This window comes from Rhodococcoides sp. S146-33 (genome assembly GCF_059489205.1).
In genome coordinates this window covers 299,308-356,978 of sequence record NZ_JCAJWY010000001.1, presented here as the reverse complement: position 1 = coordinate 356,978, position 57,671 = coordinate 299,308, and the positions used below count along the sequence as shown (strand labels likewise).

The following is a 57,671-nucleotide window of genomic DNA, read 5'->3' as shown; positions in this document are numbered from 1 at the left end:
ACACCGACACAAAACTCTCGGCCACCAGGTGGGGAGCGTTGGCGCTCCGCAGTGTCTCCACTTCCTGGCGGAGTCGGGTCAGCTGTTCCCGATCGGTGACGAGGCGGGCGGTGGCGTCGGCGATCTCGACGGTTCCGCCGGCGACAACCAGTGCCCCGCCGTCGGTTTCGGAGAGCGCACCTTCCTCGAGGCAGACAACCGGAGTTTGGTAGGCGATCGCGCGACTCACCGAACCGGAGGCAGGGAAGGCGTCACCGTAGATGGATCGTTTGCCGTAGGGCACCACGAGTGCTCGGATGGAGGCGAAGAAGGCGTCCTCGTCGGGTCCGTTCACCTCACCGAGAATCTCGACGCCGTCCACGGGGTCGAGCTGTTCGGTCCCGCGTCCGGCGATGCGAATGGCGATCTCGCTCGGTAGACGATCACGAAGCTGCTGGAGCTGATCGAATCCCTTACCGCGGTAGACGAATCCGAACAGCCCGACGGCGAGGGGGCGATCCTCGGCCGGGGTGATGTCGGGGCGTTTGGGGACGAAGTGCATCACGGCCTCTGCCGTCACGGCGGGGTAGCTGCGTTCCAGGGAGTCGGAACCGGAGCGGGTGAGCGCGAACAGAGTTCGACGTCCGACGACGGCCCGTTCCAGTCGGCGCCACGCTGCCCGTAGTGGGTAGTGCAGGCCGTGATTGAGGACCTTCTTGCCGGCCAGAAACTTGGTGCGGGCGGGCCACCAGACGATTCCGGGTGGGTCGTGCACGGTCGCGGTGACCAGCGGGTTGCCGTTGAGACGTGCGGTTGCCCAGAACGGCATCACCGAGCCGCCGCTGAGTTCGCAGTGCACGATGACGCGCTCTGGGTCGACGTCGACGAGCTCCTGTATTGCCCTGCGGTGCCGCAGAATGTCTCGTACCGAGTGCGACCCGGGTCCGTCATGGCGATACTCGATCACCTCGCCGAAATGGGGACGCACAGCGTCGGCGAAATCGTCGGCGTAGTCGCCTACCCCGCCCACTCCGGATCGAGGGGCGAGGTAGACGAGTCGGCAGTCGCGCAGAATCATCAGTAGAAGAGCGGCCGATACTTCGGGCGGTAGGCGAGGGCCTTGGGATCGCGCATCGCGCGCACCTTGGCCGGCACTCCGGCAACCACTTCGAGCTCGCCCACATCCCCGCGCACCATGGAGCAACCACCGACAACCGCGCCGCGGCCGAGGGTCACCCCACTGAGAAGTGTGCTGCGACTGGCGATCCACACGTAGTCGCCGATGACGCAGGGCTCGAGGATCGGGGTGAATTCCGGCGAATTGTGATCGTGGTAGCCGCCGATGATGTGGGTGTCACTGGCGATGACGACGTTGCTGCCGATAGTGATACCTCCGCGGGCGTCGAGCATGCAGCGGAAGCCGATGGAGCATGCGTCGCCGATGGTGAGGCCCTCGGGATCGAGGATGGTGGTGCCGCGGAAGATCGAAACGTCCTTGCCGATCGTCGCTCCGAACGCGCGCAGGAAGTTCTGCCGAATCCAGTGTGACGGAATGAAGGTCACGAACATGTTGAACCCGAGCGTGCCGACGCGGTTGCGTAGCTTCCGCTTGAACGTGATGTCCTGCATCTTGTAATTGGACACGTCGTAGATCTCGCCCACAGGCCGTTCCACCGCTGTCATGCTGCCATCTCCTCGGTCATGTCGAACTCGACCATCGCCTTGACGATCTGATCGAAGTCCTTGGTCGGTGCCCAGCCCAACAGATCCCGGGCTTTGGTGGCGTCGCCGACCATTCTTGCCGAGTCGACGGGTCTGAGCATCTCGGAGTCGCTCTGGACGTGATCACGCCAGTTGTCGATTCCCACTGCCTCGAACGCGGTGGCGACGAAATCCGCCACGCTGTGCGCCTCGCCGGTGGCGACGACAAAATCGTCACCCTTGCCGTAGTCGGCCATCGCTGCCATCGCCTCGACGTAGTCCGGTGCCCAGCCCCAATCGCGTACCGAGGCGAGGTTGCCGAGCTCGAGCGTGTCGAGTGTGCCGCGGGAGATGGCCGCGGCCGCCTTGGTGATCTTGCGGGTCACGAAGGTCTCCGGTCGTCGCGGCGATTCGTGGTTGAACAGGACGGCATTGGTCGCCTCGAGGCCGCGGGATCGGTATACGTGAACCATGTTGTGACTCAGTGCCTTCGATACTCCGTACGGCGACGTCGGAGCAATCGGCGTGTCTTCGTTCTGCCGCGCTACCCCGGATCCGGCGAAGATCTCGGCACTGGACGCATTGACCACCATGATGCGCCTGCCCGACGCCTCCTGCTGGGTGAAGCAGGCATCGAGTAGCGCAGCCGCCGAGAGCCCGTTGACCTGCGTGGTGAGGACCGGGTCGTTCCACGATCGCCACACCGACGAGATGCCGGCGAGGTGAAAGACGTAGTCGGGCTCGATGTCGCGAATCAGAACCCGAGCAACCCCGGGCTTGCTGATGTCGACTCGGTGTTGCGCGACGTGCGGGTTGACTGTGCCGTCGCTACCGCCTGGCTTGGCTACACCGTGGAGGGCCCAACCGCGCTCGAGCAACAGTTCGGCGAGGTAGCTACCGTCCTGGCCTGCCACTCCGGTGATCAGCGCGGTCGGGCGGTGCCCGGTGTTCACGCGATTGCGGCCGTGTCGGGCGACTGTTCGGCGAGGTCGTTGTGCACCATCATCGTAACCAGTTCGGGGAAGGCAACCTTCGGCTTCCAGCCCAGCGCGGCGTGGGCTTTGGCGGAGTCACCGACGAGCAGATCCACCTCGGCCGGACGGAAGAACTGCGGATCGATCTTGACGTAGCGCTCCCAGTCCGTGATGTCGACGGCGGCGAAGGCATGGTCCAGAAGCTCTCGGATGGAATGTGTCTCGCCGGTGGAGATCACGTAGTCGTCGGCCTCGTCCTGCTGCAGCATCAGGTACATGGCCTCGACGTAGTCTCCGGCAAAACCCCAGTCGCGCTTGGCGTCGAGATTGCCCAGCGAGATCTCGCTCTGCAATCCGAGGGCGATCCGGGCGACGGCCTGGGACACCTTCCGCGTTACGAATTCTGGTCCCCGACGGGGTGATTCGTGGTTGAACAGAATGCCGGAGCTGGCGTGCATGCCGTAGGACTCGCGGTAGTTGATGGTCATGTAGTGCCCGTAGACCTTGGCGACGCCGTACGGGGACCGAGGCCACAGCAACGTCTCCTCGCGCTGCGGTACCTGCTGAACCTTGCCGAACATCTCCGAGCTCGATGCCTGGTAGAAGCGAACCTGCTTGCCCGATACCTGCTCGTAGAGTCGGGTGGACTCGAGCATGTTCAGCACGCCGCCGCCGGTGACGTCGGTGGTGAGGCGCGCGTTCTCCCACGAGTACGCCACGAAGGAGACGGCTCCGAGGTTGTAGACCTCGTCGGGGTCGGCGACGGCGAACGCGCGCATCAAGGCGGAGAGATCCAGCAGATCGCCGTGCAGAATCTGGACTTGCGGTAGTTCCCGTTCGACCATGGCGGCCTTCGGATTGTTCTGTCCGCGAATCAATCCGAAGACCTTGTAGCCCTTGCTCAGTAGTAGCTCGGCGAGGTAGAGGCCATCCTGGCCGGTGATGCCGGTGATCAGTGCGCGCTTGGTCATCACGATGCCGCCCTCTCCATGTTGTGTGTGTACATCTCGGACACTGCCGCGTGCAGTTCGGCGGCGAAGCGTTCTTCGTTGTATTGCTCGACGTGCGCTGTGATCTTCAGGGGTTCCCACGTGGTTCGTTCGAGTTCTGTTACCGCGTCGCGGATCGAATCCGGTTGTGGCTGATCGAAGTAGACACCGGATACACCGTCCTCGACGGTGTCGAGGAAGCCGCCCCAGCGCAGTACCGCGCTGGGCTTGCCGTGGACGCCCGCTTCGATGGGGGTCAGTCCGTAATCTTCATAGCTGGCGGCGATCAAACCGTTACAACCCTGATAGAGCCAGGTCATCTGTCCGGAGGTCAGATCGCTGAGCATCAGTACGTTGTCGGACTTCAGCTTTCGCAGTCGGTCTGCCTCGGGGCCGCGGCCGACGACGATCAGCTTGCGGTCGGTGCCGGCAAATGCGGCCATGACCTTGTCCACGTTCTTGTAGGGCAGTAGTCGGGAGATGCAGAGGTAGTAGCCCGAGCCCTTCGAGAAGGCGTCCGCCTCGGGGATCGGCTCGGGCGCTGCGGTCTCGACTGTGAACGGTGCGGGCAGCACCGTCGACCTGATGCCGTAAGCGTCGGCGATGCGTTGCTGCACCACGGTGGAGATGGCGAGATACCGGTCGGCCGACAGTGCCGCTCGTTGGTCCCAGGTGCGTAGCGGTGCTGAAAGCGCCTTGAGTGCAGCGCGTTTGAGTGGACTGCGTGATTCGCCGAGATACATCTGCGATTCGTACAACCAGCGTGCCGGGGAGTAGCAGTAGACGAGCTTGCGACCGGAGGTGTGGAAGCCATGGGCCCAACCGCTGGTGCTGGTGAGCACCACGTCGGCGTCGATCTCCACGGAAGAGGATGCGAACGGGAGCAGCGGCAGGGCGGCGCGGTGGTTCTTGCGAAGGAAACCCACTCGGTTCAACCGGGAAGGCCGTACGTCGAGTTCGGAGAACTCGGGGAACGTCGTCGACGGCTCGAAGAGTGTGGTGTGGATGGGTGCGTCGGGGAAAGCACGTGCCATTGCCAGCACGACCTTCTCGGCACCGCCGCGTTGGGTCAGGTAGTCGTGGGCAATGGCAACGCGGGGTCTCGTGCTTTCGGTCATGCTTTCGCCCGATGGTACTTAGGCGAAACAAGCTGCGACACAACAATATTCGTACTCATCAGTTACCCATCGTGTCGAACCGTACTCGAATGGAGCGAGAGACATCTCGAGCACCGATCGCGTTCGAGCGTGCGGCACTGCACGACGGAACCGTGGACAAATCGGCGTCCCCCGACGAGACGTACGAACGATGGACGTAATCCTGCCACGAAACGTCATTCGTTCGCTGTATATGAATATCCGTTCGCACGACAAATAGATAGGCGGAAGTGAGGTTCTTCACAACACAATTCAGTCACCGACTGAATGTGAAACCGCACCTTCGCCCAGAGTTAACTTGTCCGCAATGAAGACGCCGAGAATCGCCCACCGAGAACGCAATAAAGGGATTCTCGGTTTGTGAATTATTGATCGGATAGTCCCGAATTCAACGGGTGACGGTCGTCCCCACGAAAGGTGCCCACGTGATCGCGCCGTACTGGAACGTGACGCGAACGCCGCCGCCGTATTGCGGGATTTCGTCGCTCGTGGCCGGGCCCAGGGTGGGATCCCAGGCGCTGAAGATGCCACCGCCGATGTTGTGGGTTCCGCCGATGGCGGTGGAGAACACACGGAGGCCGTAGGGGCTGTCGAAGTCCTGGTAGGTGCCGTTGAACGGAGTGGTGGGGAGGAAGCCGGTGTAGCGGATTGCCTCCGCCACAGCGCGCGGTACGCCGACGAATCCGTTGGGCATCTCGTAGACCACAGCATCTTGGCGGTACTGGGCCCACGTGTCGCGTACGGGGAACACCGGACCGAGCACGGCCCCGAAGTTGTTGGGAGCGGCCGCGAAGCGGTTGTACTCCGCGGTCCGCGGAATGTTGGTCTGCAGCAGGTTCATCAACGCCCACAGTGCGGGCTTGGCCGACCAATCGGTGCGCAGCAACCCGAATGTCATCTCCGGGTCGTTGCTGCCCGTCTGCTGGTCACGTAGCTGATACAGGAAGATGGGGCCGGTGTAGGGCAGCTCGCGCCACTTGGTGACGAAGTCGGAGATCAGAGCGCTCTGCTGATCCTCCGACGCCACGGACGTCGGCACGCCGTACTCGGTTCCCCAGATCTTCTTCGCACTGTCACCGTTGGCCACCATCGTGGCGCGCATGTCCATGACCTGCCGGGCAGGGGAATGTTCGACGTACGGGCCCTCGGAGAACTTCAGCGAGTACTGATACGGATGGTAGGAGAGCGCGTCGAAATAGCCTTTCGCGCCTGCCGCGTACATTTGATTGGTGAAGTCGACGGGGTTGACCACTCCGTATGCCTGCTCGGCTGCACCCAGTACTCCGCCGACGACGGTTGCGGCCGAGTCGGCTGCCTTGATCTTCGGATATGCGGCCTTGAGCAGGGCGGTGTAGCCCGCTGCGTCGGGCTGCGGTCCGTAGAACATCGACCCGTTGGGTTCGTTCCAGACCTCGTAATCGGCCACTTTGCCCTTGTATCTGGCGGCGACTTTTCCGGCGAAATCACCGAATGCGGCCGGCGAGGCCGGACGGGTGCTGATGGGTTGATTCACCGGCGAGGTCGCCCACGCCGGGGTGTAGGCAATGATTCCGAGCATCGAGATATTGGCTGCTCGCAATTTGTTCACCACGCGGTCGACGGGTGCCCAGTTGAGCTGGCCCTGGGTGGGTTCGACGGTCGGCCACGGAATGGCTATGCGCATCGACTTCACGCCCATGGCAGTGACGAACTGGACGGTGGTGTCCAATTCGGCATCGGTGGACCAGAGCAGACCGCCGCCGTCCGAGATGCCGACGCCGGGTGGCGTCGGAGCTGCCTGGGCCGGTGCTTGTGCTCCGAATGAAAGGCCGACAGCGACGATCATCGCTGTTGTTGCCGACATCAATATGCGAAAGCCACCGCGAAGAACCATCTCGAAATTCTTTCCACCAGGGGGCCTGTGCGCACGTTCGACGGGCCGGTGCGGTGAATCATTGCATCAGAAACAAGGGTTTGTACAAATACCGGAATTCATTCCGATTGTTATGAAACTGCTGGTCACGCTTCTCTCGGTGAAACCAAGCTTTTCGTTCTGGCGTCCGCGACATTGTCGGTAGGCGGATCGGTTTCCGATGACTTTTCCCATGCGTAGACGAGAAATGCGTACATCACCGAAAACGCCATGGTGGTCGCCGGAATGGTGACAACGGGGAAGTCGAGTTGCAGCGCGACGACGGCGAAACCGATCATTCCGCCGCCGTAGAACCCGTACTCCCAGTGTCTGGAACGCAGGAGTTTGTACCCGACCACGGCGATCACGACGAGTATCGCGACGAAGGCGATACCGGCCACCAACCCTCCCCGATAGATGGTCAGCAATGGGGTGTTGGCCACGTAGTTGACCTCGAAAGCGACCGTGGGGTCTTTGAATTCTGCACGGCCCCAGCCCAGTCCGAACATCCAGTGACCCTGCATGTGACCGGGGAACTCAACCAGAGCATCACCGCGCGCACTCGAGCCGGCGTCCCCGCTGCCGAACGACGAGAACACGCGATTGCGCACGCTCGGTACCGCGAGGGCCCCGACGAATGCTGCTGCGAAGGCACCGACGATGGCGAGCCGCTCGCGAGTACGCAGCTGCTGGAACACCAACATCAGGAGTACTCCGAACACCACGGAGAACAGCGCTGCGCGAGAGAGCGTCATGACGATCGACAGGAACAGCAGTGCGGCAAGCATTGTGCGCAGGTAGCCGCGCAGAAGCAGCACACACAGCATCAGGGCCAGCATGAATCCGATGCCGGCCGCATTGGGGTCGATGTACGTCCCGGCCAGGCGAACGGTGGTGGCTCCGGTGGGGCTGTAGACGAATCGGGTGCTTTCTTCTTCGCTGCCGTAGCCGAATATCGACAGGTAGCGGATCAGTTTCCCGGCCGGATCGGCGACGAAGATCAGGAGCGCGAAAGCAGCTGCGGCCGAGGCGGCGTAGACGTATATCCGACCGAACAGAGCGAGCTCGTCACGCTGCATGCGCAACAGGCACACGACCACCAAGGTAGATACGAGCCATTGCGCGAATTCCACGTAGTCGGCGAGTGCGCCACTCGTCGCGAACAACGACAATGCGGAAAGCACGAGCAGTGCGATCATCGGCATTTCCGGCCATGTGATGCGGCTCACGGCTGTGCGGTGGACCACAGTGGCGATGATGACCGCGATTCCCAAGCCGAATATTAACGGGGCGTGAACTCCGGGGATATATCCGAATGGCAATGCGCCGAGCGAAAAGGCAAGAGCGCGAGTCAGATACAGCGGATGACGTAGGCCGATGTACGCTCCGACGGTCAGCACGACAAGGGCGAAGGCACCCAGTTTTGCTGGAGTTCCGCCGACGATCATTGCGAATGTAACGAAAACGGGGATGACCACGATGGCCGCCGCACCGGCTCGTTGCGTGATGCTCATAGGCTCTGATGTTGTCACGCTTTCACCCGCTCGCAACATCTACGCTCTGCCGAATCCTTCGCTGCGCTTTATTCTTTCCCCTTGACCGACGTCATTCGATTGGAGCACTCGTGGAGATTCGAGAGTACGGGCGCATTCTTCGCGCGGGATGGTGGATCGTCGCGCTCGCGATGGTCGTCGGCATCGTCGGAGGCTGGGCCTACACGTTCGTCACGACGCCGCAGTACCAGGCGTGCGCACGTCTGTTCGTCACCACCGAAGGTGGCAGCTCGGTCGGCGAGGCCTACCAGAACAACCTGTTCTCACAGGAACGCGTCACCTCCTATGCCGGATTGGCAACCAGCACACAGGTTGCCCAGCGCGCGATAAACCAGTTGCAGTTGGACATGTCTCCGGACGAACTGCGTTCACGCGTCACCGCGACTCCCATCGACAAGACGGTGTTGCTCGATCTCTGTGCCACCGACGCAGACCCGGCGGTCGCTCAGGTCCTGACCAACGCGGTCGCCGGTCAGCTGACCCAGTTGGTGCAGGAACTCGAAACGTCGCAGCGTGGTGGCAGTCCGGCCGCCGGTGCCACCATCGTCGATCAGGGTGATGTTCCGGCCGCACCGATCGGTATGGGACTGACCACCGTCCTCGGGCTCGGTGCCGCAATCGGCCTCGTCGTCGGTCTTGCACTCGCGTTGCTTCGCGGATTGCTGGACCGCTCTGTTCGAGATCGTTCCCGCGCAGAGGAGATCTCGGGCCGCACCGTACTCGGCGGGCTGCCCGTCGACGCAACGCGACCGAAGGCAGCAGTGGCGTCGATGATCAAGATGGGCGAGCCACTACGCGCCCTACGCACCAACATTCGCTTCCTCGGCGGTGGCGCGCCGCCGCGCGTCATCACCGTCACCAGCCCATCCGCAGCCGAGGGCCGCACCAGCACCGCCATCGACCTGGCGGCAATTCTCGCCGAAGCAGGTCACCGTGTCCTGCTCGTCGGCGGCGATCTTCGCAGTGCAGCGTTGGGAACTCGCCTGAGCATGGAGCAGTACAGCGGACTGTCGACCGTGCTCTCCGGCGAGCACGGCATCGAGGATGCCGTGGTGCACGATGTGTTCGACGGTGTGTCGGTACTGCCGTCGGGCCCGGTGCCGCCCAATCCGAGCGAACTGCTCGGATCTGACCGTGCTCACGACGTGCTCGAGCAACTGCGCGGCGACTACCGGTACGTCATCATCGACACCCCGCCCTTGCTCGACGTCACCGACGGTGCGATTCTCACCGCATTGTCCGACGGCACTCTGGTTCTCGCGCGTACCGGTCGTACGACGCGGGAGAAGCTGCGGCGCGCGATCAAGGTGCTCGACGGTGTCAGCGGCACTGTGTTGGGCGTCGTGACCACCTTCGAGCCGTCTGCTCGACGCCTTCTCGGTGGCAACTCCTCGACGCCGGGCGAGCCGGTAAAGCCTACTGGCGCAGAACCTTCCACGGCGACACCGACGGCACGTCCGTACTCCGCCGGATCCCGGCCCACGCCGGCGACGAGCGACACTGCGAGCTCGTCGGCGAGCAGAGGATAGCTTCGATGGCAGGTAGGTTCGCGGCCAAGGTCGGCGTTGCGCTGACCGTCGCGGCGGTGCTGGTCTCTTGTTCGCAGGAGGTTCCCGTAGTCATCCCTCCCGGCGCGCAGACGGCTCCGGTCACGGCGTCGGCGACGGCATCGGAGCCGCCACCGCCGTCGAATTTCGGTGGTACGGCTCCTGGTTCGTTGATCTCGGCCGAACCGATCGAGGACATCGCTGCCGACATCACCGAGCTCGGAGCCTCCGCTACGCGGGTGGTGTATCGGTCCACCTCCGGTATCACCGGTCAACCGACGGAGGTCTCGGGAACGGTCGTCGTTCCCGGCGGCACGGCTCCCGAGGGTGGTTGGCCGATCGTGTCGTTCGGGCACGGCACTACGGGAGTGCTCAACGCCTGCGGCCCCTCGCTGTACGCGAACCTGCTCGGTAACGCTCCCATCGTTGCCGCTCTCGCGTTGAACGGATTCGCGGTGGCGATGACCGACTATCAAGGTCTCGGGCTCGAAGGGTCCTATCATCCGTACCTGGACTCGAAGACGTTCGGCTACAACATGATCGACGCCGTCCGCGCAGCCAGGAACTTCATGCCCACTCTGAGTTCGCGGTGGTCGGCCTACGGGGTCTCGCTCGGCGGGATGGCGGCGTGGGCGGCCAGCGACCGCAACGCCGAATACGGCGGCGGGCTGGAGTTGGTCGGTACGGCCGCAATGGTGCCGGTCTCGGACATGGCCGGTTTGGCCGACGCGGCGGCGAACGAGACGCTCACCCGGGCGCAGTACCCCTTGCTGATGTACGCGTTGCATTCGCTGGCGATCTCGCATCCCGAGATGAACCTCGACGACTATCGGTCCGGCTTCGCGCGCGAGCGGTGGGACGATCTGCTCGAGTGCGTCCCGCCGGGGTCGTTGGATGTTCCCGAGTTGCAGACGCAGCTCGAGCCGTCCGATCTGAAGCCGGTGAGCCAGGAGGCGACGGATCGTCTACGCGGCTACCTCTCGGATATGGCTTTGCCGCAGCAAGGCTCGGCAACACCGTTGCTGGTGATGTACGGCAGCGAGGACGATCTGATACTCGAACCGTGGACCGAGAAGGCGTTGCAGCGCGCGTGCGATTCCGGCGACGTCGTCGAATACGAGCTGCATCAGGGCGAGGGTCACGGCAACCTGGACAGCAGTCGGTCGTTGCCGTGGGTCAAGGGCATGTTCGCCGGCCAACGGCCCACCAATACGTGTGAGCAGAAGCGATGATCGCGCCCGCCGGTGTGCCGAACCTCAAGGACTACGGCCGAATTCTGTTGTCAGGCTGGGCGTCGATCCTGGCCGCGGCAGTCCTGTCGGCGGGCGTCGCGTGGTTGGCGACGTCGTTCGTGGAGCCGACCTACACCGCGGCCTCGCGAGTGTTCGTCACTGCGCCCGGTCCACCGTCGCCCAAGAATTCGTTGGACGGCAACCGTGGGTCTCTGGTTCGCGTCGAGTCGTACGTTCAGCTCGCCACCGGCGAACAGGTGTTGCGACGGGTGATCGCGTCCGAGGATCTGCCGATCGAACCTGCCGAACTGAAGAAGGACATCACGGTCCTGCCCAGTCCGGGCTCCGCACTGATCGAAATCTCGGTGGTGAACGCCGACGCCGAGCGCGCCCGTGATGTAGCCAATTCCGTTGCTGTGCAATTGGTCAAGCTGGCCGGGGAGATCGATCTGGGGGCCGACGGGCCGGTGTCCGTACTGACCGTCGTGGACGCAGCCACCACCCCGAGTTCGGCCAGCAGTCCTGTGCGCACGAGCAACGCGATGCTGGGTGGCGTCATGGGGGTCGTTCTGGGCAGTGTGCTCGTACTCGCGAGGGGGATCTCGCGGGATTCGATCGACCATCGCGATCAGGTCGAACAATTGCTGGGGGAACGCATGGGGGAGAAGCGATGAATCACGCAGGAACAACGATGCTCCGCAGAGCAGCAACGACCGGCGCAGCGGCGCTGGTGTTGATCTCGGCGGGGTGTTCTTCGGACTCGGCGGCGATGGATCCACAATCCGTCGCGGTAGGGGCCACTCTGCCGGCGGATTACGGCAACGACGGCCCGGGCTCTCTGGAGAGTGCCGAGGAGTTGCTCACCATCGATCGCCGGTTGAGCGGAATCTCCTCCATCGCGGCGCGGGTGGTGTACACCTCCACGTCCGGAGTCGACGGATCCGAGCAACGAGTATCGGGCACCGTCTTCGCCCCGGAAGGCGCAGCGCCGGAGGGTGGTTGGCCCATCATCGCCTACGGGCACGGCACCACGGGCGTGCTCGAGGATTGCGGCCCGTCGACCGATCCGGAACTGCTCGGTAGCTCCCAGATCGTGGCGGCGCTGGTACGCACCGGACACGTCGTTGCGGTCTCGGACTATCAGGGCCTCGGCCTCGACGGCACCTATCACCCGTATCTCGACGCTCGCACCGTCGGGAACAACCTGATCGATTCGGTGCGTGCCGCCCGCAAGTTGGTGCCGAACACCTCGACCCGATGGGCTTCGTTCGGTGGCTCGCAAGGTGGTCAAGCCTCCTGGGCAGCAAACGAATTGGCCGGCACTTATGGTGCAGGTCTGGACATGGTCGGATCGGTCAGTCTGGTTCCTGCAGCAGACATCACCGGTCTGGCTGCGGCGGCAGCGAGCGGCACGCTCACCGAGGATCAGAAGCCGCTGTTGCAGTGGGTTCTGGTGGGCTTGTCTCAGGCTCATCCCGAATTGAATCTCGACGACTACCGCAGGGGCATCGTGGCCGAGCGGTGGGACGAGTTGTCGGCGTGTGGCGGCGTCCTCGCGGCCGACCGTACGTCCCTGGCAGCTCAGATCAGCGACGACGATCTCCGCCCGGCAACTCCGGAGGCAACTGCCACGCTCGAGGGCTATCTCAGGGAAATGAGTCTGCCCAAGTCGCCCGCATCGGCACCGATGTTGGTGATCTACGGCGGCAAGGACACGCTGATCTCACAACCGTGGACGGATGCGGCGATCGCCGCCGGCTGCGGCAACGGCGACAGCATTCAGTATGTACTCCAACCGAATTCCGGTCACGCAGACATCGACGGTGCTGCTGCGTTCGGATGGCTCGAGGACCGGTTCGCCGGCACCGAGGCCATCAGCTTCTGCCCAGCCTCAGCCCCGGAACCGGCTCCCGCTCCCTGACCTTTCAGAAGGCAGTCATGACAGCAACTCCAGACAGCACCGCGGCCGCAGCCACTGCGCCCGCGACTCCGGTGAGCAGCGAGTCCAAGAGGCCCGCTCGTATTCTCGGCCTCGACGGGCCACGCGGCTTCGCGTGCCTGTGTGTGCTCGCCGTGCACGTCGGCGGCCACTACTCGCCGCAGACCGTGCTCACGTACAAGCTCGGGCTGCTCGGTCAGGGCCTCATTTTCTTCTTCGCCCTCTCGGGCTTCCTCATCTTCTTACCGATGGTGCGAAAGTTGTTCGCGGGCACACCCATGCCGAACAACGTCAGCTACGCGATGCACCGACTGCTGCGAGTGTTTCCCGCGTACCTGTTCATCTTCCTGTTTGCGAATTTCGTGATGCGTGCAGTGTTCGTGGAGAACGCGGCCGTCGCGGAGCAGCACTTCACCGACAACGGACTGGGAGTGCTCACCGATCCGCTGACGCTGCTGGCCAATCTGACTCTGGTGCACTCGTACATCCCGAGCATGCTCCAAACCGGGATCAACCCGTCGTGGTCGCTGTCGTTGGAGTTCGCGTTCTACCTTGCACTGCCGCTGCTGACCGGCATCGCCTTCTATCTTCGCAAGCGGACCTCCATCTCGGCCCCGGTGCTGGCGATGATCCCGGTGGTGATCATGTTCGTCATCGGGGTGACCGGAAAGCTCTACACCGCCTCGCTGGTGGGGCCGTCGGGCATCACCGATCCGAAACTGTTGGATTGGGGACCCAACGAGATCGCGGTGCTCAGCCGTAGCTTCTGGTCGTTGGCAGACAACTTCACCTACGGGATGCTCGCCGCCGTGGTGTTCGTCGCCATCGACAACGGAATCATGAAGGGTGTAATCGCAACCAAGATGCGGTGGTGGACGGGAATCGCGATGATCCCGACGGCGGCGATCTCACTCAAGCTCATCGACGACAACTCGCGCTGGCAGAGTTCCACCGTCGCGTTCGGCTCGGCCCTGCTCATTCTGTTCATCATCGTCCCACTGGCCCGAGGGGAGAAGTCCGTGCTCGCCGAACGCGCGGACTGGGCACCGCTGAGCTACGTGGGCATGATCTCGCTCAGCGTGTACCTCTGGCACTTTCCCGTCCTGATCATGGTGGGGCGCTTCGGCTGGATGGCCGGCGACAGCCCGCTGGGCATGCTCCGCAACTTCGTTCTGGTCAGCGCAGTCAGCATCGCCTTCGGAACAGTGACCTACCGATTCATCGAGAAGCCGGCATTGACCTACGCCCGTAGATTCAAGGCCAGCAAATAGTTTCATGCGATGCACACATCGAGCGCTCGCAGCACTGCTGGTGCTGCCCGTCCTGGCCGGATGCGCCGCCGTCGTGCCGGTCGGCGCGGACCTGCAGCGCGGCGTCGCAGCGGCGATACGAGGTGGGGATCCGGAGCCGATGGTGATCGCGGATCCGGGGACGGGCAGCGGGTCGATCGTCAGCGCCGAGACCATGCCCAATCTGCCCATCCAGGTGCGGCTTTCAGGAGTGAACGCAGCGAAGGTGGTGTATCGCTCGGTGCAGCCGGGTGTGGGTGAGCGCGAAGTCTCGGGCACGGTGTTCACCCCGTCCGGAGATGCACCCGAGGGCGGTTGGCCGATCATCTCCTACGCGCACGGGACAACGGGCATCGAGCAGGACTGTGCGCCGTCGGAATCGAGTTCACTGCTCGGTGCGTCGGCTCTCGTACAGGGTTACACCACAGCGGGATTCGCCGTGGCCATCACCGACTACGAGGGCCTGGGACACCCCGGTAGTCACGCGTACCTGGACAACATCACGGCCGGCTACGACGTCATCGATGCCGTACGGGCGTTGCGCACCGTCTTTCCCGACGCGGGTACCCGATGGGCTGCCTTCGGTGGCTCGCAGGGCGGAGGCGCTGCGTGGGCCGCGAACGAACTCGCCGATTCCTACGCCCCGGAGTTGGATCTGGTCGGTTCGGTGGCGTTGGCACCGGGTGCGAACATGGTCGGGTTGGTGGACAAGGCCATCGCAGGGACTCTGACCGCGGACCAGGGCCCGCTGCTGCAATGGGTTCTCGAGTCGTTGTCGCGGCGTGATCCTGCGTTGGATCTCGACGACTATCGCAGCGGTAACGCCGCGCAGGACTGGGCTGCGCTCACCGGGTGCACGCCGGACAAGGCCGGTCCCCGCGACGATGCGGTGAAACGGCTCGGCGACAAAGACTTTGCGCCCACGTCCGACGCGGCAGCGACGATGCTGCGTGAGGCACTGACGGCGATGGCCGTGCCCACGGGGCCGGCGTCGGCACCGATGCTGGTGGCCTACGGTGATGCCGACACCTTCATCGATGCGGCGTGGACCGATGCGGCACTCGAGCGGGCCTGCGCGTTCGGAGACGTCATTACGACCGATCGACAGGCTGGGCGGGGGCACGGAGACGTGAACGGCGATGCCGTCAATGGGTGGATAGCTGATCGTTTCGCCGGGATACCGGCGCAGAACGATTGCAGTCGATGAGGGGGATTCCATGGGGTTGCGCAAAGATCTGACAGTCAGGGCCAAAGATGTTGTCAAACGGCGATTGGGACGGGGAATCTCGGTAGCCGGCTTCGACGAGCCCTACCTGGTGGTCGCCGTGCTGGGGCAATCCAACGCACATGGCGCAGGCGTCGGGCTGGACAGTTCGGGTCTCGACGCTCCGCATCCGAGAGTGCATCAGTGGGCAGCGTCGGGGCGGTCGAAGAACACCATCGTGGCGGGCAGCAATCCGTTGTTTCACGAGGTTCCCTCCAAGGCCGTGGGGTTCGGCCCGACGTTTGCAGCGCACCTCGCAGATACGACGGGTAAGCCGGTGCTGCTCGTTCCCTACGCGCGCGGCGACTCGGGCTTTGCGCGCATCAACGGCATCTCCTGGGACCCGGTCGACACCGGTGCCCGCATGAACCTGTTCTGGGATGCTGTGCAGCGCATCCGAACCGGCCTGGCCACCCAACCCGGCAACGAGCTCGCTGCGGTGTTGTGGCATCAGGGCGAGAGCGATGTGCCGTTGCTGAGCGGTCCGGTATATGCCGAGAAGCTCGACTTCCTCATCGATGCCCTGCGTGCGGAGTTCGGTGACGTGCCCTTTGTCCTGGGCCAGATGGTGCCGGACGAAATCGAGGCGGGGGAGCCGAACTATGCCGTCATCGATGCGGTGCATGCCGATACGCCGGGGCGAAGGACAAAAGTCGCGTACGTGTCAGGCCCGAGGGGTCTCTACAACAGCGAGACCGAGAAGATTCACTACAACGCTGCGGGGCAACGGGAACTGGGCCACCGGATGTGGACGGCCTTCGCGGGCATGGCACCGCGCGTCGTGCAATCGACCGACAATGCTTGACATCGAGTGTCGATGTGTTGCTTAGTGGTGCACGGGGCGGGGTGAATCTGCGAATTGTGCGCTGCCCGAAACGCAGTGGACGCCGCCGGTTAATGCGCTCGAAACATGTAACGAGCTGCGGCTTTTCGTCGATCACACTATTGTTACCAGCGGTACCGGGTAGAACGGCCGAGACAGAAGCACGACGGTGGCACGGAGCGGTGTCGATCGCGTAGGGGTTCGACAACGTGAACGTATCGAGGGGAAATTCAGTGTCGGTCAGCGATCTGGAAACGCAGCGTTCGGGGGTCTCGCGACGGGACGCACGGCGCCTACGAAGAGTGACGTCGCGTCGTGAATGGGAGACGCACTACACCGAGGGTCTTCGGGTCACCGACACTCTTGTTGTTCTCGGTGCCGTCACGGTCGCTCAGATCATCCGGTTCGGCGATATCGACTTTCGAGAGCCGTGGGCCATCGTCAGCTATTTCGGCGTCTCGGCTGTACTCGCCGTCCTGTGGTTGGCGTTCCTTGCGATCTTCCGCACTCGTTCTCCGCGGGTGATCGGCAACGGGTCGGAGGAGTATCGCCGCATCGTCTCGGCCTCGTTCCGCTTGTTCGGCACCATTGCCATTCTCTCGCTGCTGCTCCGGTTCGACATCGCTCGGCTGTACCTCGCCATCGCACTCCCCGTCGGAATGATCGGCCTGCTACTGAGTCGGTGGGCATGGCGCAAGATCGTCGCGCGTAAGCGTGCCGGCGGCGAGTATCAGACGTCGGTGCTCATCGTCGGCAGCCGTAGCTCGGCGTTGTCGATGGCCAGGTCGTTCGAGCGGTCCCCCGAGGCCGGCTACAGCGTGGTCGGAATCTGCCTCCCCAACTACGAGCCCGGCAACGACACGTCCTTCACCATCGACGGTGTCGAGATCCCCGTGTTGGGAGATGAGCACAGCGTTGTCGAGGCCATCGAGACCTCCGGAGCCGACACCGTGGCGGTGACGGCCACCGAGCACATCGGTCACCGCGGCCTGCGAAAGATGGTGTGGGACTTGGAGAAAAAGAAGGTGGACCTCGTCGTGTCGCCCGGTGTGATGGACGTGGCGGGCCCGCGGCTGGTGATGCGGCCGGTGGCGAACTTCCCGCTGATCCATGTGGAGAAGCCTCAGTACAACGGGGCGAAGCGGTTCAGCAAGACGGCCTTCGACTTCCTCTTCGCCGCAGCGGTGCTCCTGGTGATCTCACCGATCCTGATTGCGCTCGCGGTGATCATCAAACTCACCAGCAAAGGGTCGATCTTCTATCACTCCGAGCGAATGGGCATCGACGGCAAGCCTTTCCAGATGATCAAGTTCCGCAGCATGGTGCAGGACGCAGACAAGCGTGTCCAGGAGTTGGCCGCACTCAACGAGGGTGCAGGCGGAGTGTTGTTCAAGATGCGCGACGACCCGCGGGTCACCCGCGTCGGCAAGGTGATGCGAAAATTCAGCCTCGACGAGCTGCCCCAGTTCGTCAACGTGCTCAAGCGTGAGATGAGCGTGGTCGGTCCGCGACCGCCACTGCGTAGCGAAGTGGAAACCTACGACGGCGAGGTGCGACGCCGTCTGCTCGTCAAGCCGGGCATCACCGGCTTGTGGCAGGTGAGTGGCCGATCCGACTTGTCGTGGGAGGAAAGCGTTCGCCTCGATCTCTCGTACGTCGAGAACTGGTCCATGACGGGGGATCTGCTCATCATCGCCAAGACGGCAGTGGCCGTCTTCAAGAGTGAAGGCGCGTACTGACGTCAGTCTTTTTCGATCTCGTTCATCGTGCAGTCGGTCGGTTTTGTTCGTATCATATTGAGATGTCGACTATTTCGGAGAACGGATCCGGTACTACCATGGCGCAGAGCTCTTTTCACGATTTCCTGTCCGATCGAGTAGACCAGATCGCTCACGTGCATCTGAATCGGTCGACGTCCCTGCACGCGGTGATCTCGGACAGTGTGGATGCCTACACCTCGGCATTCGCCGAATATCACGGCACCGAGGCCCCGTTGGATCTGCTCGCCCCCGAGGTTCGCATCGAGCTGAGCGATTTCATCCACCGCTGCGCCGAGGCCGTCGAGGAGCCCGAGAACCCGCAGTTCCCCGTTCGTCGCTGAGACACCTTCTTTTCATTGGTTGTTCAGGTAGGCGCGTGACCACGGCTCCTGGGTGACGACGTCGATCGCCTGTGTTTACTATTCCCTTGTGCGCGCGTGCCTTGAAGGCGCTGTCCTTCAGGGGATTACTGTGACGAGCCGTCACATGCTCTTGTCGAGTACGCCAGTGTTCAGAACGATCGACGGGGAACAGAACAGATGCGAATCACAGTATTCGGTACCGGCTATCTCGGTGCCACTCACGCCGCGTGCATGGCAGAACTCGGCCACGAGGTGCTCGGTGTGGACGTGGACCCGGCCAAGCTCGCCAAGCTCGAAGCCGGTGAGGTCCCGTTCTGGGAGCCCGGTCTCGAAGAGGTGCTGCAGCGCAACATCGCGGCCGGCCGACTGCGCTTCACCGCGTCGTACCAAGAAGCCGCAGATTTTGCGGAGGTGCACTTCCTCGGCGTCGGTACTCCCCAGAAGAAGGGGGAGTTCGCAGCCGACATGAAGTTCGTCGACTCGGTCATCGAGACTCTGGCTCCGCTGCTGACGAAGCCGGCCGTCATCTTCGGCAAGTCGACAGTCCCTGTCGGAACAGCAGAACGTCTCGGGCGCATCGCCCGTGAACTCGCGCCCGCAGGCGATGGCGTCGAAGTTGCCTGGAACCCGGAGTTCCTGCGCGAGGGCTACGCCGTCAAAGACACTCTTCATCCGGATCGTCTGGTGTTGGGCGTGGACCGTGCCCGTCCGGGCCGCGCCGAGGAGCTGGCCCGCGAGGTCTACGCGCAGCTTCTCGACGAGAAGATCCCGTTCCTGGTCACCGACCTCGCCACTGCCGAGCTGGTCAAGGCATCCGCCAACGCGTTCCTGGCCACCAAGATCTCGTTCATCAACGCCATTGCCGAGGTGTGTGAGGCAGCCGGTGCCGATGTCACCGTGCTCGCCGACGCCATCGGCCATGACGAGCGCATCGGCCGCAAGTTCCTCAATGCCGGCATCGGCTTCGGTGGCGGTTGCCTGCCGAAGGACATCAGGGCGTTCATGGCGAGGGCGGGTGAGCTCGGCGCTGATCAGGCTCTGACGTTCCTGCGCGAGGTCGACAACATCAACATGCGACGCCGTACCCGCATGGTCGAGCTGGCCCGTGAGGCCTGTGGGTCACTGCTCGGTGCTCGGGTTGCCGTGCTCGGTGCCGCGTTCAAGCCCGATTCCGACGACGTGCGTGATTCACCCGCTCTGAACGTGGCCGGGCAGATCCAGCTGCAGGGTGCCGCGGTCAACGTGTACGACCCCAAGGCGATGGAGAACTCGCGAGCATTGTTCCCCACTCTGACCTACAGCAACTCCGCGCTGGAAGCGTGCGAGGGCGCTGATGTGGTGTTGGTGCTGACGGAATGGAAAGAGTTCAAAGCGCTCGCTCCGGAGGACCTGGAGGGCGCTGTACGCAGCAAGACCCTCATCGACGGACGCAACTGCCTGGACCCGGAGCAGTGGCGGGCGGCGGGGTGGAACTACCGCGGGCTGGGCCGTCCGTAATCGGGACTAACAAGCCGAGCGAAATTCATTCATTGGAATGAATTAGGTGCGCTCATTCCTTTGGCTATCAATTCTCACCGATTCGATTTCTTGCGCTCGCTGATGTAGGCGAAACCCTGGTTTTTCGCAGTTCAGGCTGCTGACGGGTTTGTTCGGCACCCCTCCGGTAGGCGCGAGCCTGTCGATCGCACAATAACCAGCGCTACAGCCTGTGAATCGTCACATTACCGCCTCGATTGTGTTCGGATGTAACGTTTTTGGGCCCTGGTGCGGTTACATCCGGTGGGCTTAGGCCACTCATATCGCCTAGTCAGCGATGGTGTGGTAAACCGATTACCTGCTGTTATTCGTTTGTGATCTGCGCCGCTCGCGTGGTGCATCGGATAGCAGCGTGGGACTATTCCAAATCGATACCAGTTGCAATCCGGATTGGTTCGAACCGAACTCGCGCTCACCTCCGGTGCGCGCAGTAGTACAGAGGAGGGGAGCACGTGGCATCTGTCGGGGCTGCACAGCGCTCTCTGTGGGGATCTCCGCGTCGGTCCGGCGCGGTGGTGGCTCGACGGCTCACGTCGCGACACGTGTGGGAGGACCAATACGTCCGGCGGCTTCGGGTGACCGACGTTGTTGTTGTCGTTCTGTCCGTCGGTCTGGCCCAGATAGTGCGCTTCGGTGGTGTCGAGTCCACCGGTCTGATGTCGGCGCTCACGTACACGGGAGTGTCCGTCGTTATGGCGGTTGTGTGGATCGCCTTCCTCGCCATCTTCCGCACGCGATCACCACGAGTCATCGGTAACGGTGCTGAAGAGTACCGACGCATCGTCTCGGCCACCTTCCGCTTGTTCGGTGTCATCGCAATCGTGTCGCTCCTGTTCCGCGTCGACATCGCACGGCTCTACCTGGCTATTGCTCTGCCGGTCGGACTGATCGCGCTGCTGCTGAGTCGATGGGTGTGGCGCAAGGTGGTTGCCCGTTCACGGGGCAATGGTGAGTACAAGACGTCGGTGCTGATCGTGGGTAGTCGATCTGCCGCCGTATCCATGGCGCAGTCGTTCGAGAAGTCGCCCTCCGCGGGCTACGCCGTGGTCGGAATCTGCATGCCAGGCTACGAGGCTCCGCGGGACGGAGTAGTCAGCGTCGAAGGATCCGACATCCCGGTTCTAGGCGACGAGCACGACGTTCTCGCAGCGATCGAAGAGTGCGGTGCCGACACCGTTGCGGTGACAGCCACCGAGCACCTCGGGCACAAGGGTATTCGCAAGATGATCTGGGATCTCGAGAAAAAAGATGTCGACTTGGTCGTCGCTCCGGGTGTGGTCGATGTCGCCGGCCCGCGCCTGGTGATGCGGCCGGTTGCTGGCTTCCCTCTGATCCATGTCGAGAAGCCCCAGTACAACGGTGCAACCCGGTTCAGCAAGACAGCCTTCGACCTCACGTTCGCGGCTCTGGTGCTGGTGCTGATTTCGCCGATCCTGCTGGCGGTCGCCATTGCAGTGAAGGCAACCAGTCGCGGACCGGTGTTCTACAAGTCCGAGCGAATGGGCATCGACGGCACACCGTTCTCGATGATCAAATTCCGCAGCATGACAGTCGATGCGGACAAGCAGGTTGCGCATCTCTTGGATCGAAACGAAGGTGCCGGCGGAGTCCTGTTCAAGATGCGTGACGACCCGCGAGTGACGCCCGTAGGCAAGGTGCTGCGGCGCTTCAGTCTCGACGAACTTCCGCAGTTCATCAACGTTCTGAAGCGCGAGATGAGTGTAGTGGGGCCGCGGCCTCCGCTGCGCCGTGAGGTCGAGACCTACAACGGCGAGGTTCGTCGACGACTGTTGGTCAAGCCGGGGGTCACGGGTCTGTGGCAGGTCAGCGGGAGATCCGACCTGTCGTGGGAAGAGACTGTGCGGCTCGACCTTTCGTATGTAGAGAACTGGTCGATGGTGGGAGATCTACTCATCATCGCCAAGACCATGAAGGCCGTCGCTGGAAGCGATGGGGCGTATTGAGTTCGCCCAATGTCGGGCTTCGTCGTCTACTCACCTGTCGGGAAGGTTAGCTGCTCAATGAGTAAGTCAGTTGCCATTATCGGTACACGGGGATACCCGAGCTACTACGGCGGGTTCGAAACACTGATCAGGCGTCTGGCTCCGTACTTGGTCGAATCGGGCTGGGACGTGACGGTCTACGGGCGTCCCGGCGCAGTCAAGCCTGACGACCCGCTCCTGGACCCCCGGGTGGAATCCATCATGACCAAAGGACTCGAAACCAAGTCGCTCAGCACACTGAGCTACGGCTTCACTTCGTCACTCAGTGCGGCTCGTCGCAAGCCCGATGTTGCGTTGATTATGAACGTGGCCAACGGTTATTGGCTCCCACTGCTCCGCTCGCGCGGGATTCCCACGGTGGTCAACGTCGATGGCATCGAGTGGGAGCGAGCGAAGTGGGGCAACAACGCGAAGCGCGTATTTCGCGGCGGAGCTCGACTGACGGCGAAGTATGCGTCTGAGCTGGTATGCGATTCGCATGAGATTCGACGGCGATGGCAGCGCGACTTCGGCCGTGATGGGGTGTTCATCCCCTACGGTGGCGATGCCCCTGATCGACTACCGGTGGTCGAAGGCTTGAAGTCAAGAGACTATGTCTTGATCGTTGCTCGCTTCGTGCCCGAAAACACTGTTCCAGAGTTCCTCGAAGCCGCCCGAGAACTCAGCAAGAAGTGGAACGTAGTGATCGTCGGATCGTCCGGCTACGGAGGGGAGTTGGACCTCGCGGCGAAAAATTTGGCTGAGGAGTCACCCCGCGTGCAGTGGCTGGGTCATGTCAGCGATGACAAGAAGCTCTTCTCGCTATGGCAGCACGCGGGTGCCTACTTTCACGGTCACAGCGTCGGTGGAACAAATCCAGCATTGGTCCAGGCAATGGCATGTGGCGCACCAGTCGTCGCACGTGACACTGTCTACAATAGGGAAGTCTTGTCAGACTTGGGTACATTCGTTCGCCCAGACTCAGATGCAATCGTGTCGAGGCTAAGCCGTGTGATGACCGATCCAAACTGGCAAGCAGATTCGGCAGCCCTATCTATCCAAAGGGCACAGGCCCACTACACATGGCAAAGTGTGTGCAGTGGATATTCGGACCTGCTCACGGACGCCGTTGCAGGAAATTTAGCCAGACAGTTCCGTTCGGATCGAACTGCAGAAGCAAAACCGTGAGCGCCCTCGGCAATGGCAATAGACCTAGTACTCATCTGCAGAATCGAATGGGTCGGATTCCTCGCTTAGCGATCAGAAAATCCAGCATGAATTTCTACATCCTGGCTGCTTTCGCGTCACTGTCAGTAACACTAATTTCTGTAACACGACCAGGCGTGGCGGTATACATCGCGGTAGCGATACTAATTGGAGTGGGAATAAGAGCCGCGGCTCGAAGTGAAAGACTGACATGGATAATACTCGTAGCACTTCTTGGGTGCTCCGGCCAGACCCTTAAAGCGGGATTCTTAACGATTTTGCCTGAACACGTGGCTCTCGGTTTACTTGCCTGCCACATAATTTTCCGCCCAAGTGACGTTAGTGCAACCACTCGGCTTTCGACTTGGATGAAGCTTGCCGCCTGGTCAGCAGCTCTGTGGATTCTGACAGCCTTTGTAACGAGTGCGATTTACGCCGTGCAACCCCTGCAGAGTATTCGTCTGACGCTCTGGCTGACGATCGGGTTGCTCACCGTAGTGATAATCCATCGGAGCAGGCTTGACGCGGTTAGAATGGCCGCAGATGCAGCCTGCACAATCGTGGCCTACAGTCTCTTTTCGATCGCGGGATGGGCGCTATCGCCGGAGGGCTCCGAATCTATATTTGTCGAGCAAGATTATGCGAGTTCCTACCAACGAGCTCAGGGGCTGATGCTGGAGCCCAATCTCGCCGCATCGTACGTCTGCGCATTTTTGGCGCTCAGTCTCGCATTCTATCGGGACCTCAGCAAGAGATTATTTTACACGCAAGCGCTCCTAAGCACATTGCTTGTCGCACTGAGCGTGACACGTACGGTAATTCCGATCGTGATTGCATTTACGCTGATCTATTTCCTGCTGACTGCCAAGCCGCTCATCAAGGGAATATTAGCTGCTGTAATTGTGGCCACCGTAGTCTCTCTCCAAATAGGGGCAGCGTCACTAACAATAGCGGTCACGAATGACAGCAGCGAGCTAGTTAAGACGGCAGCCGACAGGCTCAACGAGTTTAGCAGCACCGACACGGGTACCGGGCGACTTCGAGCTGAAACCACGGACCAAGCGTTGTCGGAAATCGCATCTGCCAACCCCTTGATTGGTCGAGGTACGAACGCTTACCCACAGACCCACTCATCAAACCAGTCCTCGACCGGACAGGTCTACTTCGGATTTTGGTGGTTAGCTTTAATTTATGACGTCGGGCTAATCGGTTTTGGTTTTTTCTGTGCAGCATTTATAGCCGCAGCAATGGGCATTGGTATTAGAAGCCTCCCACTACTGCTCAGCTTCTCGATCATTGCAGTAACAACAAATCCAATTTGGTACGGATTCTATTGGGCTGCCTTAGGTGTGCTCGTCAAATGGTCCTCAAGCCAATCGGCCCGGGGCGTCGTGGAAAAAGTTGCGCCTCAGAAGCAGGTGAATTATGCGAATAGCATTTGACGCTCATTGGTGGGACGATGGGCCACCCTCCGGGCGTAACGTCCTACGTTCCATCGTCAGTCATTGGCGAGAGGGCTACCCAGATGACCAGTTGGTGCTATTTGGTTCAATAAAAGATGAGCCTGAGGGATGCGAGATTCGGCGGCCCAGGATTAAGCAGCACGCGATTTCTAACCTAATCGAATTCGATGCACGAACTGCGGACTGTGACGCGGCTGTTCTGCACAACTTCTCAAGTATCCGTTCTAGCAAGGCCGCGGTTACGTTCATTCACGACGTGATTTACAGAAGGCAACCGCATTGGTTTTCTGTGCGAGAACGTGCCTACCTATCGCTTATTAGCTTCTCGGCACGATTCTCGCCACAAGTTGTATCTTCAACACGATCAGAGGCTGATCAGATTTCAGCTAGTCTCACGCTTCGTCGGAGTGCAATCAGCGTTGGCCTCGCTGTACCAGAGGGCTATTTGAAGGCCATAGCCGAGTGCGCACAACTAGGTGTGCAGTACCAGCAGTTTTATCTTTGTGTAGGACGTCTTAACGTCCGAAAGAATTTGCAATTTGTAATATCAGCGCTGCGATCCGTGGGAAAGATTTCAGCAAACTGTCCGCTGGTTGTAGTTGGCCAGCCAGAGGGTCTCGCTGATCCAGGTGTTATAGATTTTATGTCTGACGTCAATGATGATGTCATCTTTGCTGGGTTCATTCCAGACTCTGAGCTTAAATGGCTCTACCAGAACTGTAAGGCATTCATTTTTGCATCGCTGGATGAGGGATTTGGACTTCCCATTCTTGAAGCTGAGCTGTCCGGCACCCCGTCCGTGGTGAGCGACATCAAAGCGTTCCGAGAAGTATCCCACAACCCGCAAACGAGGTTTTTTAACCCGCGGAGTATCGACTCTTTCCTTGACGCTCTCGACCGGCTCACTGATGTTGGCCAATTCAAGGGTCAAAACCAACCCAGTTACTCTTGGACGCGCACAGTCCGACAAATTCGGGAGCTAATAGAATGATTGCAAAAATCTCCAGTACCTTCAGGGAAAAAATCGACGCTAAATACAAAGCTGAACGTAGCCAGGATGCAGGAATAGACCCGACAGTTGACAATCGCCAATTGGTGGAATTTCTTGCAAGCAAGCTGGCGAGTCGTATTCGCGCCGCTGTACGGGGGCGGCGGAACTGTTACTTCGGTCGAAGGGTCGGTGTGAGAGCATCAGGAAATCTGAGGCTAGGGCTTGCAGTAAGCATTGGTTCAGACGTGTTGCTCGACGCAGTGGGTGGAAACGGCATAACGCTCTACGATAGCGTAACAGTTGACTCACACAGCCAGTTGCGGGTATCAGGCGTCATACGAAATTCGGGAACCGGAATACAAATTGGCGCTCGTTCCGCGGTCGGGGCGTACAACTGCATCATGGGTCAGGGAGGTGTGGAAATTGGGAACGACGTCTTGATAGGTCCAAACGTCACCATCTTGTCCGAGAATCACAACTTTGAGAATCCCGGTGTACCAATTCGACTGCAGGGGGAGAGCCGACAACGGACCGTGATCGAGGACGACGTCTGGATCGGGGCGGGGGTTGTTGTGCTGGCAGGTACCCATGTCGGACGTGGTGCTGTTCTTGCTGCAGGTGCTGTCGTACGCGGAAACGTGGTTGCTGGGACCATCGTCGGCGGCGTGCCCGCGCGTTTGATCGGAACCAGATGAGCAACTTCGACCTTCTGAAGGTGTGCTTTGTTACAGATGCTTCAAATATTTGGGGAGCCGAGAAGAGTCTTGTTGAAATAGCCGAACAGCTATCGAGCTCAGCTGATGTCACGGTAATAGCTGCAAATGGATCTCCAATACGCCAGCATCTTTCAGCTCAAGTGCGAATGTCTGATTTTGAGATCCAGACACGTCGACGTGTACGTGACGCGGGCGGTACTTCTGCTTCAAGCAAGGTCGACTTAGTCTTAGATGGTGTAGGGAGCCTGATCGGCGGTATTCGACTATCTCGCGCATTGAAGTCTTGCGATGTAGTAGTCTGCTTCGGTACTTGGGAGTTGCTCGAGGTCTTAACTGCCGCACGTTTCGCACGCAAGCCGTGCATATTGGACCTGCACGAGACTTTTTCCGGTAACGGTGGCAACAAGGTCCTAAATGTCCTGTCTAGATTCTTAGCCGGCGTCATCGCCACGTCCGCTGGAGCCGCAAATCCTGTTCATCCATCGGTGAAACGATGCGTCGTTCCGAGGCCCGTGTCGCTGACAACGTATTTGCCAGAGTCGAATTATGTTCGAGCACACAATTCGGTGGCAATCGTTGGGCAAGTGGTGCCGCATAAGCGTGTGCATAAGCTGTTGGAAGCTGCCGAGGCTATCGACGATGTGACTCTTTCAATTTCAATAGTTGGTATTAGTCCTCCAGAACTCCGCACGCCATACGAGCAGGTCGTGTCGCTTTATGCCGAGAGATCTCGCCACCAAATCTGTTTGGTGGAAAAAACGGATAACGTTGCCAAGTACCTTAAAGATGCGAGTGTGGTAGTCAACGTTTCTGAACATGAGGCCTTCGGACGGACTGTTATTGAGGGACTTGCCGCAGGTTGCTTTCCTATCGTATCTTCTGGTACGGGTACCGAGGAAATTGTCGTAAGTGTAGGCGTGGGTTGGGTGGTTGCGGACGTCGGATTGCCTCTTTCGGAGGCGCTTCGAAGATATTTTATTCTGCCAGAATCGGTAAAGAATGCTATGTCCTCGAAAGCGACGAGTGCCGTTCAAATTTATGCGTCTGATTTGGTTGCGAGGGAGTATCTGTCGGCGCTTGTGAAAATGGGGGTACCCGGTGGAGCGTAGCAGTGGTCGTTACAGAGTTCTGTTCTTGTTTGAAAGCGGACGCAGCGAACTGACCTGGAAGGAAAGGTTCTTGAATGCTGAGGTTGCGGACGAGTATCCCTACGGGTTAGACCCGAATAAGTTTGATGATTGGTCCATATCGTTCGCACGGGATTACTTCAGATCAGGTGTCGGGGGTCTTTTAAGGCGTGCTCTGAGAAAACCTGCGGGCACTGATTTCATGCACGTGATGTTTAATATCATATCGATATACAGATCTGACGTTGTAGTCTCACATACAGAAGAGACCTGTGTCGCATACCTTCTGCTTCGGAGGGTGTTTCGCAACTTCCCGCCAATTGTCGCACAAGTCGTGTGGGCCGGTGAACGGCAAAACCTGAGTGCGAGTCTTCAGAGTCGGCTAGCACGATTCAGTCTTCGGCGTGCTGAGGTCGTCGTAACACATTGCACTTTGAATGCGGAAGCGCTGTCGGGATGGCTGGGACGTCCTGTGCAGGTAGCCCAGTATGGTATTGATCCTGGTCCCTTTCTGCATAGCAGGAAGTTTGCTTATGGTGCCGGATGCCCCGGTATCAGTGCTGAAGATGATAGTGTGCCTCTTATTATCTGTGCGGGTAATGATCCTCAGCGAGATTGGGACCTGTTAAGGAGGGTCGCTATCCATCGCCGTGATCTCAGGTTTTTAGTTTGCTCTCGTACAGCGCCAGGTTCGTTGAGTGAGGAAGTCAACGTTTCAGTAATTGATAACGCGACATTCTCTGACATTCGATCTTTCTACGCTACGAGCCAATGCTCTATTATCCCTCTAAAGGAAAACAGACATGCGTCTGGCTTGACTGTAGCTCTGGAGTCTACTGCGGCGGGTGTGCCGTTCGTTGCTACTGCGGGGGGTGGCCTGGGTGAGTACTTTAGTGAGTCTTACCGTGGGTTGGTTTCGGGAGACAGCGTCGAAGACTGGTCGCGAGCAATCGACTACGCGATTTCCTCTGACGGACGCGTCGAAATGCTTGAGCGCGCTGCAGTTTCGGTTTATGAGCGAGATCTCACGAATGTTGGTTATGGGAGCAGGCTGTTGGCGCGCGCGACAGATGCATTGTCCATGTCAAATGCTGGTAAGAGTGAAGAGTTTTAAGTATGTCTAACAGTTCGACGGCATACCGATGGAGTGCCGTTGCCTTAGTCTCGCGTCTTGCCATTCAGGTTGTGGGAAGTGTAGTGATTGCTCGAATTCTCGGACCAGAGGGGTTCGGCCTGGCTTCGCAAGTAACGGCGATTAGTGCAGTATTATTTGTAATTTGCGGATTCGCTTGCAATGGCAGTCTTCAAACTCGAAACACTCTAGATAGATCTTGGATTCGGCAAGTGGTATTCGGCGATCTAGCCGTCTTTGGCTTGTTGGCTGCGGGGACACTTGGGTTGGGATTATACATGCTTGGCCTCGGCAACGATGTGCTTGGTAAAATGTTCATAATTTTGGTGATAGCTATTCTGGGTCAGGCGTTGTCAGGGTTTTCAGTTGGGTGCCTGTCACGCGCTCTCCGGTTTCGGGAAGTAGGAATTGCGGAGCTGTTCGGCCCTCTGGTTGGGGTGGGGTTAGGTATATGGCTGGCGCATTCGGGTTTTGGAGCCGTTTCGATTGCTTGGCAATTTGCAGTAACTGAATTGCTGATTGGAGTGATTTCTTGCTCATTTGCTGTCGTGTACCGTCGTGACTTGAATCGGACGTTCGACGGCCAGGTGGAATTCGGACACTATTACTCACTGAAAATGACGGCTTCACAGCTGTTGACACAGTCCTGGCGCAATCTCGACAATATAATGATTGGACTAATCTTAGGGGCCGTAACATTAGGTAATTACTCGATCTCTTATCGGCTGATAACAGTTACAGTGACCGCTTTCGGTAGTGTGATAGGTAGGGTCAGCCTACCCGCGATGCGGCATGCTCTTGACAGGTCGGTCGCGTTTGCTGGCGAAGAGTTTCTTCGAATTGCTTGTGGGGTGGTCTTGATTGGCGCGCCGGCTTGTGGACTTATGTTTGCGTGGGCCGACTTTCTAGTCTTGCAAATCTTTGGGGCCGAATGGTCGGCGGCGGTTCCGATTCTGCAGGTTTTGAGTCTGAGTGCCCCGTTCCAACTGCTGCTGGTGATTTGTGCTCCGGCGCTTCATGTTCTTGGCCGTTCTAGTTTGGTGGTGCTGTCAAATGTTTTCCTGTGCATTTGGGTCGTGGCATCGGTCTTTGCTCTGTCGACACTTGGAATTGTTTGGGTGTCTGGCGGAATTGCGATGGGTTGCGTTCTCGTGACGATTCAGTACGTCGAAGTATGTCGTCGCGCCCTGGAAATTCGTGTGACTTCAATGTACTTCCCATTGGCATACGCGGCTGCGTCTTTTGCGTTTAGCGTCATGATGGGAAGGCTGGTCGACGCACCAGCAAATTGGGTGATGGCTGGTTCCTTAGGGTCGTTATTTGTTCTGGGTGGAATTGGCGGAATTGTAGTACTGCCGCATCGCTACTGGTTCGGCCTCCAGTTCTGGATGGCGTTCCTCGGCCGCAAAGCGGTCGGTTGGGGATGAGAAGGTAGGCGCTCATTCACTCTACGTCGCCTGAGTCCCGCGATGGCCAGCATTTTTGCTGCGCCGTGTTTGTACCGAACAAGTCCCTCCTAGCACCGCTCGGCTTTTGCTTTAGGGTGGATGTGTTGAATTGACCAGCTTGTTCGAGGAATACGGCACGATGGCGCACACGGCACGTCCTCGCTTGGCCGGGTCAAGCCCGATGGCGGCGTAGATCGACACTGTGTCCACGACTCTGCGGGCGAATCACTCAGCCTCGGTGGCGTGAGGGGTCGCGCCGACCTGACAGCCCTGGCTGATCCGATGTAATGTCGCGCTGAAATCGAATTAGGGGGAAATGCATGGCAAGTGCGCGGACGTCGAAGCGGATCGAGGGTCTGGACCTTATTCGCGGGCTAGCGATAGGCCTAGTCCTTTTGCGCCACGCAATGCCGGGGATGTTTGGCGGAGCCGGCATAGTTGGGGTGGTCGTATTTTTCGGTCTTTCCGGCTATCTGATCACCGGGCTGTTGATGAAGGATCTGACGGGCCCCGACGGCAGCGGCCGCGTTCGGTACGGCCACTTCTACCGCAACCGCGCTCTCCGGTTGGTTCCGCCGCTCGTCGCCATGCTGGGGATTTTCGCCGCAGTGGAACTGACTTTCAACACGCTGGGTCAGCGTGACGGAGTCGTTCGTGGGGTGATCCTGGGCCTGACCTATACGCAGAATCTGCCCGGCATCGACCACGGCGCGGTGGCGATCCAGCACCTCTGGACGCTCGCGACCGAGGAGCAGTTTTATCTGATTTGGCCTGTTCTTCTCACCTTGGGTGTGTTGTCTCGCAGGTTATGGCTTGTTGTTGCACTGTCCGGCGTCTCGATCTTAGCGGTGTGCGCGATATCTATTTCGCTCAACAGCTCGGACGTTGCTGCGGTCTACCCTTGGCCGACCAGTTGGGCGGTCGTAATGGTGATTGGCGCAGCTGCACGGATTGGGCAGGATCGCCTACGGCAAGTCCTTCCGGAACGTGGTCTTGCTCAGTGGGTGCTTACCGGGCTGGCGCTTGTGATCCTGGCGGGTATTTCGATTTCTCCTGAGATCAAAGGAAGCCCTCTGACGTATCTGGTGATCGGTCCCGTCATTGGGTTATGCACCATAGTGTTGATTTTTCATATGCTCACGTGGAGACAGGTTCCTACTCCGCTCTTGAAACCGCTTCTCTGGCTTGGCACTATTTCGTACGCCGCATACCTATGGAACGTCCCCGTCACTTACTGGGTGGGTGATCGCCCGTTCACCATCTGGCAGGTCGGTATGTCGGTGGTCCTTACCCTGGTGGCTGCGACGATCAGTTGGTGGACCGTCGAATGGTTGGCGCGACGGTGGAAGGACAAACTCGACCAGCGGGACAAACTCGCGCATCAGCCTGAGGCCCCCACACCACCACCGCGCAGCCGCGGCCCGCGCGTTCGCCCTACTCCTGCTGATCTGAGGAACCGGTGAGTGCTTGGTCTAGCTACTGTGACGGTCATGAGTGAGGCTGTGATCGCGTCGGGTAGGCGCTCGAATTGATAACCAACTTCTAGATGCGGGTTCGTCATCCGCGACATAGAGACCGATCAACGTGCGCCAGGGGCCGCACTAGGGGACGAACCGTCGCCGCGATACGTACAGCTGGCGGCCGATTCAGGGGTGGGCGAAATTCGAAGCGGGAACGTACTCGTGAACGGGTTCGTATGCCGGTTCGGCTTCTCCTAGGGACGCTGTCAGTTCAGTGACAGTGTGATGTTTGAATCGAGCGGGTGATGGGAGGGTCTGGAAGACTGCGGGTCCATGCGGGGAATCATTCTGGCGGGCGGCACGGGCTCGCGACTTCATCCGATCACGATGGGCGTCAGCAAACAGCTGGTCCCGGTCTACGACAAACCGATGATCTACTACCCGCTCTCGACCCTGATCCTCGCCGGGATCCGCGAGATCCTCATCATCACCACCCCCCAGGACGCCGACCAATTCACCCGCCTGCTCGGCGACGGCTCCCAATTCGGCATCTCCCTGACCTACAAGGTCCAGCATGAACCCAACGGCCTCGCCCAAGCGTTCGTCCTGGGAGCCGACCACATCGGTACCGACAGTGCGGCATTGGTGTTGGGCGACAACATCTTCTACGGCCCCGGCCTGGGCACCCAACTCTCGCGCTTCGAGACCATCGACGGCGGAGCCGTCTTCGCCTACGAGGTCTCCGACCCCACCGCCTACGGCGTCATCGAATTCGATGCGAATCGCAAAGCCATCTCGTTGGAAGAAAAGCCCGCCGCACCGAAATCCAACTACGCCGTCCCCGGCCTGTACTTCTACGACAACGACGTCATCGCCATCGCCCGCGACCTGCAGCCCTCCGCCCGCGGGGAATACGAGATCACCGACGTCAACCGTCACTATTTGGAGGCGGGCCGCCTCCAGGTCGAGGTCCTGCCCCGCGGCACAGCCTGGCTCGATACCGGCACCTTCGATTCGCTCCTCGACGCCTCGAACTATGTGCGCACCATCGAACAACGCCAGGGCCTGAAGATCGGGTCCCCCGAGGAAGTTGCCTGGAGGCGTGGGTTCATCACCGACGACGAACTGCGCGTCCGGGCGGAGACGCTCGTCAAATCCGGCTACGGTACCTACCTGTTGGATCTGATCGACCGAGGGAACCGATGACCTTTCGTGAGTTGAGCATCGCCGGTGCCTACGAATACTCCCCACGCCAGTTCGGCGACGACCGCGGCGTGTTCTTCGAATGGTTCAAAGCGAGCCTGTTCGAGGAGACCACCGGGCGGGCGTTGCAGTTGAAGCAGGCGAACTGCTCGGTCTCCGCCGCCGGAGTGCTGCGCGGGATCCACTTCACCACCAACCCGCCCGGGCAAGCGAAATACGTCACCTGCGCCCGCGGGGCCTTCCTCGACGTCATCGTCGACCTACGCGTGGGATCCCCGACGTTCGGGCAGTGGGACTCGGTGCTGATCGACGACATCGACCGCAAAGCAGTCTTCCTCTCCGAAGGACTCGGCCACGCCATCCTGTCGTTGGAAGACAACTCCACCGTCATGTACCTGTGCTCGTTGGAATACACCCCGGCCTTGGACCGTGACATCAATCCGCTCGACCCCGCCCTGGGCATCGACTGGCCCACCACCGCCCGGGACGGCACACCCCTGACCTACGAGCTCTCCGACAAGGACACAGCCGCCCCCACCCTCGCCGAGGCTCTCGACGCCGGAAGCCTCCCCACCTTTCATGCGGATGGACGTCCGTAAACCGAACGGTCTCCGAATTGGCTGATGCTTAAGAGTCCTGATACTGGATTGCGGGTCGGCGTCGGGCATTAAGCCCGCGGTTCATTGAAAAACACAGCTACACAGTGTGTTTCGCGCTGGCCTGATCCTCTGCATTAATGTCGGTCCCCTTGTACGCTTGCCCCAGCATGCTCGGCGTGCCCGAATGGAGCAGGTATGAAGAAGGCGTTCATAACGGGAATTACCGGTCAGGATGGCTCTTACTTAGCAGAGCTTTTGTTGTCCAAGGGATACGAAGTGCACGGTCTGATCCGTCGTGCGTCGACCTTCAATACCTTGCGAATCGAGCATCTGTACGTTGACCCGCACGTGTCCGAAGCGAAGTTGTTCCTCCATTATGGGGACCTCAGCGACGGCACGCGAATGTTGATGCTCATGGCAGACATTCGTCCCGACGAGGTCTACAATCTTGCGGCGCAATCACACGTGCGCGTCAGCTTCGACGAGCCCGAACACACAGGTGACACAACAGGAATCGGATCTATCCGACTTCTCGAAGCGGTGAGGCTGGCTGGAGTGGAGTGCCGCTTCTACCAGGCGTCGAGCTCCGAGATGTTCGGTGCCAGTCCACCACCTCAGAACGAAGACACTCTGTTCTACCCACGCTCTCCTTACGGAGCGGCGAAGGTGTACTCCTACTGGGTAACTCGGAACTATCGCGAAGCGTATGGACTCTTCGCGGTCAACGGGATCCTATTCAATCATGAATCGCCGCGGCGTGGCGAAACATTCGTGACGCGCAAGATCACTCGGGCGGTTGCGCGAATCAAAGCGGGAGCCGAGAGCCGGCTCTACATGGGCAACCTCGATGCCATCCGCGATTGGGGGTACGCACCTGAATACGTCGAGGGGATGTGGCGGATGCTGCAAGCAGATCGGCCACAGGACTACGTGCTCGCCACCGGCGGTAGCTATACGGTGAAAGACTTCCTGACGGTCGCATTCGAGCATGTAGGCCTCGACTGGCGGCAGTACGTCGAATTCGACGACCGCTATCTCCGTCCCACCGAAGTAGACGCATTGGTCGGAGACGCAAGCAAAGCAGAAAGAGAGCTGGGCTGGAAAGCATCGGTCCACGCGCCCGAACTCGCGCGAATCATGGTCGATGCGGATTGCGAGGCTCTCGCCCACGAAGGACGGCCCTGGATCGACACGCCTGCGTTGGCGGACTGGCCATGAGCACACTGGAGTCCACACAGAGAGCGAGAACGATCGACCGCGAGGCGACATTCTATGTTGCCGGACACAAAGGTCTGGTCGGGTCGGCAGTGTGGCGGCACCTCGAAGGTCGTGGCTTCACCAACCTGATCGGCGAAACCTCGACCGATCTCGACCTTCGCGACCGCACTGCGGTGTTCGACTACATCGAGCAGAAGAAGCCCGCCAATCTTGTACTTGCAGCAGCCAAAGTGGGCGGAATCCTTGCGAACAGCACCTATCCCGTCGACTTCATCTCCTCGAACCTACAAGTGCAGGTCAACGTACTCGACGCAGCGCTACAGTTCGGTGTCGAACGGGTCCTGTTCCTCGGGTCGTCCTGCATCTACCCCAAGCACGCAGCGCAGCCGATCAAAGAGGAATACCTCCTCACCGGTCCCCTCGAGCCGACCAACGATGCCTACGCAATCGCGAAGATTGCCGGAATTCTTCAGATCCAGTCGGTTCGTAAGCAGTACGGACTACCGTGGATATCCGCGATGCCGACCAACCTGTACGGCCCCGGTGACAATTTCTCACCCCAGAGTTCGCATGTCCTGCCGGCACTCATACGCCGATACGACCAAGCTGCCCGGGACGGAACGGCGGCAGTCACAAACTGGGGCAGCGGTTCTCCCAAGCGAGAGTTTCTTCATGTGGACGACATGGCCTCCGCGTGCCTACATCTGCTGGACCACTACGACGGTCCCAGTCAGGTCAACGTCGGAACGGGTGAGGATCAGACCATCAAGGAAGTGGCAGAGATGGTCGCCGACGAAGTCGGCTACTCGGGGCGAATCGACTGGGACACATCGAAGCCCGACGGTACGCCTCGCAAACTGCTCGACGTCTCGACGCTGAAGAAGTCCGGATGGAAACCAGCAATCTCGCTGCGCGAGGGCATAGGTTCGACGGTTCGATGGTATCGGGAGAACATCGACCGTATACGTCAGTAGGCATGCGATGAAGGGGTCGGCCGCTCGCTGCTCGTTTTACACCCCGTTCGTTCCGAGTAGTTCGGCGAGCGCCGGGGACACCTTCGCGCCGTATTCGATGGTCATGTGCGAAGAATCGGACTTCATGGGAGTGGTTCCGACAAAGCTGGGGCAGTAATTGTCCGGGGTACAGAACAGGCTGCGGGTGTCGATGTAGGTTCCACCCACTCGGTAAGCCAGATTGCGATCCGCCCGTGATCGAGCCTTCCATATATCCGTCACTCTGCTCAGGCAGTCGGCGGGCTTGCTTGTCCGGGTATAGCAGTCCGCGGGTTTCTTGTCATTTGGGGGAGCCGCCAGGATCAGGATCTTTCCTACGTTCGCTGCAAATTGATCCGTCAGCCGCTTCACCCCGGGGATCCACAACTCCGCTGCGATGTCGGTGTGCAGGTTGGTGATGACTACGACGTCGGGCCTCACCTCGTTCACGGCGGCGATGGCAGCAGCTTTGCGCGATGGGCACGCTGCGGATGTGTCGGCATCTTGCGTGCTCACGTCCATGTCGACGAAAGTGCAGCCGAACATGGCCTCCGAGCGTGCCTTCCACTGCCCGCCGCTGGCTTCCGCGAAGTTCTTGATCGGTTGTACGAAGCTCATCGCCATCGAATCGCCGAGAACCATGATGGTCTTCGGCGCGTCGGCTGTACCCCATGTGCATTCCGACGGATCGGGTCGGTCGACCAGTCCACATTCGGCGATACCACCCGGAGCCTGAGCGCCGGTGATTGCTTCGTCCATGGTGGGACTCAACGCCGGCCACTCGGTTGCGTTCACCGCAGCATCGATCTCGGCTGCCAACGCAGACTGCGCGGGGCCCATGGGCATCGCGACTTCCTCCGAAGCGATCGCGGTGTCTGTGGCAGCTCTGGCCGGCGGGGTAGCCGGAGGGTCGAGAGGTTTGAGTGAGAAGGCCGCCACAGCGACCGTCAACAACGTCAGGGCACCGAGCCCTGCATACCGAACAGCCGGAGGATGGTCCCTGCTACCAAGGCGGTTCTTACGTTTCCTCCTCGCCTCTGCCCGCACGGCTTTCGGCTCGAGAAAGTTCGATCGTCGAATCGGGTCTTCCACGAAGTGATAGGAGGCAATGGAGAGACCGAACGTCGCGAACAGGACGGTGGCGTAGTAGTACGCGTTCACGTCCATGATCGATCCGAATATCACGATGATGGGCCAATGCCACAGGTACAGCGAGTACGAGATGTCGCCGATGTACACGCTGACCTTGTTCGTCAGTGGAGCGATGAACGGAGTTGCTGTTCCGATGCCCGCGGCGATCACCATCGCCGCGCCGGCCACGGGGATCGCAGCCAACGGTGCGGGAAACGCCCCGGACTCGTTGATGACGAACGCACCTACCCCGATGGCGCTGAGCCCCAGCCAGGCCAACGGCGCGCGGGCAGTTCGCGGGAGGTGCGACGTCCAACCGGCCCCGATGGCCAGTAACGCACCGACCCCCAGCTCCCACACGCGCGTGAACGTGGAGAAGTAGGCCCAGGACTGATCGGTCGCGGTGTCGTGGAGTGCCCAGACGAACGATGCCGCGACGATCGACCCCATCACCGCGGCCGAGAGCACACGCTTGACGTTGCCTGACCAGGAGCGGCGCGCCACAAGCAACCCGATGGCGAATATCAACGCGGGCCAGACGAAGTAGAACTGCTCCTCGACCGACAGTGACCAGTAGTGCTGCAAGGGTGAAATTGCTGCGTCCGCGTTGAAGTAGTCGGTGCCCTCGATCGCGAATCTCCAATTCGACGCGAAGAAGAACGCCCACACGGCGTCCATCCCTATCGATGCCGCACGGCTCGATGCGTACACCAATGCGCCTGTGGCAGAGGTCAGTACGAGGACAAGGGTTGCAATCGGCACGATACGACGGATTCGGCGACGATAGAACCCGGCAAACGAGATCGAGCCCGTCCTGTCGTATTCCCGTAGCAACAGACCGGTGATGAGAAAGCCGGACACGACCAAGAACACGTCGACACCGATGAAACCCCCTCGAGGCCAACCGAAGAGGTGGTCGACGATCACCAGCAGGACTGCCACCATCCGGAGACCTTGAATATCCGCGCGTGTACTGGAAGCCGTGACTCGACGTCTGCGTCGGCGCTTGCTTGTCGACGGCTGGGTCGTGGTCATCCGCGGGTCCTCACGGTGAGTCTGCACAGTCGAAACAGACAGGTCGGTTGTTCGGCGAATCGTAGCCCGCCTTGGTCGATTGTGAGGTCTTGTTCAGACCATCGTGCCAGGTAAACAATCTCGTTCCCGAGTACGTCGACGAATGTCGCCTGCTGCTCCCGTAAGTTGGCCGTTATTCAGGCCTGGCCCTTGATATTTCGTCATCCAGCCAATGGTGGCTCTGTAGCGATAGTCTGGCGCGATGAACCTGCGGCGAAACCTTCTGTTCGGTGAGATCGATCAGGTGCTTCGCGATGTCGTTCTGAACAAAATGATTGCGAGTGGCGCAGTGCCGCGAAAGCTCCGAAACATGTTGCTGCGCAGTACCGGGCATGACATCCACCCCACAGCTCTGATGAACGCCGGGGTGTTTCTGGGTGCTTGGCGGGGGCTGAAGGTAGGCGAGCGGGCATTCGTCAATTACGGCTGCTTTTTCGACCTGGGGTCGGAAGTGACTATCGGAAGAGACACTCGGATCGGTTATCAGTCCATGTTCATTACGTGCGGGCATGAAATCGGTGAAGAATTCGACCGTGCGGGCAAGACGAAGAACCTGCCCATCTCGATCGGTGCCGGTTGTTGGATCGGTGCCCGCGTGTCGGTCATGCCGGGTGTTGTTATCGGCGATGGATGCGTCATTGCTTCGGGAAGCGTTGTCACCGCTGACTGCGCACCCAATGGTTTTTACGCGGGGGTCCCGGCCGTCCGCAAGCGTTGTCTACCAACTAATGTGGCTGACGAACAATTCTGAAACAGGTAGTCTGTCGGTTTACGCGGGGACAGAGTGTGGGGCGACCGGTTTTGAGCGGAATTCAGCTGATGAATTTCGGTTAAAACGGCACTAATCGGGAAATGGTCGCGTGTTAAATGGCGCATTTTTGTACTGACCGAATATCTACTGCGCACGGCTGAATCTCGCGCTAAGCTGCCGAAATAATGCCCAAGGGCACCTCGGGGGATTGGATGGGATTTGTGCCGATGAGCCTGGCTTACCATCGAATTCGTCCCGATCGGTTGCACGCGACGGTGTTTCCCGAAGCCCAGTTTCTGCGGGAAGCGCCCGAGCCCAAGCCTGCCGTGGATGCCGCACCAACGCGCGCGTCCGGTCCCTCGAAGTTCGGTCGTAAGGTACAACGGGACGGCACAGTCGTCCGAGCCCCGGAGCGAATCTGGCTTTTCGTGCTGGGTGGCACGTCGGCGCTGCCGCTGATGAACTTCACGGTCACTGGATTCTCCGTCGTGTGTGTGGCAATCGGGTTGGCCTATCTGCTTCCGGGCCCTCGACGTAGGACCGCGACTCCGCTGGTGTTTGCGGTGATCGGCACGGCGTCCTACCTCGCGTCGGCGTGGGTCAACGACACCAGTTATCTGTCGCCCAACGTTTTCGCCTTCGGGTCGTTCGCGTTGTACTTCTGCGGAATCACGGTGCTCGCCGGCTCCATCGAGCGCATTGCCACGGTGCTGCTGGGTATCGCCTTCGGCTCGGTGTTCTTCTACGTAATGATCGGCACGTTCCTCACCTCGGCCGGCAGTGTGGTCGACCTCTGGAAGTACGGAGTAGCGCCTTCGGCAACCATTGCGGTGCTCTATCTGATGGCCTTGTGCCGAATCCGCACAGCTGCAGTCGTGGTCGCATTGCTGGCCCTCGGTGCAGTGAGCCTCGTCCTGAACTTCCGATCCCACGCCGTGATCTGCTGCGCGGTTGCTTTGCTGCTCCTCCTCTCCAAGTACCGCGGGGGCGCGCTGTCGCTGACGAGTCGTGTGGTGACGCTCGGTGTTTTCGCCGTGGGGTTCACCTGGGCGCTCGAATATGCAGCCCGCGATGGATTGCTGGGCGGCTCACTGCGCGAGAAGGTGCTGATGCAGTCGGACGGTTCGGTGCCCATGTTGCTCGCCGGCCGCACCGAGCCGCCGCTCTCCCTCACCGCCATCATGAACAGTCCGCTGCTCGGGTGGGGAGAAGCCGACAACATCTCCCGCGAGGTGTACGTGCAGGCGCAGCACGCCGCAATGACGGTGGGCTTCGACAGATCGTTTCCCTTCGAGTACGCCTGGAAGCTCGGCAACGGGTCGATCTCTCTGCACTCCATCCTGCTCGGATCATGGGCGGAGGCGGGGGTGCTTGCGCTTCTGCTGCCGCTGTGGCTCCTGTGGGCTTGCTACCGCTTGATCTTCGTCGCGGATTCCGCGGGACCGTGGACTCCTCTGATGATGTACCTCGGCATGCAGACCATTTGGGATCTGCTGTATTCGCCGTGGTCGTACAACCTCCCCGCCGTCTTTGCGTGTCTCGCATGCTGTTGCATTGCAGTGAGTTCGGACGGTCGGCATCACGATGGCGACGCAAAGGACGCACATCTGCTGATGCGTCTTCTACGGGACAACCGTGCATCGCGGAGCCGCCACGCATCGGAGGCGAAACGATGAAGACGCACCCGAGTATCAGCGTGGTAATTCCCACGATCGGTCGGCCGAGCCTCGGCAGTGCCGTCGACAGTGCATTGAGTCAATCCGTCGGTGTACTCGAGATTGTCGTCGTTGCCGACACCACCGAGCCCTTGAACCTGCCCGTGGACAAGCGAATCCGCGTTGTGCGAACCGGTCCACGATCGGGTGGGGCCAATGCGCGCCAATACGGAATCCAGGAAGCAGTCGGCGACGTCATTGCGCTGCTCGATGACGACGACCTGTGGCATCCCTACAAACTCGAACGACAGCTGGCCGAAGTCTCGGAAGCGGACGGTAGCCGCTGGGTGGTCACCTGCAAGTGTGCCGTCCGGGAGCAAGGGCACCGTGAGAAGATCTGGCCCAGAACCCTTATCGGGGAGAGGCAGTCGGTGGCCGACTACCTGTTCACCCTGCATCGCTTCACCGTCGGTGACGCGATGCTGCAAAGCAGTACGTTGTGCTTTCCCCGGTCGCTCGCGCTCGAGGTGCCCCTCAATTTCGCGCCGGACTCCATCCACGACGAACCTGGATGGCTGATGGAGCTGCAGCACCGTGTTCCCGATCTGACCATTCGTCACGTGCCGGAATGCTTCTCGATCTACAACATCAGCGAGAACTCGGTATCGCGCAGTTCGATGGACGTGTCGGATCAGTACATCGAATGGGGGCGAGAACACCTCCGGGACGCCAGCGCGCGTGTCCGCGGAGACTACTTCTTGTTCAGTGCGGTCACTGCGGCGGCGTCCGCGCAGTCTTTGTACGGAATCCGTCGATCTGTCGTCAGTGGCTTCTCCGAAGGCCGGCCAGGAGTGCCTGCGATGGTGTACGCCGCGGCGAAGTTCGGCAGAACTCTGATGGGGCAGGTACGGTCCCATGCCCATTGACGCCACCCTGAGCGTGGTCACCATCAGTTACCACGATCCAGCGGGACTGGCCCGCACGCTTGACAGCGTCGCCGCGCAGTCGTACGCGCCGCTCGAACACATCGTCATAGACGGCGGATCCGGCCCCGTCGTCGAGAGGTTGCTCGCCGACGCACAGCCGTCGTACTGGCAGTCTCGAGCAGATGGTGGACGCTACGACGCCATGAATCAGGGGATCGAACGCGCCACCGGAGATGTGGTGTGGCTGATGCACTCCGGCGATTGCTTCGCCGATCCGGATTCCGCGGCGACCGGAATGACCGCCCTAGGTGCAGCCGGATCCGTACGTGATCGCTGGGGATACGGCCGCGCCCGCATTGTCGGCGACCCGGGACGCGAGGGCATCGAATGGGGGTACAGCCCTTTCGAGATGCGAAACTTCGCCTTCGGCATTCGCCCGATCCCACATCAGGCGGTGCTGTTCGGCACGGATCTGCTCCGACGCGTCGGCAATTATGACGTGAACTTCGGACTCGCTGCAGACCACCTGTTCATGCTGGAGGCGGCTCGACTCGAGCAGCCGATCGTCATCGACGCCGTGCTGTGCAACTTCGACGCGGGAGGCGCGGGAAGCGTTCGCCCACAACGTGATCACTTCGCGGACATCAGGAGTGCGTGGGATGTGACCGGGTTCTACCCATTGGGGCGTAGGGACTTCACGAACCTGGCGTCACGCATGATCGAGTATTCGGCGCGATCGAAGCAGCTCGCGCGGTCGGTGCTCTCGCGCCGGACACGGTTAGGTGGTCGGTGATGGCCGGGCGTCACCGTATACCGAGCGAGATGGACGACGATGATGTCGTCGACACCGGCGCTGGACTGGACAGCATCGAACGTAGGGCCGTTATCCTCAGTACCGTGTTCCGAATCGTCGGCACACCCGTCGTCGCCGTGGCCGGACTGGTGAGTGCGGGCCTCGTCATTCGGGCGACCGGTCCCGCGGCCTATGGTGTGGTGGCCTTGGTTGCCACAGTCGGACTGCTGTTGCCCTTCGCCGATCTCGGTATCGGAGCCGTGGTGACGAGTGCGACTTCGAGGTCACGGGACCCCATCAACGACGATTACGCGCTCGCGGTGATCCGTCGTGCGTACCGAATCCTGGCGCGGGTGTCGTTCGTCGTCGCAGGTGTGGCCGTCGCGGTGATGATGTTCGACGGGTGGGGCATGCTCATCGGAACCACCACAGGTCCTGACGACAGGCTCGCCATCACGGTCGCGGTAGCGCTGTTCGGTGTGACCATTCCGGCGGGTTTGGGATTGCGCATCCTGATCGGTGTAGACCGCGCACAGCTGATCGTCGTGGTGATGGTGAGTAATTCGCTGTTCGCATTGCTGGTCACGGCAGGAATGTATGCAGGGGGAGTCCGCGGCATCTGGTACGTCTTGCCGCCGCTCATCGGTGCTTTGCTCGGCAACATCATGGGTACCGTTCTAGCGCTCAGAGTTTCGGGACTTGGGGTGGCGGTTTTCCGAGGAGCGGTAGTGGCGATACCCGCCAAGGGTTTGCTCGAGGGATCGCTGTGGCTCTTCGTCGTCAGCGTCGGCATACCATTCGGTCTTCAAGCCCAGCGAATCGTGCTCTCGCACCTGTCCACTCCTCTCGAATTGAGTCGGTACGCGCTGATGGCACAGCTGTACGGGCTGTGCTGGTCGGTGTTCTCGACAGCGGCGCTGGCATTCTGGCCGATATTCGTCAAACGCCGCACTGCGGCAGCACAAACCGTCAGCCTCTGGCTTACGTCCACCCTGGGATTCGGAGTGGTGGCTGCGGTTGCGGCAATCCCGCTGGTCCTGCTCAGTCCGTGGCTCGCAGATGTGCTCTCGGGCGACACGATCGACATACCGTCGGTTCTCGCCGGGGCCTTCGCGGTCCTGCTCGTTGCTCAGTGCCTTCACCTGCCCTCCGGCATGTTGCTGACCAAGCCTACGGAGGCGCGGTGGCAGGCGGGATGCCTCGCCGCCATGGCTGTGGTCACCACTGTCGCGGCCATTGCGGTGGCACCGACGACGGGTGCCGCGGGAGTTGTCTTGGTCACCGCAGGTGCCGTGCTCCTGTGCCAGTTCATCCCCGATATCGCCTGGGTCCCCAGGCTGGTACGGCAACGCGGCAACGACGAGAGTGCCGCTCCTGCGACGATCGAACTCACTGCCGCATCGAGGATCTCATGATCGACATCGCAAAGTTGCTTCCGCTGTTGCGCACCCTCAACAGGATCGACCAGAACGCGTATATGACCGTCGTGGTCAAGTTGCTCAGGCGTGCCGGCGTCTCGGTCGAGGGTAGACCGCTGTGGATCTCGTCCTCGGTGTTTCTCGACAATTCGGGCCCCGGCTCGATTACGTTCGGTGACCGCTGCGTTGTGTCGGACGCCGTCAAAATACTCACCCACGACTTCTCTCTCGACCGAGTGGCAGAAGCGCGTGGAGAACTTCCCTCCGACGAGGAACTGTATCGCCGGGCACCGGTGTCGATCGGTGCCCGAGCATTCGTCGGACTGGGAACGGTCATCATGCCCGGTGTTGTTGTCGGCGACGACGTCATCATCGGTGCCGGGTCCGTGGTGACGCAGTCGATCGCACCGGGAGATGTGGTGGCAGGCAATCCTGCTCGCCGGATCTGTACGACCGACGAGCTGTGGGACAAGAGGCGGTCGGAATTCGAAGTACGGAAACGGAGACGCTGATGCGTATCACTCTGATCGGCCTCAACTACAAGCCCGAAGTCACCGGGATCGCGCCCTACACCGCGGATGTCGCGGAAGGTCTCTCGGAACGTGGCTACGACATCCACGTTGTCACCGGCTTCCCGCACTATCCGCAGTGGGCCCCCGATCCGCGCTATGCCGGTCCGACCATCGAGGAGATGGTCGACGGTGTGCACGTCACGCGGCATCGCCATTACGTTCCGGGCAGTATGACCGTCACACAGCGTGCTCATCTCGAGCTGTCGTTCGGCAGCAGGGTAGCGCGTGGCCGAATTCCAGCCTCGGACGTGGTGGTATGCGTGTCACCCGCGCTGGTGTCCACCGGCTTGGTGATGGCCCGACTCAAGGCACAGCCGTTCCGCCCGGCACTGGGGGTGTGGGTGCAAGATCTCTACAGTCGCGGGGTCATCGAGACAGGCACGATGCACGGGTCCAGTGCTAGTGCGACAACCAATCTCGAATCCGGGATTCTTCGTACTGCGGACGGGGTAGCGGTGATCCATCAACGGTTCGCAGACTACGCACATGATGTTCTGCGGGTCGCTGAAAGTAAACTCAGCGTCATCCCGAACTGGACGCACATGCCATATCAGCCCTCGATGAGCCGTGAGCACGCGCGCGATCTGTTGGGGTGGTCACGAGACTCGGTGATCGCACTGCACTCCGGAAACATGGGGCTCAAGCAGGGCCTCGAGAACGTCGTCGAAGCAGCGCGGGAATCGGACCGTAGGGGTGGACCCGTCAAGTTCGTCCTGATGGGAGACGGAAATCAGCGAGAAATGCTCGAAGAACTGGGCGCGGGCATCGCGTGCTTGACCTTCGTACGGTCCTTGCCCGAGAAAGAGTTTCGCGCGGCACTGGACGCTGCGGATGTTCTGCTCCTCAACGAGCGGCCCGAGGTTTCGGAGATGGCAGTCCCCAGCAAACTCACTGCGTACTTCGGAAGCGGCAGTCCCGTTCTGGCGGCCACAGCAGCCGGTAGCGTCACCGATCAGGAGGTGCGATCGGCCGGTGCCGGGATACGCGTGGACCCCGCGGATCCGGCGGGCCTTGTGGACGGCGTGATGGCCCTGGCCGCCGACCCCGAGAAATCCGCGCAGCTGGTCCGGTCGGGGAATCGGTATTTGCAGCACAACATGTCTCGTGCCGTTGCGATGGACAGGTTCGAGAAGTGGGTGCACACGCTGGCCGCCGCTCACCCCACGAGGGCGCGTACCGCATCGAGCGCTCGCTTGGGGGTGTAATCCGTCCGTACCAGACCGTAGTTGTAATCCGGCACTGTACTTCCCGTCATCGAATCTCGGAAGTCGAAGACGAACACCGGTCCCGCGTAGGGTAGCTGCGCGAGCGTCGAAATGCCGTCGACCAAAATGTCGGCCTGACGCTGCTCGTCTACTCCCGGTCCGGAAATGCCTGTGGGCGCGCCGAACTCGGTGAACCAGATCCGCTTTTCCGTATCCCCATGGCGCTCCATGACGGTGCGGACGGCGGTGATCTCGTTGGCCGAGGACCATGCTGCGGTCGGCTCACTCAAGAGGTGCGGGCTGCTGTATGGATGCATCGAGACTGCATCGAAGGAGCGGGCTCCCGCACATCTGTAAAGGGCATCGACGAACGTCGCAGGAGACAGATCGTTGGTGGAATCGATTGCGGGCGAGGTCGGTCCGGTGATGACCAGTGCGCCAGGTGCTGCGGCCCGGATAGCCTCGGAGCTCGAGGTGAGAACGGCGCAGTACTGCTCGGGGTTGACGCTCGGGCCGTAGCTGGCCGCGACGTTCGGCTCGTTCCACACCTCCCAGGCCGTGATCTTGTCGCGATAGCGAGCTGCTGCAGCAGAGGCAAATTCGGCAAATCGCTCCGCTGATGTCGGCGCAGGGTGCGAGACCAGTGCGTATGCGGGTGGCACCGCCCATGTGGGCGCCCAGGTCAGAACGCCGAGCACTGCGAGGTTGCGTTCGGTGGCCCACTCGATCTCCGCATCGGATCGACTCCAATCCATCGTGCCCTCGATGCTCTCGATATCGGACCATTTGAGCAGCAACCTGATTCCCGTGAAACCGGTGTCGGCAACGGAGTCGATGTCACGCCGAACATCGGACCCGGGCATACCGATGCTGGCGACGTTACTGGCAACGCGCACTGCATCCCACGACGAAACGGGACTGGGGCCCGGTTCCGGGCTTCGTTCGACCTCAACGCTTGTCGTCGTGCACGACGCGACGAAGATCAGCACGAATGCCAGCGGAACCCATCTGTGTCGCACGGCCATACGATGCATTATGACGGGTGGACACCACGGCTGCGCGACCATAGATTTGCACGCATGCCGTACACCGCGAAGAAGTCCGTTCTGATCCGGCTGGCTCGCATCTGGGCGCGGCCGTTGTGGTGGGGCGTGCAGGCATCGGGAAACGAGCAGTTGGTGCGGGCAGATGTGGACCGGTGGATCGAGTGCATCGGAAACGACGCGCTCGTCCCGTTGGACCCGTATTCGCGCTTCGCATATCTCGCGGGTGCCCTGCACGAATTCCGAAACGTCGTTCATTTTCGGATGCGGCCGAGTCCACTGCTGGTACGGATCGTTCTGAAAAAGATCTATCGACCCGACCGGACGATCCTTCTCGAATCGAATTCCATCGGCCCCGGGATCTTCCTGCATCACGGCAACGGAATCATGGTCTCGGCTACCTCGATCGGGAGAAACTTCTGGGTGAACCAACACGCCTCGGTCGGCTATTCGCCGAAGGGGCGACCCACCATCGGTGACGACGTCATGGTGGCGGCCGGAGCCGTCGTCGCAGGACCGATCGTGCTCGGTGACGGCGTGACCATCGGTGCCAACGCAGTCGTGGTCAAGGACGTGCCACCGGGCACCGTCATGGCGGCACCGCTGGCGCAGCCACTCAGGAAGCGGACGTGACCGATCGATCGCTCGCAGGTTTCACCGGAGCGGGATACGACAAAGGCAGACCGTTCCACGTCCAAGTGCTGTGGATGCTTGCGTCGAGTCTCGTGGTCTCGCACTGGTGGTGCCCGAATTCGGTTCGGTTGCGAATCTTCCGAATGTTCGGCGCGCAGATCGGCGTCGGTGTCTTGATTCGCCATCGCGTACGCATCCACTGGCCGTGGAAGCTGACTGTCGGCGACAATTCGTGGGTCGGTGAGGACGCGTGGATTCTCAATCTCGAGCCGGTGTCCATCGGCGCGAACACCTGTATCTCCCAGGGTGTCCTGCTCTGCACGGGCAGTCACGATCGACGGTCGAGGACCTTCGAGTTCGACAACGCACCCATCCGTATCGGTGACAGAGCGTGGCTCGCGGCCCGAGCGACCGTGCTGCGCGGTGTCACCATCGGCAACGACGTGACAATCGGCGCAACGGCGCTGGTGACCACCGACGTCGACGACGGCGTGACTGTGCTCGCACCCGCCGCCCGAAGATCGGAGTGAACGATGCGAATCCTGCACGTCGTGACACTGATCTCCGAGGACGGTGCTTATGGCGGCCCCGCACGGGTGGCTCTCAACCAAGCCGACGCGCTCGTCGGCCTGGGTCACGAAATCACCGTCGTCGCGGCGGGAGCCGGCCCGTCTCCGAGCTCGGGTGCTGTTGGTATCGAGCTGTTCCGGCCGCGACGAGTGATTCCGCACAGCGGATTTGCCGGCCTTGTCGCACCTGGCATGCTTCGTTGGATTGCCGGCAGAGCCGCAACGTTCGATGTCGCCCACATTCACCTTGCTCGTGATCTGGTGACGCTTCCTGCCGCTCGGCTGTGCCGAATGCGGGGAGTGGCGACGGTGGTGCAGACCCACGGGATGATCGATGCAAGCGACAAGATTCTTGCCGCCCCGCTCGATGCGCTGGTCACTCGGTCTGCGTTGCGCCGAGCGGCCGCCGTCCTGTACCTCACCGACCGTGAGCGGGCCGACCTGATCTCGGTCGCGGGCCCGCAGATGACGTTGTCGAAACTGATCAACGGCGTCCCCGCGCTGGCGGAAAAACCTCCGAGTGCCGATCTCGAAGTGCTTTTCCTGGCGCGCTTGCATCCTCGCAAGCGTGTCGATCTCTTCGTGGACATGGCGGAAAATCTTGTCCACGAAAATGATTCGGTGACGTTCGCGATCGTCGGTCCGGACGCGGGGGCCGGGGACGCGGTATCGCAGCGGACCGGGCCAAGGATTCGCTGGGAGGGACCGTGTCCCCCCGCGAAGACCGCGGATCGCATGCGGGCGGCCAGTGTCTACGTACTGCCTTCGGTCGACGAGCCGTACCCGATGTCCGTGTTGGAAGCCATGGCGGTGGGGCTGCCCGTGGTGGTAACCGACAGCTGCGGTCTCGCGCCCGACATCGTGCGCATCGGCTGCGGGATCGTGGTACCGGGTGGTGCGCTGACGCCCCTCGTCGACGCCGTTCGCCGTTTGCTCGACGATGCGGACCTACGTATCGAGATGGGCAGGCGGGGTCGGGTAGCGGCGCTCAGCGAATTCGGTACCGAGGCCGTGGCCCGAGAACTCGACGAGCGTTATCGAGAAGCGGCGCAGCATGTTTCGAGGTAGAGCGGTTCTCGCGACGTTGCTGTCGATCGTCGTCGTGGGCGGTGTCGTGTTCGTCGGCCTGCGATACGACACGACGCGCACCGAAGAAGGACTGTCCGATACATTCTCTACGCCGTTCGTTCCGCCTGCCAACGGCGGCCCGACTGCCGTCTTCATCGGAGATTCGTACGTTTCAGGTGCAGGCGCAAGCGATCTCGGTCGTCGGTGGACCACGCTCGTCTCCTCGAACAAGCTATGGACGGAGGAGAACATCGGAATCGGTTCGACGGGATATGCACTCGCGGCACCGGGATGCGGGGCCGAACGATGTGGCAGTTTCGAGGAGATGGCCGGCTACGCGGTGACGCTGAACCCGCCCGTCGTCGTTGTGGCCGGTGGTACCAACGACTTCGATCAATTCGTCCGGGACCCCACCGATATCGTCAACGCGATCTACGACACCATGGGCACACTTCGCACGGGGTTACCCACCGCGAGGATCATCGCCGTCGGCCCTTCTTCGGCGGGCGCAGTGCCGCCGTTCGTCACTGCCTACGAGGGCGTGGTGCGCGATGCAGTGAACGCGATCGGCGGAGAGTTCGTATCACTGACAGATCCGGACGTGGTCGAGGAGAGCATGCTCGATCCCGATGGTGTGCACGTCGGCGACGAGGGGCACGCCGCCATTGCGGCGGCGGTCGAACAGGCGTTGAAGTAGCCCAATCGCTCCGGAGCGGATTGCAAGTGAGTTCGAATCGGAGCGCCGAAGTGTCGAGAATCACCTCGACTTTCCCGGTTGCCGGGTCGCCGTCTACCGTCACGACGAACATCGGTGGGACGTATGGATCGATCCCTTGCGCGGGGTGGATTCAATTGACGCAAATCGGGTTGTGTGAGGGCCGTGAATCTTCACAACGGGACATTTGCTTGATTGTGCTCATGATTCCAACTAATGAATTGACTGAAACGGCGGGCCTTCTCATCCGTTGCACGGAATCCATATACCTATGTAACGATTGAGCCACGCAGTTGTACGTTGCGGGTTGTGCGAACGGACGAGGAGCTCGAAGCATGGAGATACAGGATTACCTGAAAATCCTGAAGGCGCGGTGGATCATCATCGCCGTCACCGTGGTCGTAGCGATCCTCGGGGCCTTGGGTGCATCCCTTCTGACCACACCGATGTACGAGTCGAGCGCCAGAATGTTCGTCTCCACGTCGGGTGGAACATCGGTGAGCGAGACCTACCAGGGCAACCTGTTCTCGCAGCAACGTGTGGCGTCTTACTCCGAGTTGGTCACCAGCGAAGCGCTGGCTGCTCGAGTTCTCGATGTGCTGCCGCTCGGTCTGACGCCGTCACAGCTGGCCGCGAAGGTCAAAGCATCGTCGACTCCGGATACCGTTCTGTTCGACATCACGGTCACCGATTCCTCTCCCGCTCGTGCTCGTGACATTGCCAACGCGATGGCCTCTGAGCTGACGTCTCAGGTCCGTGACCTGGAGACTCCGGAGGACGGCGGAACCCCGTCGGCTGGTGTGAAGACCTTCCAGCAGGCCGATGCATCGTCGACGCCGGTCAGCCCCAAGACCAAGCGCAACCTCGCCCTGGGTGCGGCCGTGGGCCTGCTGCTCGGTATCGCACTGGCGGTGTTGCGGGACCGTTTGGACAACACGATCAAGAATCGTCGCGAAATCGAGTCGATCTCCGGCAAGGCGCTCGTCGGCACCATTCCGTTCGACAAGGAACGCAAGGCGCATCCGGCCGTCGACTTCCAAGACCTCACGCAGTCGGCCAGCGCCGAAGCTTTCCGTGAGCTTCGCACCAACCTGCAGTTCCTCGAAGTCGATCACCCGCCGCGCGTCATCGTCGTCACCAGTGCGATTCCGAGTGAAGGCAAGACGACCACTGCGCTGAACTTGGCGATCTCGCTCGCCGAAGCCGGCCACCACGTCGTCCTCGTCGAAGGCGATCTGCGTCGTCCTCGAATCTCGAAGTACATGGGCCTCATCGGTTCGGTCGGTCTGAGCACAGTCCTTGCCGGGCAGGCCAAGGTCGACGAAGTACTGCAGCCGACCAAGTACGAGGGTCTGCAAGCCATGGCGTCCGGTCCCATACCGCCGAACCCGTCCGAGCTGCTGGGTTCGGAAGCGTCTCGCGCCATGCTGGTGGAACTGCGCTCGAAGTTCGACTACGTCATCGTCGACGGCGCGCCGCTGTTGCCGGTGACCGACTCGGCCGTGTTGACGACCCATGCCGACGGTGCCCTCCTGGTCACCCGCTACGGGCACACCAAGAGCAACGAATTGTCCAGGTCCATCGGCAATTTGGAAACGATCGGCGCTCACGTCCTCGGCGTGGTGCTGGCGCTCACGCCCTCGAAGAAGGGTGACATGTACAGCTACTCGTACAACTACACCGCCGATACCAACCTGCCCAAGCAGGTGACACCGCCGGTGCCTGCCCCTGCCCCTCAGGCACCTGCCGCGTCACTGGCGCCGGTTGCCCCGCCCACTCCCGCACCGGTGCATGCCCCGCCGTCGCGGCAGTCTTCCCCTCGGTCGGCGTCTGCATCGCCTGCTGCGGGTCCGAGGACGCCCGTGTCAACGCGGGAATCCGAGAACTACCCCCGATCCGATCGGCCGGAGACTCTGCCCAGAAATGGCACCGAAAACCCGAGACTGCGCAAGTAATCGTCTGAAGGCCGGACCAGTTGGGCTTCGGCTGTCTGCTTGTAGAAATGGCTATTTTACGAGGGGTCATCGCCCAAGGAGTACTACCGTCGAGACGTTCAGAATCTGTACTGGCACTTGTGCGCGTCGAACGTGAGCTGTTACAGCTCATTTCAGGCTCGATTCGCCGCTCGGAAGAGTTACTCGACAAACGTTATGCGCCACTCTGGCTGACGCGCACGGCGCACTCGATCGCCGCTCTGATGCCTCTTCCGAACGTAAGACTGCCACCCCTACGACCGCGGGGGGGCCACCTCGCGCGCACGCTTAGACGCCACCGACGCAGCCGTACGGACGGCGAAGCACGCCGCAGCGTTCTCGAGACGCGGCGTCGTTCAGTCGCGGGTCCAGTTGCAGGCGGCGCAGCTGCTGCACTCGCCCACGGGTGTAGGCCGACCTGTAAGGGTGGCGAGGAGTCGAAGAATCACGACGATCATGGCTCGTATTCGTGACCGATCACTATGCGGATGGGTCCGACTTCACTCGACCGAGTGGGCACATAACGCGAGGTACGCGCCGTTAGACTGCTTCTCCGGGCAGGGCGCTGTTGGAAGCTCATTCGAACGAATGGCAGGTTGCATCGGACGCGGACTTTCGGTCGTAGTGGCCGCGGTGGAGACAACGGGGGCCATCCGAGGCCGACCCTCGATGCCAGCCGGCTAAATTGTTGTCCTTTAACGGCTCTGGGGTCGGCCCGTCTTCCGGGTCGCGCTACCGGTCGTCAGAACCGACCCTCGTACTCGGTGAGGACGAACAGTGCGACAACGGCAATTATGAGAATTGCCAACACAATCCAAAGAAATGGATGTGTTTGGTCTGGAGGGCTTATCTCGTCGTTGCGTCTTTTTCCGATCACGAAACGAGACTGTAGGTCAGTCTTGTGGCAACCGCACTACCGTCTCGCCGACTGTGACGAAAACGCCGATCTTCAGCACTGCGGAACGTCGATGCTCACCGTCGGCTCATCCACCAACGGCTGCACCGGCACCGTCGCCTCGCCCGGAGCCGAAGGCTCCTCGAGTTCCCACGTCACCGTCTGCGACTTGCCCGGCGGAATGGTGAGGTAAGCAGCCTGAACCGGTCGGCCCAGCTCGGTTCCGGCCTGGATGGAGAATCCCGTGATGCCGTTGACCTTCATGGACGTGATCTTCGCGCCCTGAGTGCCGTACAGGTAGACGATCGACTCGTTGGTGCCGTACTCCGCCGTCGGCTGGAATGTGCTCGCCACGTAAGGCGTCAGGCCGTTCGGATCCACGTTGTTGGTGAGCGTGGCCGTCACCGTCGACTTGCGGGTACCTGCCGTGCAGGATTCAGCCGAGTATTTGATGTCGCGGGTGAGGTAGTAATCGAGCTTGTTGCCGCCGGCGTTGTTGACCACCACGTTGGCGTACGGGGCCGGGCTGTCCGGCAACACGTGACCCACCTTGGTGCCGGCCAGAATTGCCTGCTCGGCCGGGTCTGCGCTCCACACCGAGATGCGGCCCTCACTGCCGGCACGGCCCACCGCGTCGAGCAGAGCCCGGGTGGGTGCGGCACCCGTGGTCATCTTCTGCACCACGGCCGCGGCGATCTCCTGCAGATACGCCTTGCGAGCCAACTGGTCGTCGCCGAACCTGGCATATGCCGTGCTGAGGGTTGTTTCGACGACGTTGTCGGCGGTGATTTGCTCGCCGTCGGCCAGCGTGACCGGGCCCGTGGCACCGAGGATGTAGCTCAACGCAATCGGATCGGTGGCAATGGTGCCGTTGAGCACCTCCCCGGTCTGCTCTGTCCACATCGACGACCAGATCTGGCCGGCGTACGGAAAGTGCGGGCTCGCATTCGAGTTGCGGAAGTCGGTGGTGGTGTTTCGCGGAGCCCACAAAGCGTTGTACTCGGGCCCAAGATCGATCGGCTGTTCCGCGAATTCGAGTTCGTTGTTGGCACCGAGGGTGTCGACGCGGGCAGTGCCGTTCTCGGCCCGAATGATGCCGTAGCCACCGAGCAGCCCTCCGGTTCCCCGAGCCTCCGCGTTGGTCTGGAATGCGAGAAAGTAACTGCGCGGGCCGTTGTCGCCGAGCATCGACGGCAGCAATTCGCTCGCGATGCGGGTGTTGGTGAGCAGATTCGCGAGTTCGTGCGTCTGATCGATCAATGACGTGCGGGCCTCGTCCACTACGCCGAGGAAGGCGGGCTCATCCACCTGCTGGGCCTGCTCGCTCAGCTCGTCGGCCGCTGCCGAGGTTTGCTGCAGTACCGGTTGCGCATCGCGCAGGGCAGCGGTGTCCACCTTGCCGCCGCCCTCGACGAGACTGCTCGGATTCAGGCTGGCACCCGCTGCCGACGCGGGGGTGAGCACGTCCACGGCCAAGCCCTGCACCACATCGCTGATCTGCGCTACCGACTTCAAGGGGCTACCGAGATACGGAACGGCTTTCGCGATGGAAAACGGGATGGACGTCGTCGCCGAGACCGCATCGTCAGCGGATTCGGCCGCGCGCGCCGCTGCTGCCTCGGCTCCGGCCGAATCGCCGTCGAGCAACGCGTCCTTGGCCTGGGTGGCCGAGTCGCGAGTGGCGGTCAAACTCGACTGCGCGGAATAGGACTCGTAACCAAGCCACACCACAAAAGCAATGACAATGACCAGGAATACCCCCACCGTGATGAGAATCGGCCGCTTTCTACCCGATTTCCGACCGCGGGAATCGGTGGAAGTGGTTGCCATCGTCGGTGGCCTCTCGGTCGAGGAATGTATTCGAGTGCACAGCCTAAAGGGGAGTGGCCGATCTGGCGTACCTGTCGTTCGATCCAGGTAGAGCATTCACACCCGGTCGACTAGTTTGTAATGGGCGATGAAAGATCGACGTCGATGGTGCGCGCCGGCCGAATCGAAGCCGAGTGCGTTGAGGAGGTCGGGGAGTGTCGCCAGAGTCGGGTGAGCGGTTCGAGGATGGCCGCTTCCCGCTGTCGGCTGCTCAGATGAATATCTACCTCGCTCAGCAGCTTGCACCGGATGTGCCGTTCACCATCGCGCAATACGTCGAGATCCGCGGCGACATCGATCCGGCCCTGCTGATTCGTGCGACCGACATCGCCTGCCGACGGCTCGAATCGCCTGCAGTGCGGATCGGCGTGGACGACGGTCATCCGTACCAGTGGTCGGACCTCCGGGTGCCGTACGCCATGATTTACCGCGACTTCACCGACCGCGACTATCCCATCGAGGATGCCCAGCGCTACATGGACGAGCAGTACCGGCAGCCGGTGGATCTGGTGCGCGATCAGCTGATCGCCTCCGAGATCATCCAGGTGGGCCCGAGCCACTACTACTGGTACAGCCGCGCTCACCACATCGTGATGGACGGACTCGGCGCAATCTCGGTGCAGGAGCGCACCGCTGCGGTGTACACCGCATTGATCGAGGGTTCCGAGATCCCGAAGACCCGCGCCATCGGAGTGCGGGAAATCTACGACTACGAGGCCGCGTACCGCAGCTCCTCCCGCTACGAGACCGATCGCCAGTACTGGCTCGGCAGACTCGACGGCCACCTCGAGGCCCCCAGGCTGGCCGGTAGCCCCAGTGCACCTGCCGCTCCCAGTGGAGTGACGGTGAGTGTCGGTGCCGTGTTGGACGCAGACCTCACCGAAGCCGTTGCTGCAGTGGCACATCGGTACAACTCTTCCGACGTTCCCGTCGTGCTCGCCACGTTCGCGCTCTACCTCGCGCGCATGACCGACACCGAAGACGTCATGCTCAGCCTGCCGGTATCGGGCCGCGCGACCACCAAACTGCGCGAATCGTCGGGCATGATGTCCAACGTCGTGCCGCTGCGCATCGGTGTCGAACCAGGGGTCACCGTCGAAGAACTCCTCCGCCGGATCCAGGTGGAACTCACCGGCGCACTACGTCATCAGCGGTTCCGCGTCGAGGACATGCAGCGGGCCACCGGCGACGGCACCGGCAGTGCCGCCGCGGGACGCGGAGTGTTCGGTCCCACGGTCAACATCATGATGTACAACAGCACAATTCGGCTCGGCGACGTCATCGGCGAATACCGCGTGCTCTCCAGCGGCCCCATCGACGACATGATGGTCAACGTCTACCCCGGTGTCGCCGGCACCAGTACCCGCGTCGACTTCCTCGGGAACCCGGCGCTCTACAGCACCGATGAGCTCGCAGCCCACCATCGACGGTTCCTCGCGCTCCTCGGCGAGGTGGTTCATGCCCCCGAGGGCCTTGCCGTGTCCGAGCTCGAGGTGCTCGGTGTCGACGAGAGAGCAGCGCTACTCGGCGCATCTGCAGCGGCGACCGCAACCCCTGCGCTGGTGCCCTCGCTGCTGACGGCCGGCGCGGTGGTTCGTGCCACCGGGGTCGATCAATCAAGCGAAGACTTCACCAGGGTTGCAGAACATATTGCTGCGCAACTCGTCTCGATCGGGGCGGGCCCCGAGAAGCGTATCGCCGTCGCGATCGAGCGCTCCTACGAATCTTTGCTGGCATCGTGGTCAGTCTCGCTGTCAGGCGCATCGTTCGTTCCCCTCGACCCCACCGAGCCCGCCGAGCGGTTGGCTGCCGTGATCGCGGACGCGGGCGTCGAGTTCGGGATCGCCACCGAGGCTGCGCTGCAACAACTTCCGGATTCGACTCAGTGGTTCGATATAGAAGATCTGCTCGACGCGGACCCGCGTGCCTTCGTTGCGTCGGACGTGCACGTCGACAACGAGGCCTACGTCATCCATACCTCGGGATCGACCGGTAAACCCAAGGCCGTCAGCGTCACTCACCGCGGACTCGCGCAACTCGCGGCCAACGTCGTCGACCGATACGCCGTCACTCCCGACTCGCGCGTGCTGCACGTGGCCTCGCCGGTCTTCGATGCGTCCATCCAGGAAATCCTTGCCGCGTTCGCTGCGGGTGCCACACTGGTGATCGCCCCGGCCGACGTCTACGCCGGTCCCGCCCTCGCCCACGTGCTGGACCGCGAGAAGATCACGCATCTGATCACCTCGCCCACCGTGCTGGCCACTCTCGACCCCGACGACCTCGGCTCCATCGAGGTTTTCGATGTCGGCGGCGAGGAGTGCCCTCCTGCGTTGCGCGACAGGTTCGTTGCTGCCGATGCGGCGATGCACAACGCCTACGGTCCGACCGAGACGACAGTGTTGGCCACGCTCTCCGACCCGATGCGCGCGGCCGAACGGGTGACCATCGGCGCACCGCTGCCGGGTGTCCGCGGGTTGGTGCTCGACGCGCATCTGCGGCCCACTCCGGGGGGAGGCATCGGCGAGCTCTATCTCGGCGGCGACGGACTCGCCCGCGGATACAGCGGGCAGCCCGGCGTGACCTCGACGAGGTTCGTTGCAGACCCGGGGGTACCCGGAGCTCGGTTGTACCGCACCGGAGACATCGTCCGCCGTTCGTTCGACGGGTCCACGATGGAGTACCTGGGCCGCGGTGATCAGCAGATCCAACTGCACGGTCGTCGTCTCGAACTCGGCGAAGTGGAGTCCGCGGCAACGATGTGTGCCGGGGTGACCGCCGCTGCGGCTGTCGTGCGCGACAACCGGCTCGTCCTCTACGTCACCGGAGTCACGGCGGAGCTGGACAGTCAGCTCCGCAGCCGCCTGCCCGCCTGGATGGTTCCCAGCATCATCGTCGTTCTGGATGCACTACCCATCACGGCGAGTGGCAAGGTCGACCGTCATGCACTGCCGGCCCCCATCGCACTCGTCACGACCGAATATGTTGCGCCGCACACCGATACGGAACATGCCGTGGCGACAGCCTTCGCCGACGTGCTCGGTGTCGAGAAGGTGGGGCGTGAGCACTCGTTCTTCGAGCTCGGCGGTGATTCGCTCAGCGCCACAAGAGTTCTCGCTCGCCTCGGTTCCTCGATCTCGCTGACCGTACTGTTCGCCGACCCCACGGTCCGCGCAGTCGCGGCGGCCATCGACTCGTCCGCTGCTTCCGAGGTGTCGCTCGAGCTTCTCGATACCGTGCTGCCCGAACGTATCCCGCTGTCGTACGCACAGCAGCGGCTGTGGTTCCTCAACCAGTTCGATCCGGCATCGCCTGCCTACAACATGCCGGTAGCAGTGCGAGTGCGAGCCGGCGACGATGCACCGATGGTTCTGACGGCTCTGCGTGACGTCATCGAGCGCCACGAAGCCCTACGTACGTACTACCCGTCCGACGACGACGGTCCGCGGCAGGTGGTGCGGCCCACCGACACCGTCCTGGTGGAGGTCCCCGCGCGCACGGTATCCGAGCGTGATCTGGACGCTTCTGTGGCTGCGCTCGCGGCCGAGGGGTTCGATGTGTCGGCCGAAGTGCCCATTCGCGCAACACTTCTGAACGTGCGAGAATCCGGCTACACCGTCGTTGTGGTCGTGGTCCACCACATCGCGATGGACGGCTGGTCGGTCGACCCCCTCGTACGCGACTTCGCGTTTGCCCATGCATCTCGTGGAGCAGGTCACGCGCCCACCTGGCCACGCCTGCGTGCGCAGTACGGCCAGTATGCGGTGTGGAACCGATTGATGGTGGATTCGGTTGCCGACGAACAACTCTCGTTCTGGGCATCGGTTCTCGGTGATATCGATATCGCATCG

The 57,671-nt window shown here is 61.3% G+C and carries 46 protein-coding genes (2 of these 46 only partly in view); 36 read left to right on the top strand and 10 right to left on the bottom strand.

The window, feature by feature from the left end:
- The 7 genes from AC5WEY_RS01720 to AC5WEY_RS01690 form a co-directional block, all read right to left on the bottom strand.
- A protein-coding gene (locus tag AC5WEY_RS01720) for a glycosyltransferase (protein ID WP_495644438.1) crosses the window boundary here: on the bottom strand, positions 1-1,057 show its 5' portion. Its footprint begins 11 nt before the window's first position; only the first 1,057 of its 1,068 coding nucleotides appear in the window; its start codon is at positions 1,055-1,057; its stop codon lies beyond the left edge, outside the window.
- Positions 1,057-1,662: an acyltransferase gene (locus AC5WEY_RS01715; protein WP_057479709.1), complete on the bottom strand. Its 606-nt coding sequence runs from the start codon at positions 1,660-1,662 to the stop codon at positions 1,057-1,059. Before AC5WEY_RS01715 ends, AC5WEY_RS01720 begins: the two co-directional genes overlap by 1 nt.
- Positions 1,659-2,633, bottom strand: a complete 975-nt coding sequence (locus AC5WEY_RS01710) for a GDP-mannose 4,6-dehydratase (protein WP_495644437.1) — start codon at positions 2,631-2,633, stop codon at positions 1,659-1,661. Before AC5WEY_RS01710 ends, AC5WEY_RS01715 begins: the two co-directional genes overlap by 4 nt.
- Entirely contained in the window at positions 2,630-3,625 is a 996-nt protein-coding gene (locus AC5WEY_RS01705; RefSeq protein ID WP_032405368.1) for a GDP-mannose 4,6-dehydratase, read from the bottom strand. Before AC5WEY_RS01705 ends, AC5WEY_RS01710 begins: the two co-directional genes overlap by 4 nt.
- Positions 3,625-4,761 (bottom strand): glycosyltransferase, encoded by a 1,137-nt coding sequence (locus AC5WEY_RS01700; protein WP_495644436.1) that lies wholly within the window; start codon positions 4,759-4,761, stop codon positions 3,625-3,627. Before AC5WEY_RS01700 ends, AC5WEY_RS01705 begins: the two co-directional genes overlap by 1 nt.
- 427 nt (positions 4,762-5,188) lie before the next feature.
- Positions 5,189-6,673: a cellulase family glycosylhydrolase gene (locus AC5WEY_RS01695; protein WP_495644435.1), complete on the bottom strand. Its 1,485-nt coding sequence runs from the start codon at positions 6,671-6,673 to the stop codon at positions 5,189-5,191.
- Between the two features lie 125 nt (positions 6,674-6,798).
- Positions 6,799-8,205, bottom strand: a complete 1,407-nt coding sequence (locus AC5WEY_RS01690) for an O-antigen ligase domain-containing protein (protein WP_495644434.1) — start codon at positions 8,203-8,205, stop codon at positions 6,799-6,801.
- A 110-nt stretch (positions 8,206-8,315) separates the two neighbouring features.
- On the opposite strand from AC5WEY_RS01690, the gene AC5WEY_RS01685 reads away from it, so the two are divergent.
- The 23 genes from AC5WEY_RS01685 to AC5WEY_RS01575 all read left to right on the top strand — a co-directional run bounded on the left by AC5WEY_RS01685 (position 8,316) and on the right by AC5WEY_RS01575 (position 35,515).
- The gene (locus AC5WEY_RS01685) at positions 8,316-9,773 is read left to right on the top strand and encodes a tyrosine-protein kinase domain-containing protein (RefSeq protein ID WP_495644433.1); all 1,458 of its coding nucleotides are present in this window, start codon (positions 8,316-8,318) and stop codon (positions 9,771-9,773) included.
- A 5-nt stretch (positions 9,774-9,778) separates the two neighbouring features.
- Positions 9,779-11,023, top strand: coding sequence for an alpha/beta hydrolase family protein (locus AC5WEY_RS01680; protein ID WP_495644432.1), 1,245 nt, complete (start codon positions 9,779-9,781; stop codon positions 11,021-11,023).
- Entirely contained in the window at positions 11,020-11,697 is a 678-nt protein-coding gene (locus tag AC5WEY_RS01675) for a YveK family protein (protein WP_495644431.1), read from the top strand. The genes AC5WEY_RS01680 and AC5WEY_RS01675 overlap by 4 nt, the downstream gene beginning before the upstream one ends.
- The gene (locus tag AC5WEY_RS01670) at positions 11,694-12,944 is read left to right on the top strand and encodes a lipase family protein (protein WP_495644430.1); all 1,251 of its coding nucleotides are present in this window, start codon (positions 11,694-11,696) and stop codon (positions 12,942-12,944) included. Before AC5WEY_RS01675 ends, AC5WEY_RS01670 begins: the two co-directional genes overlap by 4 nt.
- A 17-nt stretch (positions 12,945-12,961) precedes the next feature.
- On the top strand, positions 12,962-14,233 hold the full coding sequence (locus AC5WEY_RS01665) for an acyltransferase family protein (RefSeq protein ID WP_495644429.1): 1,272 nt from the start codon (positions 12,962-12,964) through the stop codon (positions 14,231-14,233).
- 4 nt (positions 14,234-14,237) lie between these two features.
- Positions 14,238-15,458, top strand: coding sequence for a lipase family protein (locus tag AC5WEY_RS01660; RefSeq protein ID WP_495644428.1), 1,221 nt, complete (start codon positions 14,238-14,240; stop codon positions 15,456-15,458).
- 10 nt (positions 15,459-15,468) lie between these two features.
- On the top strand, positions 15,469-16,320 hold the full coding sequence (locus tag AC5WEY_RS01655) for a sialate O-acetylesterase (protein WP_495644427.1): 852 nt from the start codon (positions 15,469-15,471) through the stop codon (positions 16,318-16,320).
- 266 nt (positions 16,321-16,586) lie between these two features.
- Positions 16,587-18,077, top strand: a complete 1,491-nt coding sequence (locus AC5WEY_RS01650; RefSeq protein ID WP_495645499.1) for a sugar transferase — start codon at positions 16,587-16,589, stop codon at positions 18,075-18,077.
- A gap of 62 nt (positions 18,078-18,139) precedes the next feature.
- Positions 18,140-18,439 carry a hypothetical protein gene (locus AC5WEY_RS01645; protein ID WP_495644426.1) on the top strand — a complete coding sequence of 100 codons (300 nt, stop codon included), beginning with the start codon at positions 18,140-18,142 and terminating at the stop codon, positions 18,437-18,439.
- Between the two features lie 198 nt (positions 18,440-18,637).
- Positions 18,638-19,957: a UDP-glucose dehydrogenase family protein gene (locus AC5WEY_RS01640; protein ID WP_495644425.1), complete on the top strand. Its 1,320-nt coding sequence runs from the start codon at positions 18,638-18,640 to the stop codon at positions 19,955-19,957.
- 521 nt (positions 19,958-20,478) lie between these two features.
- The gene (locus AC5WEY_RS01635) at positions 20,479-21,960 is read left to right on the top strand and encodes a sugar transferase (RefSeq protein WP_495645498.1); all 1,482 of its coding nucleotides are present in this window, start codon (positions 20,479-20,481) and stop codon (positions 21,958-21,960) included.
- Between the two features lie 57 nt (positions 21,961-22,017).
- Positions 22,018-23,166, top strand: a complete 1,149-nt coding sequence (locus tag AC5WEY_RS01630; RefSeq protein ID WP_495644424.1) for a glycosyltransferase — start codon at positions 22,018-22,020, stop codon at positions 23,164-23,166.
- 386 nt (positions 23,167-23,552) lie between these two features.
- A complete protein-coding gene (locus tag AC5WEY_RS01625; protein WP_495644423.1) occupies positions 23,553-24,626 on the top strand; it encodes an O-antigen ligase family protein in 1,074 nt (357 codons plus the stop codon).
- A complete protein-coding gene (locus tag AC5WEY_RS01620; RefSeq protein ID WP_495644422.1) occupies positions 24,610-25,638 on the top strand; it encodes a glycosyltransferase family 4 protein in 1,029 nt (342 codons plus the stop codon). Before AC5WEY_RS01625 ends, AC5WEY_RS01620 begins: the two co-directional genes overlap by 17 nt.
- The gene (locus tag AC5WEY_RS01615; RefSeq protein WP_495644421.1) at positions 25,635-26,333 is read left to right on the top strand and encodes an acyltransferase; all 699 of its coding nucleotides are present in this window, start codon (positions 25,635-25,637) and stop codon (positions 26,331-26,333) included. The genes AC5WEY_RS01620 and AC5WEY_RS01615 overlap by 4 nt, the downstream gene beginning before the upstream one ends.
- The gene (locus AC5WEY_RS01610) at positions 26,330-27,463 is read left to right on the top strand and encodes a glycosyltransferase family 4 protein (protein WP_495644420.1); all 1,134 of its coding nucleotides are present in this window, start codon (positions 26,330-26,332) and stop codon (positions 27,461-27,463) included. The genes AC5WEY_RS01615 and AC5WEY_RS01610 overlap by 4 nt, the downstream gene beginning before the upstream one ends.
- 220 nt (positions 27,464-27,683) lie before the next feature.
- Entirely contained in the window at positions 27,684-28,595 is a 912-nt protein-coding gene (locus tag AC5WEY_RS01605) for a glycosyltransferase (RefSeq protein WP_495645497.1), read from the top strand.
- A gap of 2 nt (positions 28,596-28,597) precedes the next feature.
- Positions 28,598-30,040: an oligosaccharide flippase family protein gene (locus AC5WEY_RS01600; protein ID WP_495644419.1), complete on the top strand. Its 1,443-nt coding sequence runs from the start codon at positions 28,598-28,600 to the stop codon at positions 30,038-30,040.
- 341 nt (positions 30,041-30,381) lie between these two features.
- Positions 30,382-31,524, top strand: a complete 1,143-nt coding sequence (locus AC5WEY_RS01595) for an acyltransferase family protein (protein ID WP_495644418.1) — start codon at positions 30,382-30,384, stop codon at positions 31,522-31,524.
- A gap of 330 nt (positions 31,525-31,854) precedes the next feature.
- On the top strand, positions 31,855-32,727 hold the full coding sequence (rfbA, locus tag AC5WEY_RS01590; protein WP_495644417.1) for a glucose-1-phosphate thymidylyltransferase RfbA: 873 nt from the start codon (positions 31,855-31,857) through the stop codon (positions 32,725-32,727).
- Positions 32,724-33,323 carry a dTDP-4-dehydrorhamnose 3,5-epimerase family protein gene (locus AC5WEY_RS01585; protein WP_495644416.1) on the top strand — a complete coding sequence of 200 codons (600 nt, stop codon included), beginning with the start codon at positions 32,724-32,726 and terminating at the stop codon, positions 33,321-33,323. Before rfbA ends, AC5WEY_RS01585 begins: the two co-directional genes overlap by 4 nt.
- Before the next feature lie 195 nt (positions 33,324-33,518).
- Positions 33,519-34,541: a GDP-mannose 4,6-dehydratase gene (gene gmd / locus AC5WEY_RS01580; RefSeq protein ID WP_495644415.1), complete on the top strand. Its 1,023-nt coding sequence runs from the start codon at positions 33,519-33,521 to the stop codon at positions 34,539-34,541.
- A complete protein-coding gene (locus tag AC5WEY_RS01575; RefSeq protein ID WP_495644414.1) occupies positions 34,538-35,515 on the top strand; it encodes a GDP-L-fucose synthase family protein in 978 nt (325 codons plus the stop codon). The genes gmd and AC5WEY_RS01575 overlap by 4 nt, the downstream gene beginning before the upstream one ends.
- A gap of 36 nt (positions 35,516-35,551) precedes the next feature.
- Here the strand turns inward: AC5WEY_RS01575 and AC5WEY_RS01570 are convergent, their stop codons facing one another.
- On the bottom strand, positions 35,552-37,699 hold the full coding sequence (locus AC5WEY_RS01570; RefSeq protein WP_495644413.1) for an acyltransferase family protein: 2,148 nt from the start codon (positions 37,697-37,699) through the stop codon (positions 35,552-35,554).
- A gap of 241 nt (positions 37,700-37,940) precedes the next feature.
- Here AC5WEY_RS01570 and AC5WEY_RS01565 point away from each other — a divergent pair, with 241 nt between their 5' ends.
- The 7 genes from AC5WEY_RS01565 (at position 37,941) to AC5WEY_RS01535 (ending at position 45,058) form a co-directional block, all read left to right on the top strand.
- The gene (locus AC5WEY_RS01565) at positions 37,941-38,489 is read left to right on the top strand and encodes an acyltransferase (RefSeq protein ID WP_495644412.1); all 549 of its coding nucleotides are present in this window, start codon (positions 37,941-37,943) and stop codon (positions 38,487-38,489) included.
- Between the two features lie 227 nt (positions 38,490-38,716).
- The gene (locus tag AC5WEY_RS01560; protein WP_495644411.1) at positions 38,717-40,165 is read left to right on the top strand and encodes a hypothetical protein; all 1,449 of its coding nucleotides are present in this window, start codon (positions 38,717-38,719) and stop codon (positions 40,163-40,165) included.
- Entirely contained in the window at positions 40,162-41,070 is a 909-nt protein-coding gene (locus tag AC5WEY_RS01555; RefSeq protein WP_495644410.1) for a glycosyltransferase family 2 protein, read from the top strand. The genes AC5WEY_RS01560 and AC5WEY_RS01555 overlap by 4 nt, the downstream gene beginning before the upstream one ends.
- Entirely contained in the window at positions 41,060-41,863 is an 804-nt protein-coding gene (locus AC5WEY_RS01550; protein ID WP_495644409.1) for a glycosyltransferase, read from the top strand. The genes AC5WEY_RS01555 and AC5WEY_RS01550 overlap by 11 nt, the downstream gene beginning before the upstream one ends.
- A gap of 29 nt (positions 41,864-41,892) precedes the next feature.
- Entirely contained in the window at positions 41,893-43,278 is a 1,386-nt protein-coding gene (locus AC5WEY_RS01545) for a lipopolysaccharide biosynthesis protein (RefSeq protein WP_495644408.1), read from the top strand.
- A complete protein-coding gene (locus tag AC5WEY_RS01540) occupies positions 43,275-43,793 on the top strand; it encodes an acyltransferase (protein ID WP_495644407.1) in 519 nt (172 codons plus the stop codon). Before AC5WEY_RS01545 ends, AC5WEY_RS01540 begins: the two co-directional genes overlap by 4 nt.
- Positions 43,793-45,058 (top strand): glycosyltransferase family 4 protein, encoded by a 1,266-nt coding sequence (locus AC5WEY_RS01535; RefSeq protein ID WP_495644406.1) that lies wholly within the window; start codon positions 43,793-43,795, stop codon positions 45,056-45,058. The genes AC5WEY_RS01540 and AC5WEY_RS01535 overlap by 1 nt, the downstream gene beginning before the upstream one ends.
- Here AC5WEY_RS01535 and AC5WEY_RS01530 read toward each other — a convergent pair.
- The gene (locus AC5WEY_RS01530) at positions 45,010-46,083 is read right to left on the bottom strand and encodes a cellulase family glycosylhydrolase (RefSeq protein ID WP_495644405.1); all 1,074 of its coding nucleotides are present in this window, start codon (positions 46,081-46,083) and stop codon (positions 45,010-45,012) included. The two genes, AC5WEY_RS01535 and AC5WEY_RS01530, sit on opposite strands and share 49 nt — an antisense overlap.
- A gap of 54 nt (positions 46,084-46,137) precedes the next feature.
- Between AC5WEY_RS01530 and AC5WEY_RS01525 the strand changes: the two genes are divergently transcribed.
- The 5 genes from AC5WEY_RS01525 (at position 46,138) to AC5WEY_RS01505 (ending at position 51,041) form a co-directional block, all read left to right on the top strand.
- Complete coding sequence (locus AC5WEY_RS01525) at positions 46,138-46,734, top strand: LbetaH domain-containing protein (protein ID WP_495644404.1); 597 nt, start codon at positions 46,138-46,140, stop codon at positions 46,732-46,734.
- Positions 46,731-47,264, top strand: coding sequence for a DapH/DapD/GlmU-related protein (locus AC5WEY_RS01520; protein WP_495644403.1), 534 nt, complete (start codon positions 46,731-46,733; stop codon positions 47,262-47,264). The genes AC5WEY_RS01525 and AC5WEY_RS01520 overlap by 4 nt, the downstream gene beginning before the upstream one ends.
- Positions 47,265-47,267: 3 nt before the next feature.
- Positions 47,268-48,371 (top strand): glycosyltransferase, encoded by a 1,104-nt coding sequence (locus AC5WEY_RS01515; protein WP_495644402.1) that lies wholly within the window; start codon positions 47,268-47,270, stop codon positions 48,369-48,371.
- Complete coding sequence (locus AC5WEY_RS01510) at positions 48,358-49,068, top strand: SGNH/GDSL hydrolase family protein (protein ID WP_495644401.1); 711 nt, start codon at positions 48,358-48,360, stop codon at positions 49,066-49,068. Before AC5WEY_RS01515 ends, AC5WEY_RS01510 begins: the two co-directional genes overlap by 14 nt.
- A 353-nt stretch (positions 49,069-49,421) precedes the next feature.
- A complete protein-coding gene (locus AC5WEY_RS01505; protein ID WP_495644400.1) occupies positions 49,422-51,041 on the top strand; it encodes a tyrosine-protein kinase domain-containing protein in 1,620 nt (539 codons plus the stop codon).
- A gap of 967 nt (positions 51,042-52,008) precedes the next feature.
- Here the strand turns inward: AC5WEY_RS01505 and AC5WEY_RS01500 are convergent.
- Positions 52,009-53,784, bottom strand: coding sequence for a DUF4012 domain-containing protein (locus AC5WEY_RS01500; RefSeq protein ID WP_495644399.1), 1,776 nt, complete (start codon positions 53,782-53,784; stop codon positions 52,009-52,011).
- A gap of 194 nt (positions 53,785-53,978) precedes the next feature.
- Between AC5WEY_RS01500 and AC5WEY_RS01495 the strand changes: the two genes are divergently transcribed.
- Positions 53,979-57,671 carry the start of an amino acid adenylation domain-containing protein gene (locus AC5WEY_RS01495; protein WP_495644398.1) on the top strand. Its footprint extends 6,165 nt past the window's final position, so only the first 3,693 of its 9,858 coding nucleotides appear in the window; it begins with the start codon at positions 53,979-53,981; its stop codon lies beyond the right edge, outside the window.

What these genes read in the sequence shown, in the direction of transcription:
- AC5WEY_RS01715 (WP_057479709.1), bottom strand. Translation starts at nt 1,662, where the DNA reads ATGACAGCGGTGGAACGGCCTGTGGGCGAGATCTACGACGTGTCCAAT.
- AC5WEY_RS01705 (WP_032405368.1), bottom strand. Translation starts at nt 3,625, where the DNA reads ATGACCAAGCGCGCACTGATCACCGGCATCACCGGCCAGGATGGCCTC.
- AC5WEY_RS01700 (WP_495644436.1), bottom strand. Translation starts at nt 4,761, where the DNA reads ATGACCGAAAGCACGAGACCCCGCGTTGCCATTGCCCACGACTACCTG.
- AC5WEY_RS01695 (WP_495644435.1), bottom strand. Translation starts at nt 6,673, where the DNA reads ATGGTTCTTCGCGGTGGCTTTCGCATATTGATGTCGGCAACAACAGCG.
- AC5WEY_RS01690 (WP_495644434.1), bottom strand. Translation starts at nt 8,205, where the DNA reads ATGAGCATCACGCAACGAGCCGGTGCGGCGGCCATCGTGGTCATCCCC.
- AC5WEY_RS01680 (WP_495644432.1), top strand. Translation starts at nt 9,779, where the DNA reads ATGGCAGGTAGGTTCGCGGCCAAGGTCGGCGTTGCGCTGACCGTCGCG.
- AC5WEY_RS01675 (WP_495644431.1), top strand. Translation starts at nt 11,020, where the DNA reads ATGATCGCGCCCGCCGGTGTGCCGAACCTCAAGGACTACGGCCGAATT.
- AC5WEY_RS01670 (WP_495644430.1), top strand. Translation starts at nt 11,694, where the DNA reads ATGAATCACGCAGGAACAACGATGCTCCGCAGAGCAGCAACGACCGGC.
- AC5WEY_RS01665 (WP_495644429.1), top strand. Translation starts at nt 12,962, where the DNA reads ATGACAGCAACTCCAGACAGCACCGCGGCCGCAGCCACTGCGCCCGCG.
- AC5WEY_RS01660 (WP_495644428.1), top strand. Translation starts at nt 14,238, where the DNA reads ATGCGATGCACACATCGAGCGCTCGCAGCACTGCTGGTGCTGCCCGTC.
- AC5WEY_RS01655 (WP_495644427.1), top strand. Translation starts at nt 15,469, where the DNA reads ATGGGGTTGCGCAAAGATCTGACAGTCAGGGCCAAAGATGTTGTCAAA.
- AC5WEY_RS01645 (WP_495644426.1), top strand. Translation starts at nt 18,140, where the DNA reads ATGTCGACTATTTCGGAGAACGGATCCGGTACTACCATGGCGCAGAGC.
- AC5WEY_RS01640 (WP_495644425.1), top strand. Translation starts at nt 18,638, where the DNA reads ATGCGAATCACAGTATTCGGTACCGGCTATCTCGGTGCCACTCACGCC.
- AC5WEY_RS01630 (WP_495644424.1), top strand. Translation starts at nt 22,018, where the DNA reads ATGAGTAAGTCAGTTGCCATTATCGGTACACGGGGATACCCGAGCTAC.
- AC5WEY_RS01625 (WP_495644423.1), top strand. Translation starts at nt 23,553, where the DNA reads ATGAAGCTTGCCGCCTGGTCAGCAGCTCTGTGGATTCTGACAGCCTTT.
- AC5WEY_RS01620 (WP_495644422.1), top strand. Translation starts at nt 24,610, where the DNA reads ATGCGAATAGCATTTGACGCTCATTGGTGGGACGATGGGCCACCCTCC.
- AC5WEY_RS01615 (WP_495644421.1), top strand. Translation starts at nt 25,635, where the DNA reads ATGATTGCAAAAATCTCCAGTACCTTCAGGGAAAAAATCGACGCTAAA.
- AC5WEY_RS01610 (WP_495644420.1), top strand. Translation starts at nt 26,330, where the DNA reads ATGAGCAACTTCGACCTTCTGAAGGTGTGCTTTGTTACAGATGCTTCA.
- AC5WEY_RS01605 (WP_495645497.1), top strand. Translation starts at nt 27,684, where the DNA reads ATGCACGTGATGTTTAATATCATATCGATATACAGATCTGACGTTGTA.
- AC5WEY_RS01600 (WP_495644419.1), top strand. Translation starts at nt 28,598, where the DNA reads ATGTCTAACAGTTCGACGGCATACCGATGGAGTGCCGTTGCCTTAGTC.
- AC5WEY_RS01595 (WP_495644418.1), top strand. Translation starts at nt 30,382, where the DNA reads ATGGCAAGTGCGCGGACGTCGAAGCGGATCGAGGGTCTGGACCTTATT.
- rfbA (WP_495644417.1), top strand. Translation starts at nt 31,855, where the DNA reads ATGCGGGGAATCATTCTGGCGGGCGGCACGGGCTCGCGACTTCATCCG.
- AC5WEY_RS01585 (WP_495644416.1), top strand. Translation starts at nt 32,724, where the DNA reads ATGACCTTTCGTGAGTTGAGCATCGCCGGTGCCTACGAATACTCCCCA.
- gmd (WP_495644415.1), top strand. Translation starts at nt 33,519, where the DNA reads ATGAAGAAGGCGTTCATAACGGGAATTACCGGTCAGGATGGCTCTTAC.
- AC5WEY_RS01575 (WP_495644414.1), top strand. Translation starts at nt 34,538, where the DNA reads ATGAGCACACTGGAGTCCACACAGAGAGCGAGAACGATCGACCGCGAG.
- AC5WEY_RS01570 (WP_495644413.1), bottom strand. Translation starts at nt 37,699, where the DNA reads ATGACCACGACCCAGCCGTCGACAAGCAAGCGCCGACGCAGACGTCGA.
- AC5WEY_RS01565 (WP_495644412.1), top strand. Translation starts at nt 37,941, where the DNA reads ATGAACCTGCGGCGAAACCTTCTGTTCGGTGAGATCGATCAGGTGCTT.
- AC5WEY_RS01560 (WP_495644411.1), top strand. Translation starts at nt 38,717, where the DNA reads ATGAGCCTGGCTTACCATCGAATTCGTCCCGATCGGTTGCACGCGACG.
- AC5WEY_RS01555 (WP_495644410.1), top strand. Translation starts at nt 40,162, where the DNA reads ATGAAGACGCACCCGAGTATCAGCGTGGTAATTCCCACGATCGGTCGG.
- AC5WEY_RS01550 (WP_495644409.1), top strand. Translation starts at nt 41,060, where the DNA reads ATGCCCATTGACGCCACCCTGAGCGTGGTCACCATCAGTTACCACGAT.
- AC5WEY_RS01545 (WP_495644408.1), top strand. Translation starts at nt 41,893, where the DNA reads ATGGACGACGATGATGTCGTCGACACCGGCGCTGGACTGGACAGCATC.
- AC5WEY_RS01540 (WP_495644407.1), top strand. Translation starts at nt 43,275, where the DNA reads ATGATCGACATCGCAAAGTTGCTTCCGCTGTTGCGCACCCTCAACAGG.
- AC5WEY_RS01535 (WP_495644406.1), top strand. Translation starts at nt 43,793, where the DNA reads ATGCGTATCACTCTGATCGGCCTCAACTACAAGCCCGAAGTCACCGGG.
- AC5WEY_RS01530 (WP_495644405.1), bottom strand. Translation starts at nt 46,083, where the DNA reads ATGGCCGTGCGACACAGATGGGTTCCGCTGGCATTCGTGCTGATCTTC.
- AC5WEY_RS01525 (WP_495644404.1), top strand. Translation starts at nt 46,138, where the DNA reads ATGCCGTACACCGCGAAGAAGTCCGTTCTGATCCGGCTGGCTCGCATC.
- AC5WEY_RS01515 (WP_495644402.1), top strand. Translation starts at nt 47,268, where the DNA reads ATGCGAATCCTGCACGTCGTGACACTGATCTCCGAGGACGGTGCTTAT.
- AC5WEY_RS01510 (WP_495644401.1), top strand. Translation starts at nt 48,358, where the DNA reads ATGTTTCGAGGTAGAGCGGTTCTCGCGACGTTGCTGTCGATCGTCGTC.
- AC5WEY_RS01505 (WP_495644400.1), top strand. Translation starts at nt 49,422, where the DNA reads ATGGAGATACAGGATTACCTGAAAATCCTGAAGGCGCGGTGGATCATC.
- AC5WEY_RS01500 (WP_495644399.1), bottom strand. Translation starts at nt 53,784, where the DNA reads ATGGCAACCACTTCCACCGATTCCCGCGGTCGGAAATCGGGTAGAAAG.